Here is a 57,022-nt window from a genome sequence, read left to right as displayed (position 1 = left end):
GCGTGTACGCCGACCTCACGGTCAGGAAGAACGTCGCCTACTTCGCCGCGCTCTACGGTCAGCCGTCGAGCGCGGTCACCGAAGCGGTCGACGCGGTGGGGCTGACGCGCTTCGCCACCCAGAAGGCGGCAGATCTGTCGGGAGGCCAGCTCGGCCGGGTCAGCCTGGCGTGCGCGCTGGTGGCGCGTCCCGAGATCCTCGTCCTCGACGAACCCACCGTCGGCCTGGACCCACTCCTGCGCGTCGAACTCTGGGAGCGGTTCGAGGAACTCGCCGCCGCCGGCACCACCCTGCTGGTGTCGAGCCACGTCATGGACGAGGCCGAACACTGCGCGTCGCTCCTGCTCATGCGGGACGGTTACGTTCTCGCGCAGGTCTCCCCCGGCGGGCTCCGGGAACAGACCGGAGAAACGAGCCTCGAAGACGCCTTCCTGAACCTGATCCGCGCATCACATGTCGGGAGTGAGAACTGATGAACATCACGATCTTCGCGGCTACGGCGGGCCGGATCCTCGCGCAACTGCGGACGGATCACCGCACCGTCGCCATGATTCTGGTGGTACCCAGCCTGCTGATGGTGCTGCTGTACTTCCTCTATCAGAACGTTCCGGCGCCGCCCGGTCAGCAATCGCTGTTCGAGCGCGTCGCGATCACGATGCTCGGCATCCTGCCGTTCGTCGTGATGTTTCTCGTCACGTCGATCGCGATGCAACGCGAACGGACGTCCGGCACACTGGAACGCCTGCTCACGACACCGATGGGCAAACTCGACCTGCTCGGTGGCTACGCCGCGGCATTCTCCAGCGCCGCTGCAGCACAGGCGGCGCTGGCGTGTGCGGTCTCGTTCGGATTCCTCGGCCTCACCACCGAGGGCAGCGTGACGTGGGTGCTGCTGATCGCCGTGCTCAACGCGATCCTCGGCGTGGCACTCGGTCTGCTGTGCAGCGCGTTCGCGCGCACCGAATTCCAGGCGGTGCAGTTCATGCCGGTGGTCGTGGTTCCCCAGCTCTTCTTGTGCGGGCTCCTCGTTCCACGCGATCAGCTGCCCACCTGGCTGGAGTGGATCAGCAACGTCCTCCCCCTCAGCTACGCCGTCGAGGCGTTACAGCAGATCGCCACCCACCCCGGGGCGACCGGCCTCATGTGGCGCGACCTCGCGGTGGTCGCCGCCTTCGCCCTGCTCGCACTGTCTCTCGGCGCCGCAACGCTGAGGCGCCGCACACCATGACCGACCCCGCGACACGCACTGACGGCGCCCCCGGGCTGCGGACCGGACGACGCCCCGGCAACCCGGACACTCGTTCACGAATCCTGACTACCGCACGAAAACTGTTTGCACAGAACGGCTTCGACAAGACCAGCGTACGTTCCGTGGCTACCGGCGCAGGCGTCGACTCCGCTCTGGTCCACCACTACTTCGGAACCAAGCGACAACTGTTCCTCGCGTCGGTGGACATTCCGGTGGACCCGACGAAGGTGATCGCGCCGGTGCTCGACACCCCGCCGGACGAGATCGGCAGCCGCCTCGCCCGGGCCGTGTTCTCCGTCTGGGAGTCGCCGCACAAGCCCGCCGTCGTCGCTGCGTTCCGGTCCGCGATGGCGGGGAACGAACCGACCCTCATCCGCACGTTCCTCCTCGAGGTCGTGCTCCGAGACCTCGGACCGCGCGTCGACGAACCACCCGGAACCGGCATGCTGCGCATGCAATTGGTGGCATCGCAGATGGCCGGTGTGCTGGTGACGCGGTACGTCCTCGAATTCGAGCCACTCGCGTCGCTGCCCGTCGACGACCTGGTCGCGATCGTCGCCCCGACGTTGCAGCGCTATCTCACCGGCGATCTGCCGGTGTGATCAGGCCTCGCCGGCCGCCCGGGCGAGCAGCGTCTCGTGCTCGGCCGCCTCGACGTCCCTGGCCTCGTCGATCAGCAGGACGGGGATCCCGTTCTCGATGGGATACGCCCGCCGCAGGCGAGGGTTGTAGAGCAACTCGTCTCCGACCAACAGCAGAGGACCCTTGTCCTGTGGGCACGCGAGAATGCCGAGCAACGTCGGATCAATAACCACGGAAGTCCTCTCCAACCGTTCGGGTGAGCAGTGTCAGGCTACCGCGCGCCGGCGGGCACTCCGGCGGAGCCGTCCTGGAACTCGGCGGCCACCGCCTTGGTCAGGCGCCGGTACCGGTGCGATTCCGGATCGGCGTACCACACACGGGTTCCCGGCTTGGGCAGGCCGGCAGCGCTCAAAGCATCGGAATTCGGGCGGTACGAGGACCCCAGCGGAATGTCCCCCACCACGTGGATGATGTCGGGCCGCAGCGCGGGAGCAAGCCCGTCGAGCGCGTCCGCGATCTCCGCCAGTCTCGGTGGCGGCCCGTCGCGCAGGGTGAACGCGGCAACGGCCAGCGTGCGGCCACCGACGACCACCCCGTAGGCCACCGCGAGGTCGACACGATCGACGGACCCGAGCGCGTCGACGATCGGCTGGGTGAACACCGCGCCCCGGGGAGTCGCGATCACGGTCTTCCGGTGGTCGACCAGCCAGTAGTCCCCGTCGGCGTCGCGGCGGAAGAGGTTTTCCGTCGGAATCCACGCATCACCCGCGGCGAAGATTCCCCGCATCGCGCCGCCGGACATCTCGGCGTGCACACCCGCCCTGCCGAGGAGCAGACCGACCTCGTCGTCCTCGCACTCGCGGATGAATCCCTGCTCGTCCTCCAGCAGCCGGCCGGCGATCGGGTCGTAGGCCGCGAGCCGCACCTCGGCGCTGCCGGGCAGGGGCCGCCCCTTCGCCCCGACCTTCGCACCTGCGACGTTCGCGAGAACCACGTCGCCCTCGGTGGAGGCGTAGAACTCGAGGACCTTCGCCGGTGCGAACCGTTCCGTCGTGCGGCGCCACAAGCCCTGCGGCATTCCGGATCCGATGAAGAGCCGGACGGGATGGCTTCCGTCGAGCGCGAGGTTCTCGGCGTCGAGGATCTCTCGCATCATCGTCCACGTGTAGCTGACCACCGTCACGCCGTAGCGGTGGACCTCCTCGGCGAACCGCTCGGCGTCGAGTCCGCGCGAGAGCGCGATCCGCGATCCCCCCGCCACGGCGCCACCGATCGCGGCGAGAAGACTCGACGAATGATGCAGAGGCGCAAGGCAATACACGGTGTCGCCGCGGTCGAGATCGGCGGCCGAGGCCGTCCCGAACGCCGAGAGCGCCCACCGGTAGTTCGTGATCTGCTTGGTCTCCCAGTGCCCGTTGGACTCACTGCAGATGATGAACGCCAATTCGCGGGCCAGTCCGGGATCTGGCCGGTACCAGCCCGGCAACGTCACCGTGCCGGGGTCGATCTTCTCGAGATCGACGACGTTCGCCGACGGATCCACGTCGAGTTCGCGCTGGGCGCCGCCGCCGAGCACGAGCACCTGGATGCCGGTGGCGATCGCGGCGTCCAGATTCTCCGGATCGGTGACGATGCGCTCGACACCGTCGATGCGGAGGGCGGTGTGGACTTCCCGGCCCGGGGGCAGGAGGACCGCGACGGCACCGAGACGGGACAGCGCGACGATGGCGGCGAGCGCGCTCGGGCGCGTCTGCATCACGACGCCGACGTGAGCGGCGGGACGGACACCGGCATGGATCAGACCGCGGACCACGTTGTCGATCCGCTGATTGACCGCCTCGTAGGTGTGCACGCGATTGTCGAAGAGGAAGCACTCGCCTCCCGGCGCCTTGCGACGCTGCTCGGCCAGCAACCGGCTGAGCGAGATCTGGGTGTGCGGCTGGATCTGGCCGAGCCGGGCCAGCCTCGGCAGCGCCCGCGTGGCCTCGCCGGACAGTTCCACCGTGCCGCGCAACGCGCCGGACGCGAAGTCGCTGATCCCTTTGCCGACACCGACACCCACCTCGGCGACCGACGCCACGGTGTGAATGATGCGGTCGCTGATGGACACTCCGGATTCACTACCGAAGTGCTCGTCGTAGCGCATGAGCTCGATGTTGGTGGGGCGCGGCCCCAGCCCCTCGTTCCACAGCACCCACTTGCCGGTCGTCGGCCACGTGTGGGTCGCCGCGGAAGAGCCGACGACGAGACCGAAATGCCCTGCCCGCAAAGTCGATTCGTATACGTTCGCGCGCGGGGCGGCCCGGCGGATGCCGCGGACGGCCAACGGCTGGCCGATGTCGTCGACCTCTCCCACGAACGCGAGGACGGGGCAGGTCAACTCCGCGAGCGACACCACCTGGTCCTTGATCACGAACCCACCGGTCATCATGCGGTTGTGCACGATGAACTGCTTGAGCAACTCGGCGACCGCCGGTCCGGACCACGCGACCCACCCCTCGGTGGCGAGGAACCGTCGCTGCTGTTCCCGCGGCAACAGAGCTTCCCTGTCGTGCAACTGACGGAGGAAATCCAACCTCGACTTCAGTGTCTTGACGGGGTCCAGGAGCTGAAAGCCGGTGCGGGCCATCCACCCCGACACCGCGAGCCGGTTGAAGACGTGGTCCGCGAGGAAGTCGGCAGCGTCGGTGGCGAAGCCCGCCGGGATCCCGAACGGCAGCCCGGCGAGCGTGTCGACCGGACTGCCGAACGTCACGAGTCCGGCGATGTTGCGGCTGCGGCGGTACGCGGCGGCCTGATAGGCGAACATGCCGCCCTGCGAATACCCGGAGAGATAGACGTCACGTCCGGTGTGCGACCGCACCTGGTCGATGATCTCACTGATCGCGACGATGTGGTCGGCGAGATTCCGATCCCAGCCGCCCTCTTCGGAATCCGGTGATCCGAAGTCGACCACCCACGGGTCGATTCCCATCGAGCGCAGTATGCCGACCGCACCCTGGTCCCGTGTCACGTCGTAGACGTCGGCCGACATCATCATCGGCGGGACCAGGACGATCGGGGGGCCGGCGTCGGCCGGGTCCGTGTCGGGGAAATACCGTCGGAGCCGATACATCGGTGCGCGTTCGACCACCTCGAACGGCGATGTGGTGAGGTCCGTCTCGAGTCCGCCGAGACGAACCACCTCCAACCCGTTCTGCGCCGTCGCCACCACGCGACGGATCGGGCCCATCACCGTTTCGGTATTCAGTCCCACGAATACTCTCCCAGACTCTCGAACCGTGACGCACGTCTCGCTGCCGCCCGCCCTCACCCTACTGCGCTCGACGCGTCACACAGCCCCTAATCCGGGGCGTCCGACGCCGGTGTCATCGACACCACTCGCGCAGCGACTCGGACAGCTGACGGACCCCGCCCAACTGTTCGGCCACACGAATACCGGCCGTGCCGCCGCGGGCGTTACGCGAGGCGATCGAGCCCTCGACGGTGAGCACCTCCCGCACGTCCGGGGTGAGAGCCGGATCGACTCCGGCGAGTTCCTCGTCGGTGAGATCCTCGAGTCCGGCGCCCCGCGCCTCGGCGACGCGGACACACGCCCCCGCAGCCTCGTGGGCGACGCGGAACGGAACGCCCTGACGGACGAGCCACTCGGCGATGTCGGTGGCCAGCGTGAAGCCCGCCGGTGCCAGTTCCGCCATTCGATCCGTGTGGAATTCGAGAGTGGACACCAGTCCGGTGATCGCAGGGAGCAGCAACTCGAGCTGCGCCACCGAATCGAAGACCGGCTCCTTGTCCTCCTGCAGATCCCGGTTGTACGCCAGCGGCTGCGCCTTCAGCGTCGCCAGCAGACCGGTCAGATTGCCGATCAGGCGGCCCGACTTGCCTCGGGTCAGCTCGGACACGTCGGGGTTCTTCTTCTGCGGCATGATCGACGAGCCGGTCGACCAGGCGTCGGCGAGCGTGATGTAGCCGAATTCCGGAGTGCTCCACAGGATGACCTCCTCGGCCATCCGCGACAGGTCGACGCCGATCATCGCGAGCACGAACGCTGCCTCGGCCGCGAAATCCCGCGACGAGGTGGCGTCGATCGAGTTCTCCGCCGACGAATCGAACGCGAGTTCCGCGGCGATCGCCTCCGGATCGAGCCCGAGCGACGAACCGGCCAGCGCCCCGGAACCGTACGGCGACACGGCCGCCCGCGCGTCGAAGTCCCGCAGCCGCGCAACGTCACGAAGCAACGGGTGCGTGTGCGCCAGCAGGTGGTGCGCGAGCAGCACGGGCTGCGCGGCCTGCAGGTGGGTCTTGCCCGGCATCACCGCGGACGGGTGCGCGGAAGCCTGCGTCGCGAGGGCGTCGACGACGTCGAGGACACCCTCGGCGACGCGGCGCACCGCGTCCCGCAGCCACATCCGGAACAGGGTCGCCACCTGATCGTTGCGCGAACGCCCCGCGCGGAGGCGTCCCCCGACCTCGGGACCGACCCGATCGATCAGACCGCGCTCGAGCGCCCCGTGCACGTCCTCGTCGGATTCGCTCGGGACGAACTCACCGCTCGCGACGTCGTCCGCGAGCCTGCCGAGACCGTCGAGCATCGTCGCCAGGTCGTCGTCACCGAGCAGGCCGGCCTTGTGCAGCACCCGGGCGTGCGCCTGGGAGGCGCGGACGTCGTACGGGGCCAGCACCCAGTCGAAGTGGGTGGATTTGCTCAGCGCCGCCATGGCGGCGGCCGGCCCGGACTCGAACCGGCCGCCCCAGAGGGCTCCTTCGTTGGTGCCGTGAGCACTCATGCCTAGAGGCCCAGATCGCGCTTCGCCGCGACCTTCGAGGACAGCCCGTGGATCTGCACGAATCCCTTGGCGTACGACTGGTCGAACGTGTCGCCCTCGTCGTAGGTGGCCAGGTTGAAGTCGTACAGCGACTGGTTGCTGCGGCGGCCGTTGACGATGATCGCGCCACCGTGCAGCACCAGCCGGATGTCGCCGGAGACGCGTTCCTGCGTCTTCTCGATGAACGTGTCCAGCGCGACCTTCAGCGGGGAGAACCAGAGGCCGTCGTACACCAGCTCGCTCCAGCGCTGCTCGGTCTGGCGCTTGTAGCGACCCAGCTCCCGCTCCTGCGTGACGTGCTCGAGTTCCTGGTGGGCGTTGATGAGGACCATGGCGCCGGGAGCCTCGTAGATCTCGCGGCTCTTGATGCCGACGAGACGGTCCTCGACGACGTCGAGGCGGCCGACGCCCTGAGCGCCTGCGCGGCGGTTGAGTTCCTGGATGGCTTCCAGGACGCTGACGGGCCTGCCGTCGATCGCGACGGGGCGTCCGGCCTCGAAGCTGATGATCAGCTCGTCGGGAGCCTGCCAGTTGACGGTCGGATCCTGTGTGTAGTCGTAGACGTCCTTGGTCGGCGCGTTCCACAGGTCCTCGAGGAACCCGGTCTCGACGGCGCGGCCCCACACGTTCTGGTCGATCGAGAACGGCGACTTCTTGGAGACGTTGATCGGGATCTCGTTCTCCTCGGCGAACGCGATCGCCTTCTCACGAGTCCACGCGTAGTCGCGGACCGGCGCGATCACGTCGAGGTCGGGAGCGAGCGATCCGAATCCCACCTCGAACCGGACCTGGTCGTTGCCCTTGCCGGTGCAGCCGTGTGCGACGGTGGTGCCGCCGTGGGCACGCGCGGCCTCGACGAGGTGCTTGACGATCAGCGGGCGGCTGATGGCCGACACGAGCGGGTAGCGGTCCATGTAGAGGGCGTTGGCCTGGATGGTCGGCAGGCAGTATTCGTCGGCGAATTCGTCGCGGGCGTCGACCACGACCGACTCGACCGCACCGCAGTCGAGTGCACGCTGGCGCACGACCTCCATGTCCTCGCCGCCCTGGCCGAGATCGATGGCGACAGCAACAACTTCCTTGCCGGTCTCCTTGCCGATCCAGCTGATGGCGACTGAGGTGTCCAGCCCGCCCGAGTAGGCGAGTACGACGCGATCGGCCATGGTCCTTGTGCTCCTTAGGTTGAAGATCTGTAGAGATGATTCAGTTGTCAGGCGAGGGATTCGATCTTGGCCGCGAGTTCCGCCCCGCTCAGCGGCTCGCGTGCCACCACGAGAATGGTGTCATCCCCCGCGATGGTTCCCACGACGTCAGGTAATGATGCCCGATCGAGTGCACTCGCCAGATAGTGCGCTGCCCCCGGGGGGGTTCTCAGCACCGCCATGTTGCCACTGGCATCGGTCGACACCAGTAGCTCCCCCAGCAACCGCGACAGCCGGTCGGTTCCGCCGGAGACGCCGCGGACGGGATTTCCGTCCTCGGGCACCACGTACACCCCGGCGCCGCCGTCGGCGGCGCGGAGTTTCACGGCACCGAGTTCTTCGAGGTCGCGCGACAGCGTGGCCTGGGTGGCGTCGATGCCTTCGGCAGCGAGGAGGGTCGCGAGTTCGGTCTGGCTGCGGACCGGGTTGTTCGACAGGATCGCGACGATGCGTGCCTGCCGACCCGCCCGGGTCGGCGCCGTGGCCGCGTTCGCGGCTCGCTGCGGGGGTGCCGCATTCACGGACGGTCTCCGGTTCGTTGTGCGAGCAGCCACACGAGCAGTGCCTTCTGCGCGTGGAGTCGGTTCTCCGCCTCGTCCCAGACGACGCTCTGCGGTCCGTCGAGGACTGCGTCGGTGATCTCTTCGCCGCGGTGGGCGGGCAGGCAGTGCAGGACCACCGCGTCGGCGTCCGCCGTCGCGAGCAGCGCCTCGTTGATCTGGAACGGGCGGAAGGGTCCGACCCGGTCGAGTCCGTCGTTCTCCTGGCCCATCGACGTCCAGGTGTCGGTGACGAGTGCGTCCGCTCCGACGACCGCCGCCTGCGGATCCTCGGTGAGGGTGATGGTCGCGCCGGTGTCGGCGGCCCGCGCGCGGGCTGCGTCGACCACCCAGGGCAGGGGTGCGAATCCCTCGGGGCTGGCAATGGTCACGTTGACGCCTGCGGTGACACCGCCCAGCATCAGCGAGTGCGCCATGTTGTTGGCGCCGTCGCCGAGGTAGGTGAGCTTCAGGCCCTTCAGGGAGCCTTTCCGCTCCGCGAGGGTCTGCAGGTCGGCCAGGACCTGGCAGGGATGGAACTCGTCGGACAGCGCGTTGACGATCGGGACGTCGGCGCCGGATGCCATCGCCTCGAGCCGCTTCTGCCCGAACGTGCGCCACACCACGGCGTCGACGTACCGCGACAGGACGCGGCCGGTGTCCTGCAACGTTTCCTCGCGGCCGAGCTGGGTGCTGCGCCCGTCGACGACGATCGCGTGACCGCCGAGTTGTGCGATGCCCATCTCGAACGAGAACCGGGTGCGCGTGGAGTTCTTCTCGAAAATCACGCCGACCCCGCGCGGGCCTTCGAGCGGACGTTCGGCGAACGGGGCCTTCTTCAGCCTGGCGGCGAGCTCGAGGACCTCGGCCTGCTGTTCGGGGGTGAGGTCGTCGTCCCGGAGAAAGTGTTTCACCACGGTCGTCACTGCTTTCCCGGCTGAGCGGCCGATTGCGCGTTGTCGAGGATCGCAGGCAGGGCCGCGACGAATCCTTCGGCCTGTTCGTCCGTGAGGACGAGGGGCGGAGCGAGCCGGACGACGCCCGGCTGCGCGGCGTTGAGGAGGTATCCGGCCTCGCGGGCGGAGTTCTCCACCGCGGGCGCCACGTCCTGGGTGAGGACGATGCCGAGCAGTAGTCCGGCGCCGCGGACGTGGTCGATCAGCGGGTGGCCGAGACTTTCGATGCCTGCCGACAGTGCCTTGCCGAGCGTGTCGGCGCGGGAGATGAGGTCGTCCTCGGCGATGGTCCGAAGCACGGCGAGCGCTGCCGCCGCGCAGACGGGGTTCCCGCCGAACGTCGTGCCGTGCTTGCCCGGCCCGAACAGGTCCGCGGTCGCGCCGGTGGCGATGCAGGCGCCGATCGGCATCCCGCCACCCAGGCCCTTCGCGAGAGTCATGACGTCGGGCACGATCCCGACCGCCTGGTGAGCGTAGAACCAGCCGGTGCGGCCGATCCCGGTCTGCACTTCGTCGAGCACGAGCAGGGCGCCGCGATCGGCGGTGATCTGCCGTGCGCCTGCGAGGTATCCCTCCGGCGGAACGACGACTCCGCCCTCACCCATCATCGGCTCCAGGAACACGGCTGCGGTGTCGGCGTCGACGGCGCGATCGAGTGCGTCGAGGTCGCCGTACGGGACGTGCACGACACCCGGGGGCATCGGCTCGAACGGCGCCCGCTTGGCGGCCTGCCCGGTGAGCGCGAGAGCGCCCATCGTCCGGCCGTGGAACGAGTTCTCCGCCGCGATGATCTTCGATCGTCCCGTGGCCCGCGCGAGCTTGAACGCCGCCTCGTTGGCCTCGGTGCCGGAATTGCAGAAGAAGACCCGCCCGGGAGCACCCAGATGCGACAGCAACTTCTCGGCCAGTTCGATCGCCGGTTCGCTGGCGTACAGATTCGACACGTGCCCGAGCGTCGACAATTGCGCCGTGACGGCCTCGATGATCGCCGGGTGGGCGTGCCCGAGGATGTTGACGGCGATGCCGGCGAGGAAGTCGACGTACTCCTTGCCGTCGGCGTCGGTGAGCACCGCACCCTGACCGCGCGTGAGAGCCACCCGGGGGACGCCGTAGGTATTCATCAGGGCGCCGGACCAGCGCTGCTGGAGTTCCGGGGTTCCGGTCATGGGGCAACTCCCTCGGTAGGTGAAGTCGGGGCGGGCGTGACCATCGTGCCGATGCCCTCGCCGGTGAACAGTTCGAGCAGAACGGAATGCGCGAGGCGGCCGTCGATGACGTGTGCTGTGGGTACGCCGCCGCGGACCGCGCGCAGGCAGGCCTCCATCTTGGGCACCATGCCGGCGTCGAGGGTCGGCAGCAGTTGCGCGAGCGCGTCCACGTCGATCTCGGTGGCCAGCGAATCGCGGTCCGGCCAGTTCGTGTACAGCCCTTCGACATCCGTGAGGACCACGAGCTTCTCGGCGCCGATGGCCTCGGCGAGCGCGGCGGCGGCGGTGTCCGCGTTGATGTTGTGCACCACACCGTCCGAGTCGGGGGCGATGGTGGACACCACGGGAATCCGGCCCGCGCGGATGAGGTCGAGAACGGCCTCCGGATTCACGGTCGTGACGTCGCCGACGAGTCCGATGTCCGTCGGCCTGCCCTCGACCATCACGGTGCGCTTGGTGGCGGTGAACAGGTGCGCGTCCTCACCGGAGATCCCGACGGCGTACGGGCCGTGGGCGTTGATCAGCCCGACCAGTTCGCGACCGACCTGACCGAACAGCACCATCCGGACGACGTCCATCACCTCGGGGGTGGTGACGCGGAATCCGCCCTTGAATTCTCCTGTCATGCCGAGTTTTCCGAGCATGGCGTTGATCTGGGGGCCGCCGCCGTGCACGACGACCGGCTGAATTCCGACCGTCCGCAGGAACGCCATGTCGGCGGCGAACGCCGTCTTCAGCGCGTCGTCGACCATGGCGTTGCCGCCGTACTTCACGACGACGACCTTGTCGCGGAACTGCTGCAGCCACGGCAGCGCCTCCGCCAGGACGTGGGCCTTCTGGTGATCGGTGATGCCGGTGAGCGCTTCGCTGGCCGCTGTCATGACGAATACGCCGAGTTCTCTTCGACATAGGCGTGCGAGAGGTCGGTGGTCCGGATGGTCACCGCGTGCTCGCCCAGACCCAGGTCGATGTCGAGGGCGATGTCGATGTCGCTGAGGTCCACGTCCCGCGCACCCGGGGCGCCGACGCCGTCGATGCAGACGGGGGCGCCGTTGAACGACACCGAGATCTTGTCGGGGTCCAGTTCGATCGGCGCGATGCCGATCGCGGCGAGGACCCGGCCCCAGTTGGGGTCGGAACCGAACAGCGCTGTCTTGACGAGGCTGTCCCGCGCCACCGTCCGGGCCCCGATCAGCGCGTCGTGCTCGCTGACCGCGCCGCCGACGGTGACCCGCACCCGCTTGGTGACGCCCTCCGCGTCGGCCATCATCTGATCGGCCAGATCGTCGCAGACGGCCGTCACGGCGGCATTCAGTTCGTCCTGGGTGGGTGTCACGTTGCTCGCGCCGGACGCGAGCAGCAGCACGGTGTCGTTCGTCGAGGTGGCACCGTCGACGTCCAGCCGGTCGAACGTCACCCGGGTCGCGGCCCGCAGCGCGGTGTCGAGTTGGGCCGCGGTCGCGACGGCGTCGGTCGTCACCACGCACAGCATCGTCGCGAGCGCGGGTGCCAGCATGCCCGCACCCTTCGCCATTCCGCCGACGTTCCACTTCCCCGCATGATGCAGGGCGGCCTGCTTCGGCACCGTGTCGGTGGTCATGATCGCGTACGCGGCGTCGGTGCCGCCCGAGATTCCGCCTGCGAGTTCGTGGACGGCCTCCGTGACGCCGGTCAGGACCTTGTCCATGGGCAGGCGGTCGCCGATCAGACCGGTCGAACACACCGCGACCTCGACGGCACCGGTCTCGGTGCCCCAGTTGCTCAGCGCCGACGCCACCTCCTCGGCCGTCTTGTGCGCGTCCTGGAATCCGCCCGCACCCGTGCACGCGTTGGCACCACCCGAATTGAGCACGACGGCGCGCAGCCTGCCCGTGGTGAGCACCTGCTGTGACCACAGCACCGGAGCGGCCTTCACCTTGTTCGCGGTGAAGACGCCTGCCGCCGCGAGTTCCGGTCCCTCATTGAGCACGAGGGCCAGGTCGGCGTTGCCGCTCGCCTTGATACCCGCCTTGATCCCGGACGCGCGGAAGCCCGCGGGCCCCGACACTCCCTGGCTGCGGACCAGGGTGCCGCCGGCGACTTCCCGGGTCGGGTGCGGATCGATCGTGCTGTCACTGCTCACGGGGCAACTCCCACTGTCGAGAGACCGGCGGTCTCGGGTAGTCCAAGCGCAAGATTCATCGATTGCACCGCTCCTCCGGCGGTGCCCTTCGCGAGGTTGTCGATCACCGCGACGACGACGAGCTGTCCGGCGTCGGCATCGACCGTCACCGCGATCTGAACCGCGTTCGATCCGACGACCGCCCCGGTCTGGGGCAGCACACCCTGGGGCAGCACGTGCACGAACGGCTCGTCCGCGTATGCCTTTTCGTAGATCGCGCGCACCTCGTCCTCGGACGAGGTGGTGACCGCGGTGCAGGTCGCGAGGATGCCGCGCGGCATCGGTGCGAGCACGGGGGTGAACGACACGGTGACACGCTCACCGGCGAGTTCGGAGAGATTCTGGACGATCTCCGGGGTGTGGCGGTGCACGCCGCCGACGCCGTACGCGCGGACCGACCCCATCACCTCGGAGCCGAGCAGATCGGCCTTGGGGGCACGGCCCGCGCCGGACGCGCCGGTGACCGCGACGATCGTGACCCGCGGTTCGACGATGCCCGCCGCGACCGCGGGGGCCATCGCCAGGCTCGACACCGTCGGGAAGCACCCGGGGACGGCGATGCGCGTGGCGCCCGCCAACTTCTCGCGGGCACCGGGGAGTTCCGGAAGTCCGTACGGCCAGCTGCCTGCGTGCGGGCTCTTGTAGTACCGCTCCCAGTCCTCGGCGTTCGTCAGCCGGAAGTCGGCGCCGCAGTCGACGATGACCGTGGACTCGGGCAGATCCTTCGCGTACTGCGCCGAATTGCCGTGCGGCAGACCGAGGAACACCACGTCGTGACCGGAGAGCGTGTCGACGGTGGTGTCTTCCAGCACTCGGTCGGCGAGGGGAAGCAGGTGCGGATGGTGCGAACCCAGGGTCGAGCCGGCGTTGCCGCCGGCGGTGAGCGCGCCGATGACGAGCGACCCGTCTGCATACGACGGGTGCCCCAGCAGCAGACGCAGCACCTCGCCACCGGCGTATCCGCTCGCGCCGGCGACGGCAATCCTGATCGGTTTTCCCGCGTGCTCAGTCATACGATTGATTATGCATCATCATGCAAGCTAATACACAACGTGGTCTCCCGGCGGGACGGAAACCGCGGTCACTGCTTGCCGAGCGACCGCCGGATCTCGTCGAGTTTGGCCTTACCCGCCTTCTCCCGCTTCTCCCACGCGTCCTCCAGAGAGTGCCCCGACGGGCTGTCGTGCGCCAGTTCCGAGGAGCCCGTCGCCGTGCCGAACCGTCCCTCGATCCGCTCACGGACGCGGTCGAACGTCGGGACACCGCCCGGGGTGTAGTCCGGCTCCGGCACCCCCGGCACGACGTGGGGCACGACCTCCGCCGTCACCGGATCCTCGGCCGGAATCGCCGCGCCCACGTCCACGGCCGCGAGAAGTGCGCCGAGCCCCGGACGTCCGGCGGCCACCGCGCGCACGACCTCGAGGAACTCGGCGTCGGTCAACTGACTCGCCGCCGCCACGACGTCGCGCACCTCGGTCATCGCACCGCTCCTCACCGCCTCGGGCCCTCCACCCAGGCTACGGGTCAGCTGCGCAGTTCGGCACCCACCGCGGCGGTCGCCGCGGCGACCGCGGCATCGCGGGCGGCGCTCGCCTCGTCCTCGGTCAGGGTGCGGTCGGTGCCCCGGAATCGCAGTGCGAACGCCAGCGACTTCCGGCCCTCCCCGACCTGCTCGCCCTCGAACACGTCGAACAGCCGGATGTCCTCGAGAAGTTCCCCGCCACCCGACCGCAGGGCGGCCTGGACCTCGGCCGCGGGAACCGCGGTGTCCACGACGACCGCCACGTCCTGAAGGACCGCGGGGAAGGGCGAGACCGTCGGCGCGGGCAGATTCTCCACCAGCGGCAATGCGCTCAGATCGATCTCCACCGCGCTCGTCCGCGGGGGAAGGCCGGCGCGCTCGAGCACTGCGGGGTGCAACTCGCCCGCGTGCCCGACGACGACGCCGTCCACGAGAAGCTCCGCGCCGCGGCCCGGGTGCCACGGCAGGTACTGCGCCGCGCGGAACTCCAGCTCGACACCGGCCGCGGCGGCCACCGTGCGGGCTGCGGCGAACGCGTCGGTGGCGTCGGCTGCGCGTCCCGCGCCCCACGGACCACTCGGCTCACGCTGCCCGGTGAGCACCGCCGCCACGTGCACCGGCTGATCCGGCAGCGACTGCAGCAGCGCCGTGATCTGCTCGTCGGTCGGACGACGGTCCACCGGCAGCGCCGCAACCGGCTTCGTGTCCGCGCCGGGCAGCACGACCTGCGCGATGCCGAACAGCGACAGGTCGCGCTGTCCGCGGGAGACGTTGCGGGCGAGGACCTCGAGCAGACCGGGCAGCAACGTGGTGGCCAGTTCGGGCCGATCCGATTCGAGCGGATTGAGCACCCGGCTGGTGTTCCTGCGCGGATCTTCCGGATCCAGCCCCCACGTGTCGAACACGGCGGTGGGCAGGAAGACGGGGGGAAGGATCTCGACATACCCCGAGAACGCCAGGGCACGGCCGACGGCCCGCTTCCGGCGCTGCGTCGGCGTCAACCCACGTCCCGCGGGGGCCGCGGGCAGCACCGACGGAATCTTCTCGAGACCCTCGAGGCGCAGCACCTCCTCCACCAGGTCGGCCGGCTGCACCAGGTCGGGGCGCCACGACGGCGGGGCCGCGACGAGCTGGCCGTGACCGCTGTCGCTGACCCCGACCTCGACGTTGCAGCCGATCTGCGTCAGGCGGCGCGCCGCGGTGCCCGTGGGGTACTCGACACCCGCGACGCGGTCGGGAAGGTCGATGTCCATGCGGATGGGCCGGTGCGCGGTGACCTCGCCGATGTCGGTGAGCGCCGACTCGACCCGCCCACCGGCGATGTCGACGAGCAGTGCGGCCGCGCGGTCCAGTGCCGCGACGGGGATCTCGGGATCGACGACGCGTTCGAAGCGCTTGCCCGCCTCACTCGTCAGCTTGTGCCTGCGCGCGGTCTTGAACACCGCGAGCGGATCCCACGTGGCCGCCTCGAGCAGGATGTCGGTGGTCCCCGGTCCGACCTCGGTGGACGCACCTCCCATGATGCCTGCCAGCGACACGACTCCCGAGTCGTCGGCGATCACGACGTCCTCGGGGTCGAGGACGCGCTCGGTCTCGTCGAGAGTCGTCAGCTTCTCCCCCGCCACTGCGCGGCGCACGACGAGTTCGCCGCTGACCTTCGCGGCGTCGAACGCGTGCAGCGGCTGGCCCAGTTCGAGCAGAACATAGTTGGTGACGTCGACGGCCGGCGAGATCGGGCGGACACCCGACAGCAGCAACCGGCGCTGTAGCCACCACGGGCTGACCGCATTCGGATCGATACCCGTCACCCGGCGGGCGGCGAACCGCGTCGCCTTCGACTCCGGTTCGACGCGGATCGGCCACGCCTCCCCGTCCACCGGCGACGGCGGCAGCGCGGCGGGGTCGGCGAAGTCCAGGTCGAACCCGCACGCCAGTTCACGGGTGAGCCCACGGACGGAGAAGCAGTAGCCGCGGTCCGGGGTGATGTTGAGTTCGATGACCGTGTCGTGCAGACCCATCAACTCGTTGGCGTCCGCGCCCGGAAGCGCGGTGCCCGGCTCGAGGACGAGGATGCCCGAGTGGTCCTTGCCGATGCCCAGTTCGGCCACCGAGCAGATCATCCCGTCGGAGACCTGCCCGTACGTCTTGCGGGACGCGATGGCGAAACCACCGGGCAGAACTGCACCCGGGAGCGCGACCACCACGAGGTCGCCTTCGGCGAAGTTCCGGGCGCCGCACACGATGCCCTGCGGCTCGGCCGCTCCCACATCGACCTTGCAGAAGCGGATCGGCTTCTTGAACTCGGTGAGCTCGGTGATTTCGAGAACCTTGCCGACCACGAGGGGGCCGTCGACCGGCTCGAGCCGGTCGACTTCCTCGACCTCGAGCCCGACCCGGACGAAACCTGCGTCGAGTTCCTCGGCGGTGACGTCCCAGTCCGGGGTGGCACGCTGCAGGATCTCGGTCAGCCAGGATTGCGCTACTCGCACGTCTGCTCAGCTCTCTCGTTCGTGAAAATGTCGTGACTGTGGGGACGGGATCCGGGTGACGCGAGGTCAGCCCTGGACACCGAAGGGCAGCGTGAAACGCACGTCGCCCTCGACGATGTCGCGCATGTCCGGAATCCCGTTCCGGAACTGGAGTGTGCGCTCGAGCCCCATGCCGAACGCGAACCCGGTGTACACGTCGGGGTCGATTCCGGAGGCGCGCAGGACGTTCGGGTTGACCATTCCGCAGCCGCCCCACTCGACCCAGCCTGCGCCGCCCTTCTTGTTCGGGAACCACACGTCCACCTCGGCGGACGGTTCCGTGAACGGGAAGTAGTTCGGCCGCATCCGGGTGCGGGTCTCGGGGCCGAACAGTGCGCGGGCGAACGCGTCGAGCGTGCCGCGCAGATGTGCCATGGTGAGGCCCTTGTCGACCGCGAGCCCCTCTACCTGGGAGAAGACGGGGGTGTGCGTCGCGTCGAGTTCGTCGGTGCGGAACGTCCGCCCGGGGCACACCACGTAGATCGGCACCTCGCGCGAGAGCATCGTGCGCACCTGCACCGGCGATGTGTGCGTGCGGAGCACCTGCCGCGAACCCTCGGGTGCGAGGTGGAACGTGTCCTGCATCGTCCGGGCGGGGTGATCGGGCAGGAAGTTCAAGGCATCGAAGTTGAAGTGCTCGGTCTCCACCTCCGGCCCCTCGGCGACCTCCCAGCCCATGGCCACGAACACGTCCTCGACCTGCTCGGAGATGATGCTGATCGGGTGGCGGGCACCCACCGGCTGACGCTGCGACGGCAGCGTCACGTCGATGGCCTCGGCCACGAGCACTGCGGCGTCGCGCTCGGCGAGCAGCACGGTGCGGCGCTCGTCGAAGGCCGCGCTGATCCGCGTGCGAGCGACGTTCACGCGCTTGCCCGCGTCGGCCTTCTCCTTGCCCGGCAGGGCTCCGAGTCCGCGGCGAGCGAGGGCGATCGGCGACTTGTCGCCCATGTGCTCGACCTTGGCCTTCGCGAGGTCGTCGAGATCCGCCACCGACGCGAACGCCTTCTCGGCGCTCTCCGCCGCCGCAGTCAAGGCGTCCTCGGTGAGCGCACTCGCATCGACCGCGCCGCCTTCGCCCCCCGTGGAGGCAGCGCCCTCTTTTTTAGCCACGACCGGTGCCACTCCTTAAGTTCTTTCAGTCAACACTCTCGACGAAACCGAAACAGCTCGCCGTCAAATCCTATGCGATCCGATTTTCGCCGTTTCAGCTGTCGGTTCGCTTGCGGTTCTGGACCCGCGCGCTCGAATACAGGCAGATCGACGCGGCCGTCGCCAGGTTGAGGCTCTCGGCTCGACCGTGGATCGGAATCCGCACCCGGTGGTCCGCCCGCGCCGCGGTGGCCGCGTCGAGGCCGTGGGCCTCGTTGCCGAACAACCACGCCGTGGGGCGGGCCAGGAGTTCGTCGGCGTCGTCCAGATCGACTTCGCCGTCCGCCGCCGTGGCGAGCACCTGAATGCCCGCCGCGGTGATGCTGTCGAGAACCGCGGCCGTGTCCCGTTCACGCACCACCGGAAGATGGAAGAGACTTCCAGCGGATGCCCGGACACACTTGCCGTTGTGCGGATCGACGCTGTCGCCCGCGAGAATCGCCGCGTCCGCGCCCACCGCGTCCGCGACCCGGATGACGGTGCCCGCGTTGCCCGGCTCCGCGACCGCGACCGGAACCGCCAGCAGGCGGGTTCCGGGGCCCATCGCCTCGGCCAGCGGAACGTCGAGGAGATCGCACACCGCGACGAGACCCGGCGGGGTCACCGTGTCGCTGAGCGCACGGACCGCCCGGTCCGTCACCAGCGACGTGCGGACACCCGCTGTGTGCGCCCGGTCGATCAGCGTCGAGTACCTTTGCTCCGCGTCCGCGGTGAAGAAGAGGTCGTGCACCGGGTGGGTGGCGAGTGCCTCGCCGACGGAGTTCTCCCCCTCCACCAGGAATCGCCCGACCTTGCGGCGTTCCGCGGTACGCAGCAGCTTGACAGCAGAAACGACCCGTGGGGTGCGCTCGGTGAGCGGGTCCACGGGTCGTTTCCGAGGCTCGAAAGGCCCGGGTGCGAGACTCAGGCTGCTTCTCCGGCCGGAGCGTTCACGTCAGCCGGGAGGGCTGCCTTGGCGAGGGCCACGAGGCCGGCGAATGCCGCGGCGTCGGACACGGCCAGCTCGGCGAGGTTCTTGCGGTCGACCTCGATCTCGGCCAGACGCAGACCCTGGATCAGGCGGTTGTACGTGATGTCGTTCGCCCGTGCAGCGGCGTTGATACGCGTGATCCACAGCTTGCGGAAGTCGCCCTTGCGCGCACGGCGGTCACGGTAGGCGTAGGTCAGCGAGTGGAGCTGCTGTTCCTTGGCCTTGCGGTACAGGCGCGAGCGCTGTCCGCGGTAGCCGCTGGAGGCTTCGAGAATCGAACGACGCTTCTTCTGGGCGTTTACCGCCCTCTTTACGCGTGCCACTGAAAAATCCTGTCAATCTTGGGGCGGTGAGCTGCCCCGGGTGGTCAGTAAAAGGGGTGTCGACTCAGATGTCGAGCAGGCGCTTGATGCGAGGAGTGTCAGCCTTGCTGACGACAGCCACGCCATCGAGGCGACGGGTCACCTTGGTGGCCTTGTGCTCGAGCAGGTGGCGGCGACCGGCCTTCTGGCGCAGGATCTTTCCGCTGCCGGACACCTTGAATCGCTTCGCGGTGCCGCTGTGGGTCTTCGACTTGGGCATGGAGTCCTCAGTTCTTTGGTATCCGGACCGTGATCCGGGTCGTGCTGGTGTAGTCGGACTAGCTGGTCGGCGCTTCGCCGGGCGTAGTGCCGCCCGCCTGCTCCGCAGGTGTCGCCGGAGCCTGCGCCGGTGCGGGAGTTGCCCGCTGCGCCGGCGGCGCGGCGGCGCTCTCCTGCGCCTTGACACGGGTCTTCGCGCCCTTGTGCGGAGCGAGCACCATCGTCATGTTTCGACCGTCCTGCTTGGCGGACGTCTCCACGAACCCGAGATCCGCGACGTCTGCACCGAGACGCTGCAGCAGCCGGAAACCGAGTTCCGGACGCGACTGCTCACGTCCGCGGAACATGATCGTGACCTTGACCTTGGACCCGGCCTCGAGGAAGCGCACGACGTTGCGCTTCTTGGTCTCGTAGTCGTGATCGTCGATCTTGGGGCGGAGCTTCTGCTCCTTGATGACCGTGAGCTGCTGGTTCTTGCGCGACTCACGAGCCTTCTGCGCGGCCTCGTACTTGAACTTGCCGTAGTCCATGATCTTGCAGACCGGCGGGCGAGCGTCGGGGGCCACCTCGACCAGGTCGAGATCGGCCTCGAGGGCCAAGCGGAGTGCATCTTCAACACGCACGATGCCAACCTGTTCACCTCCGGGTCCGACGAGGCGGACCTCGGGAACTCGGATGCGATCGTTGATGCGGGTCTCAGTGCTGATGGGGCCTCCTAGGTTGAACGGTCTTGTCTCGAGACCGCCGGCAGCCCGTACGCCCGGATTCCCAACAAAAAAGCCCCGCTGCGGCGAATGACTCTCACCATGCGGGGCCCGATGTCGACCGATCAGACGAACTCACGGCTCACGCCGATCCCTCATCTCCTCACACTCGAGGAACCCGAGCCGAGTAACCTCGGACCGAGCGACCGGACCACTGAGCTGCAGTTTTACCTGCCGCGCAGAGGTGGGAGTCGGACTCCACTTGCTGCCCCCGACAAATCCGAAGGCGGTCGTTGCACCAAGGGTAACATTTGCGCACGTCGCGAGCTAATCGGTGCCGGGACGTTGTGTCCCACGGCCACCTGGCCGCTATGTCATCGGCCGCTGGTGGAATCCTCTAGGGCATGACGGACAACATCGATGACACCCCGAACGACGGCACCGTGAGCGGCGGTGACCAGAATACCGACGTCCGGGAACTGGCCGACGTTCCCTCGGTCGAGGTCATCAGCCGGGCCGCGGTCATGCTCATGAGTTCGGCAGCCGAGAAACTCGGCCTGTCCGACGCCGACCCCGATTCCAGCCCCCACCGCGACCTCGACGAGGCTCGACGAGTCATCACGGCCCTCGCCGGCCTGGTGACCGCGTCCATCGAGTACCTCGGACCGCACGCGGGGCCGATCCGCGAAGGCCTGCAAGCGCTGCAGCGCGCGTTCCGCGAAGCCTCTTCGCACCCGGACGAGCCCGGCAAGGGTCCGGGTGAGAAGTACACCGGCCCCGTGTACTGACATGGCGGGCAGAAACAAGACCGAGCAGACTTCGGCCGGCGTCGACGAGTTCCTCGACACGATCGCCGACCCGGTGAAGCGCGCCGACAGCGCACGGCTGGTGGAATTGCTCACCGCCGCGACGGGAGAGCCCGCCGCGATGTGGGGAACCAGCATCGTCGGATTCGGCTCCCGCCACTACCGGTACGCCAGCGGCCACGAGGGCGACACCGCCCTGATCGGATTCTCGCCGCGGGCGGCGGCACTCACCCTGTATCTCTCCCTCGACTTCGCCGAGCACGAGGCCGAACTCGCCGCGCTCGGCAAGCACAAGGTCGGCAAGGGCTGCCTCTACGTCAAGAAACTCGCCGACGTCGACGAGTCGGTTCTCGTCTCGCTGGTGAACCGATCCGTGGCGGCCGCCCGCGCGCTCTGATCGCCCTCACCGGTCGAACACGGTGCGCGCGTCGGCGGGCGGTTCGCCGAAGAGGTCCGGATCCCGCGGGACGAACGACCGGCCGGTGAGGGTGGCGTCGGAGACCCGGTCCAAGCGGAACCAGCGCACACCCGCCCGCCTCAGGCACCACGCGACGAGGAACCACGACCCCCTCGTGTGCGCCAGAAGGTGCGGTTCGACGACCCGCTCGGTGCGCGCGCCGTCCCGGTCCACATACCGCAGGGACACCATCAGTTCGCGCTGCACACCGTCTTCGACGACGCGTCGGATGCGGGGTTCCGCACTTCCTCCGGCGGCCTCTCGCCGAATCCACACCTTCGCGCCGAGTTGCTCCACCCGCTCCCTCGACTCCGCGTCCATCACGTCGAGCAGCTTGGCGAGCGCGGCCCGCCCGTCGGTCGCGAACGGCGCATCACGGAAGGCCGTGAGGGCGAGAGCGACCGAGACCGCCTGAGCGGGAGTGAAATTCACCGGCGGCAACGTGCCGTTCCCCATGATCCCGTATCCCCCACCCGGTCCGGCAGTGGCCCGGATCGGGGCGCCCGAGGACTGCAGTACGGCGATGTCCCGCTTGATCGTGCGGGCCGTCACCTCGAATTGCGCCGCCAACTGCTCCGCCGTCCGGCCCCGGTCACCCGCGCGGCGCAGTTCTTCCGTCAGGGCGTGGAGGCGTGCGGGGCGGTCCATGAGGGCAGTCTGCCGAACGTCCACGACAATGTCCCGATTCTCGTCGGACCGATTCCGTTATGCGACTGTGACGAATACGGTGACACGCTGATGTCACCGTTGCGGGTTCACTCTTGTCTCATGACTCGGACAAGCGAAGTACACGGCAGCACAGGCACTCACATCATTCTGGTCCCCGGATTCTGGCTCGGTGCCTGGGCCTGGGAGGCAGTGGAATCCGGCCTGACCCGACAGGGGCATCACGTCACCGCGGTGACGTTGCCGGGACTCGACTCCACCGGCAGCGACCGCACCGGCGTCCGGCTGAACGACCACGTCGCCGCGATCACGGAGGCCATCACGGACACACCGTCGCCCGAGCGAGTGGTGCTCGTGGCGCACAGCGGCGCGGGGCCGGTTGCGTATGCGGCGAGCGATCGGGTGCCCGACCGACTCGCCCACATCGTCTACGTCGACTCGGGACCATTGCAGAGCGGTACCGCGCTGCGCGACGATCTCGACCCGGCGGTCGCCGAGATTCCGTTGCCGTCGTGGTCCGAACTCGAGGCCGAAGGCAGCAGTCTCGACGGACTCGACGACGACACGCTCGACACGTTCCGCAACCGGGCGGTGCCCATGCCCGCCGGACCGGCGAGGGACACGGTCGAACTCACCGACAGCAGGCGGCTGGACGTGCCGACCACAGTGATCTGCACCAGTTTCCCGTCGGAGGTCATCCAGCAGATGGCCGCAGCGGGTCATCCGATGGCGGCCGAACTCGCGCAGATCGCGAAGGTCGACTACGTCGATCTGCCGACGGGACACTGGCCGATGTGGTCGCGGCCCGCTGACCTCGCGACCGCGATCGACGCGGCCGCGAGGGTCTGACCGGATTCAGCTGACTGCTGCGGCCTTCTTCGGCGCCCGCTTACGCGGTGTCGCCGTGGTGGCCGCGGCAGTCTTCTTCGCCGACGCGGACTTCCGCGTCGGCGAAGACTTGACTGCCTTCGACTTCGCCGGAACGGGTGCCGGCACCGCGAGGGCATTCTCGAGGAACCGTCCCGTGTAACTCTCCGGAACCTGCGCCACGTCCTCCGGGGTGCCTTGCGCGACGACGGTTCCGCCACCGGACCCGCCCTCGGGCCCCATGTCGATCACCCAGTCGGACGTCTTGATCACATCGAGGTTGTGCTCGATCACGATCACCGTGTTGCCCTTGTCGACCAACCCGTTGACGACCCCGAGCAGCTTCCGGATGTCCTCGAAGTGCAGACCCGTCGTGGGCTCGTCGAGGATGTACACCGTGCGGCCCGTCGAACGTTTCTGCAGTTCGGCGGCGAGCTTCACGCGCTGCGCCTCACCACCGGACAGCGTGGGCGCGGGCTGACCGAGCCGCACGTACCCGAGACCGACCTCGACGAGGGTCTTGAGGTAGCGGTGGATCGACGTGATGGGCTCGAAGAATTCCGCGGCCTCCTCGATCGGCATGTCCAGGACCTCGGCGATGGTCTTGCCCTTGTAATGGACCTCGAGCGTCTCGCGGTTGTACCGGGCACCGTGGCAGACCTCGCACGGCACGTACACGTCGGGCAGGAAGTTCATCTCGATCTTCAGCGTGCCGTCGCCGGAGCAGGCCTCGCACCGGCCGCCCTTGACGTTGAACGAGAATCGGCCGGGCTGGTAGCCGCGCACCTTCGACTCGGTGGTGGCGGCGAACAGGGTGCGGATCTTGTCGAACACCCCGGTGTAGGTGGCCGCGTTGGACCGCGGGGTGCGGCCGATCGGCGACTGGTCGACCTGCACGAGCTTGTCCAGCTGGTCGAGCCCGTTGATGCGGGTGTGCCTGCCGGGCACCTGACGCGCGCCGTTGAGCTTGTTCGCCATGACCGTCGCGAGGATGTCGTTGACGAGCGTCGACTTGCCGGACCCGGACACGCCGGTGACCGACGTGAGCACGCCCAGCGGGAAGCTGACGTCGATGCCGCCGAGGTTGTGTTCACGCGCGCCGACGACCGTGACCTGCCGCTTGCGATCGACCGGACGGCGGATCGCGGGAATCTCGATGTGACTGCGGCCCGAGAGGTAGGCGCCGGTGAGGGATTCCTCGCAGTCCAGCAGTTCCTGGTACGGCCCACTGTGGACGACCTTGCCGCCGTGCTCGCCGGCGAGCGGTCCGATGTCGACCACCCAGTCGGACGTGCGGATGGTGTCTTCGTCGTGTTCGACGACGATCAGCGTGTTCCCGAGATCGCGCAGCCGCGTCAGGGTCTCGATGAGACGCCGGTTGTCGCGCTGGTGCAGGCCGATCGACGGCTCGTCGAGTACGTACAGCACGCCGACGAGACCCGAGCCGATCTGAGTGGCGAGACGGATGCGCTGCGCCTCACCACCGGACAGGGTGCCTGCTGCGCGGGCGAGGGAGAGGTACTCGAGGCCGACGTCGAGAAGGAAGCCGAGGCGGGCCTGGACCTCTTTGAGCACCTGACCGGCGATGGCCTCCTCGCGGCTGCCCAGCGTGAGGCTGTTCAGGAAGTCGGCGCAATCGGAGATCGACAGTTCACAGACCTCGGCGATCGACTTCATCCCGAACTTCTCATTCGCGATCGTGACCGACAGGATCTCGGGACGCAGGCGAGCACCACCGCAGGCGGGGCACGGGGTGTCCCGCATGTAGCCGTCGTAGCGTTCCTTCATCTGGTCGGACTCGGTCTGCTCGAGCCTGCGGTGCAGGAACGGCATGACGCCCTCGAACTCGGCGTAGTAGGAACGGGTACGCCCGTACCGGTTCTTGTAGCGGACGTGGACCTGCTCCTCACTGCCCTCGAGGATCGCCCGGCGCGCCTTCGCCGGGAGCTTGTTCCACGGCGTCTTCATGTCGAAGCCGAGAATGTCGCCGAGACCGGACAGCAGCCGACCGAAGTATTCGGAACTCTGCCCCATCGACCACGGCGCGATGGCCCCGTCCTCCAGCGACAGCTCGGGGTCGGGGACGACGAGATCCGGGTCGACCTCCTTGCGGATTCCGAGACCGGTGCACTCGGGGCAGGCACCGTACGGAGAGTTGAAGGAGAACGACCGGGGCTCGAGGTCGTCGATGGACAGTGCGTGGCCGTTGGGGCACGCCAGCTTCTCCGAGAACCGTCGCTCCCGGTCTGCGGCGTTCTCCTCGCGGTCGACGAAGTCGAGGACGACGATGCCCTCCGCCAGTCGCAGCGCGGTCTCGACGGAATCGGTGAGCCGCTGCTTGGAACCGGCCTTGACGGTGAGGCGGTCCACGACCACCTCGATGTCGTGCTTCTCCTGCTTCTTGAGCTTGGGCGGCTCGGGCAGCGGATACACCACGCCGTCGACCCGCACACGCGAGTAACCCTGCATGTTGAGCTGGTCGAACAGGTCGACGAATTCACCCTTGCGGGTACGCACGACGGGGGCGAGCACCTGGAAGCGGGTGCCTTCCTCCATCTCCAGAACCTGGTCGACGATCTGCTGCGGCGTCTGCCGCGCGATCTGCTCCCCACAGACCGGGCAGTGTGCGGTGCCGGCCCGGGCATAGAGCAGACGGAGGTAGTCGTAGACCTCCGTGATGGTGCCGACCGTCGACCGCGGGTTCCGGTTGGTCGACTTCTGGTCGATGGACACCGCGGGCGACAGCCCCTCGATGAAGTCGACGTCGGGCTTGTCCATCTGACCGAGGAACTGGCGCGCGTACGCCGACAGCGACTCGACGTAGCGTCGCTGGCCCTCGGCGAAGATCGTGTCGAACGCCAGACTCGACTTGCCCGAGCCCGACAACCCGGTGAACACGATCAGGCTGTCGCGGGGCAGATCGAGATCGACCCCTCGCAGATTGTGCTCACGGGCACCCCGCACGATAAGGCGATCCGCCACTCCAAGTCCCTTCATTGTTCGACAGCCGAGGACGCGCGTGGACGCTCAGCCCTCTGGCCGTGCCATGGTAAGCCGGGGCACCGACACGTTCTGGGGGACGGATGGCCGCCCTGCCACTCACCTGCCTGTATTCGACGGTAGCCTCCCCATCATGACCGAGCAGCCCATGGTGATAGAAGACTCGTACACCGGCCACGTCTCCCCCGGTTCGGCGCCGCAGCGCCGCACGGTTCCGGGAGCCACGATCACGAAGATGTCCGTCGGCCCCATGGACAACAACGTGTACCTGGTCGTCTGTTCCGCAACCGGAAAATCCGTCCTCATCGACGCCGCCAACGAGGCGGACCGCGTCAACCAACTGATCGGCGAACACGCGCCGTCGCTCGACCTGATCGTCACCACGCACCAGCACGGCGACCACTGGCTGGCGCTCGAGGACGTCGCGGCGGCCACCCGCGTGGACACCGCAGCCCACCCACTCGACGCCGACGCACTGCCCGTCCGGCCCGACCGCCTCCTCGAGGACGGCGACACCGTCACCGTCGGAGACGTCACCCTCGACGTGATTCACCTCGCCGGCCACACCCCCGGCTCCGTCGCGCTCGCGCTCACCGAGGCAGGCGGCGGACGCACCCACCTGTTCACCGGCGACTCCCTCTTCCCCGGCGGCGTCGGCAAGACCGCGGACGCGGACAAGTTCGCATCCCTGCTCACCGACGTCGAAACGAAGCTCTTCGGTCGCTACGGCGACGACACCGTCGTCTACCCCGGCCACGGAGACGACACCACCCTCGGCGCGGAGCGCCCCCACCTCGGGGAGTGGCGCGAACGCGGCTGGTGACCGCATCCGATCGCCGATCGCGCACCGCACGGCCCGCGATTGGCGATCGGCCTCCCTGGGTACTGGTGAATGGGCGGACCGTCGGTCCGGCAACACTGTCGTACGCCGACGACTGCCCAGAACTCTCGTTAGTGTGAGACGGGAGAACTCGAGATTGGGAGGCCAGGAATGCTCGTCCGTCGTATCGCTCGCCCACTGCTGTCCGCGATCTTCATCAGCGGAGGGATCGATGCACTTCGAAATCCGGCGCAGAAAGCACAGGCCGCCGCACCACTGATCGACAAGTCCACCGAGGCGCTTCCCGGGTCCGTCACGCAGAAGATCCCGTCCGACCCGGAGACGTTGGTCAAGATCAATGCCGCCGTGCAGATCGGCGGCGGCGTTCTCCTCGCCACAGGGAAGGCACCGCGCCTCGCGTCGCTCGCGCTCGCAGGCAGCCTCGTGCCCACTACCGTTGTGGGGCACGACTTCTGGAACGAGACCGACCCCGCGAAGAAAGCGGCGCAGCGCACTCAGTTCCTCAAGAACGTCAGCCTGCTCGGCGGACTGCTCATCGCCGCCGTCGACACCGAGGGCAAGCCGTCTCTGGGGTGGCGTGGACGCCGCGCCGCCCGGCATGCACAGGAGACCGTGGCCGCGGCCCTGCCCCTCGGCTCGGGACACGACCATCACGGCGCCGAGATCGGAGAGGCACTGGCGGCGGCGTCGGAGCGCGCCCGGATCCTGTCCGGTGAGGCAGCCGAACGCGGGTCCGGCCTCCTCGAGGTCGCGAAAGAACACGGCGCCGAATTCGCGAAGATCGCGGCGGATCGCGGCGCCGAGTGGGCGGAGGTCGCGAAGGAACACGGCGCCGAATGGGCGGAGGCCGCGAAGGAACACGGCGCCGAATGGGCGGACGTCGCCCGCGAACGCGGCGCGGAACTCGTCGAGGCGGCGAAGGAGCACGGCCCGGAACTGGCCGAGGTCGCCCGCGAGAAGGGCGGCGAATGGGCGGGCACCGCCGCAGAACGCGGTGAGGTGCTGAGCAAGCGGGCCCGCAAGCAAGCGGAAACCGCGCTCGAGAAGGCCAGGGCGAAGCGGGACGAGTTGTCCCACTGACCCGGCCCGCGCCGGATATTCGATCTGATCGGCCCCGGAGATAGCCGCTGACCTGCGATGTCAGCGACACGCCTCCGGGGCCGACTAGACTGTCCAGGCACTTTTGCAGCCGATCCGGTTGCAGCCGAACCAGTCAAGGAGACCTCTTGCCCGACGAGGACACGTCACGCGACGAGCGCGAGCTCGAGCAGCAATACGTGACGATGCTCTACACCCGACTGGACGGCCTTCGCCAGTACGCGGCGAACCGGCTGAGCCGTGTACTGCTCGAAACCGGAGGAACGCCGCAGGCGCGGAGCGAACGCGAGTCCTTCAACCAGCTCTACACCGAAGACCTCGCCAAGTACGACGCCGCCGAGAACGGACTGTGCTTCGGCCGGATCGACCTCGACGGCGAGCACCGCTACGTCGGCAGGCTCGGGATCCTCGACGAGGAGAACGACTACGAGACGATGCTCCTCGATTGGCGTGCGCCCCTTGCCCGCCCGTTCTATCTCGCCACCCCCGCCGCCCCCGACGGCGTCACCCGCCGACGGCACATCCGCACGCGAAGCCGACGGGTGACCGCCGTCAACGACGAATACCTGGACCTGGCGGCCGCGGAGGCCGCGGGCACGGTCACCGGCTCGGACGGCGTCGCGGGTGAGAGCGCGCTGCTCTCGGCGTTGAACGCGGCCCGCACCGGGCAGATGAACGACATCGTCGAGACGATCCAGGGCGAGCAGGACGCCATCATCCGGTCGGAGCACAAGAGCGTGCTCGTGGTCCAGGGCGGCCCCGGAACCGGCAAGACCGCGGTCGCGCTGCACCGCGCCGCGTACCTGCTCTACACGTATCGCCAGCAACTCGCGAAGGCCGGCGTCCTCATCATCGGCCCGAACGCCACGTTCCTCGACTACATCGGCCAGGTGCTGCCGTCGCTCGGCGAGACCGGTGTGCTGCTGTCGACCATCGGTGACCTCTACCCCGGGGTCCGCGCCACCGTCGAGGACAGCCTCGACGCCGGCGAGATCAAGGGCTCGCTCGACATGCTGGACGTCCTCAAGAAGGCGGTCCGGGATCGGCAGGAAGTGCCGTCGCGGCCCGTGGAGCTGACGTTCGACACCTACCGGATCACCCTCGACCGCAAGGTCGTCACCCGTGCTCGTGGCCGGGCGAGGTCGTCCAGGCGACCACACAACCTGGCCCGTCCCATCTTCGTCTCCTCGGTCATCGAGGCGCTCGCGCAGCAACTCGCGGACACCCTCGGCGCCAACGTCGTCGACGGCGGGAACCTGCTGAGCCGGGACGACATCGCCGACATGCGCGACGAGATGCGTGAGGATCCGGACATCATGACGGCGATCAGCGCGCTGTGGCCGGAACTGTCGCCGCAGCAGGTCCTCGCCGAGCTGTACGCCTCGCCGAAGCGGCTGGCCGATGCCGCCCCGAACCTGACCGAAGCGCAACGTGATTCACTGCGCCGTCCCGGATTTCGCGGCTTCAGCGCCGCCGACGCCCCGCTCCTCGACGAGCTGGCGGAACTCCTCGGCGTCGACGACGCCGCCGAGCGGGAGCGCGCCCGTCGCCAGTGGCGGGCACAGATCGCGGATGCCCAGGGCGCCCTGGACATCCTGACGGGTTCGGCGCCGCAGGATCTCGAGGACGAACTGGATCCGGAGATCCTGATGGCCTACGACCTGATCGACGCCAGCCAGCTCGCCGAGCGCCACGACGTCGGGCAGCACCAGACCACCGCGGAACGAGCCGCCGGCGACCGCACATGGACCTACGGTCACGTGATCGTCGACGAGGCGCAGGAACTCTCGGAGATGGCGTGGCGGATGCTGATGCGGCGCATACCGAATCGCTGGATGACGCTGGTCGGCGACACCGCGCAGACCGGCGACCCGGCGGGAACGTCGTCGTGGCAGCGGATCCTCGAACCGTATGTCGCCAAGCGGTGGAAGCTGACGGAACTGACCGTCAACTACCGGACACCGGCGGAGATCATGACGTCGGCCCGGAGGGTTCTCGCCGAGATCGACGCCGAGCAGACCGTGCCGCGGTCGGTGCGCGAATCCGGTTTCGCGCCGTGGACTTTGGAAGTTTCCCAGACCGAACTGGCAGACACCGTGCGCACCTGCGTGTCCCGGGAAACCGGGCCGGGCACCACCGTCGTGATCGGCGGCCACGCCCTCGTCGCCGCGCTCGCGGACCTGCGGTCGGACACCGTCAGCGTTCTCACGGTGCGTGACGCCAAGGGGCTGGAATTCGACTCGGTGCTCATCGCCGAGCCCCAGGACATTCTCGACGAGTCGCCACGGGGAATGAACGACCTCTACGTCGCCCTGACCCGCGCAACCCAACGACTCGGTGTGGTGCACACGAAGACGCTGCCCGCAGTACTGTCCGAACTCGGCCCGGCAGAGGTCGGGATCCTGTCGTGACCGTGGCGGTCGCGGTCGGCTGAGGTCTCGCCCGTTGGAACAGTTCGCCTCGGCGCCGTCGGATTCCGGCCTCACCACCGAGCAGGTGACGCGGGTGTATCTCGATGCCGCCGAGGCGAACTACTGCTGATCGGTCCGGTGTCAGCGCACCGTGTGGACGATGAGGACGTCGGACGTCGACTTGCGTGCGGCATCGGACGGAACCGACCCGAGGAGCCGCCCGGTGAGGGTGTTGAGTCCACGATTGCCGATCACCAGGAGACCGGCCTCGACCTCGTCGACCAGATTCAGCAGCGACTCGACGGGCGCGCCGACGACGGCGCGTTCGACGACCTCCTTGGCGCCGGCGGCGTGGGCGCGTTCCTTCGCGGTGCGCAGGATCTCGTACGTCGGCGCCGAACCGGTGATCTGGTACGCCTCGTCACCGAGCGCGTCGGCGGCCTGCCCGACGTCCTTGGGATCGGCCGGGTAGTACGCGCAGGCGATGATCAGCTTGGCGCCGGCGTCCCCCGCGATGGCGGCAGCCTTCTCGACGGCCAGAAACGACGACTCGGAGCCATCGGTTCCGACGACAACGGTCCGGTAGGCGCTCATTCATTCCTCCATGTCTGCGGTGGTCGATCGGCCGGGGTCCGGACATACGTCATGCCTGGACCCAGCAGCCACTGCGCTGACCCTAGCCGCCTCGGTGCCCTCATAGGTGCATTTGCAACACATGCCACAGGGGATATCCCCGGTGCATGACGGATCACATTTTCGGTGCGCTCGGGCTGTGATCGGTGTCAGCGGGACACGTCGACCTTGGGACCGAACACGCCGGCCGGGAACACGCCCGCCGCGACGATCGCGTCACGCCACGGCGTCGCGAGTTCGACGAGCCGGGCCGCCCCGTCCTCCCCCAGTGCCGCCCACGGGGCCAGCGCGAGATCGTCGGTGAGATCCTCGACCAGTTCCCGCAGCTCCTTGCCCTCGGCGGTGAGTTCGCCCCGGGCGTCCAGGATTTCCCGGTCACGCAGACTGTCACACGCGGAATCCCACTGATCCTGGGTCCAGGCGCGACGGGTGATCGCGAACTTCTTCTGGAACCCGTACCCGGTCGCGGTGTGGGTGATCAGCGATTCGAGTCCGCTCAGGCCCGCCGTCTGCAGGGCGGCGATGTGACCGTCGCCGCGGTACTCGCGCAGCACGGTGAGGGCGTGCCAGAACGCGACGTGCGGCGCGTCCGGCCACTCCACCTCTGTGTAGCCCGCGCAGAGGGGCCTGCCCTCGACACCCGGGATGCCCCGCGCCGCAATCGACGCCAGTTCGGCCGCCTCGGCCATCTCCGGTGACGTCGTCACCGATTCACCGAGCAGTCGCACATACGCCTCGCCGACCGCCCGGTACCGGGCCTCGACGATCGCCGCGGGCGTGGCCAGACCCCAGGCACGCGGAATGATCGACGCGACCGCGGTGGGGCTGAAGTTGAAGAACGTCGCCGTGACAACGCTGGCACCGACCGCGCCCATCGGCGCGGAACGTCCGGCGAAGTAGGTCATCCGCCCCGGTTCCAACCCCGCCTCGACCAGCCGTTCCTCGACCTCGGGAACGAAATAGCTGAGCGAATGAAGCAATTCCAGGGACCGGGCCGTGCGACCTGCGTTGTGTGCATCCATATGTGCGACCGTACTGCTGTGCGACCGTACCGCCTCGGCGCCCTCGCTATTTCAGGCCCGCGGCATCCATGCCGCGCAACTCCTTGTTCAGATCGGCGATCTCGTCGCGCAGCCGCCCGGCGAGTTCGAACTGCAGATCACGGGCGGCGTTCATCATCTGATCGGTCAATTCCTTGACCAGGTCGGCCAACTCCGCCCTGGGCATCGACTTCGTGTCGCGGCCCTCGTACACGCCGGCGCTGACCGAGCGTCCGGCCTCGCCCTGCGCACGACGCCCGCGGGTGGCGTTGCGTCCGGATCCGCCGACGTCGACACCGGTGGCCGTGTCCTCGGCTTCCTCGTAGACCTGGTCGAGGATGTCGGCGATCTTCTTCCGCAGCGGCTGCGGATCGACGCCCATCTTCTCGTTGTAGGCAATTTGCTTCTCACGGCGCCGCTCGGTCTCCTCGATGGCGTGCTGCATCGAGTCGGTGATCTTGTCGGCATACATGTGCACCTGACCGGAGACGTTACGAGCCGCGCGGCCGATCGTCTGGATGAGGCTGGTCGAACTCCGGAGGAAACCCTCCTTGTCGGCATCGAGGATAGCCACCAACGAGACCTCGGGCAGGTCGAGACCCTCACGCAGCAGGTTGATTCCCACCAGAACGTCGTACTCTCCCAGACGCAGCTGCCGGAGCAGCTCGACGCGGCGCAACGTGTCGATGTCCGAGTGCAGATACCGCACCCGGATTCCGAGTTCGAGGAGGTAATCGGTGAGGTCTTCCGCCATCTTCTTCGTCAACGTGGTGACGAGGACACGCTCGTCGCGGTCCGCGCGTTCACGGATCTCGTGCACCAGGTCGTCGATCTGCCCCTTGGTCGGTTTGACGACCACCTCGGGGTCGACGAGACCGGTCGGGCGGATGACCTGCTCGACGAACTCGCCGCCCGCCTGCCCCAGCTCGTACTTGCCCGGCGTCGCCGACAGATACACCGTCTGCCCGATGCGCTGGGTGAACTCCTCCCAGGTCAGCGGGCGGTTGTCGGTGGCCGACGGCAACCGGAAACCGAACTCGACGAGATTCCGCTTACGCGACATGTCGCCTTCGTACATCGCACCGATCTGCGGGACCGTGACATGTGACTCGTCGATGACGAGGAGGAAGTCCTCCGGGAAGTAGTCGATCAGCGTCGCGGGCGCCGTGCCCGGTCCACGACCGTCGATGTGCCGCGAATAGTTCTCGATGCCGGAGCAGAACCCGACCTGCTTGATCATCTCGAGGTCGTACTGGGTGCGCATCCGGAGCCGCTGCGCCTCGAGCAGCTTGCCCTTGTTCTCGAGGTCGGCGAGCCGCTCCTCGAGTTCGGCTTCGATGTCCTTGACGGCGCGTTCCATCCGCTCGGGACCCGCGACGTAGTGCGTGGCCGGGAAGATGCGCACCGAGTCGACCTTCCGCACGACGTCCCCGGTGAGGGGGTGCAGATAGTACAGCGCCTCGATCTCGTCGCCGAAGAACTCGATCCGCACCGCCAGTTCCTCGTACGAGGGAATGATCTCGACGGTGTCACCGCGCACCCGGAAGGACCCGCGGGTGAACGACAGGTCGTTGCGGGTGTACTGCACGTCGACCAGCAGCCTCAGAAGGGCGTCGCGCGGAACCTCCACACCGACCTCCAGCTGCACCGAGCGGTCGAGGTACGACTGCGGGGTGCCGAGGCCGTAGATGCACGACACGGACGCCACCACGACCACGTCGCGCCGCGAGAGCAGGCTCGACGTCGCGGAGTGCCGCAGACGCTCGACGTCGTCGTTGATCGACGAATCCTTCTCGATGTAGGTGTCGGTCTGCGCGATGTACGCCTCGGGCTGGTAGTAGTCGTAGTACGAGACGAAGTACTCGACGGAGTTGTTGGGCAGCATGTCGCGCAACTCATTGGCCAACTGCGCGGCGAGTGTCTTGTTGGGCGCCATCACCAACGTGGGTCGCTGCACCTTCTCGATCAGCCACGCCGTGGTCGCCGACTTACCGGTACCGGTGGCGCCGAGCAGGACCACGTCCTTCTCACCCGCGTTGATCCGCCGTTCCAAATCCGCGATCGCCGTCGGCTGGTCGCCGGCCGGTTTGTGGTCGCTGACGACCTCGAAACGCGCCTCCGATCGCTCGATCTCCCCGATGGGACGGAACTCGGAATGTGCCACCACGGGGTGCTCGGATGCAAACGCCATGCAACCAGGGTAGGCCGGGGGACCGACAAACTTCCCGGGCGATCTCCGTCGGCTGAAAAATCGCGGTAGGTTCCCTGCCATGGCAGGCGCGACTCACGACATCCACCCACCGAAGGTCGAGTACTTCGACCTCCGCGATCACACCAACACCGACCCCAAGGGTTTCGTCCGTCACGTCGACCACTACCGCGTCGAGCCGTGGGGGCTGTACATGGCACGCACCGCCGACCACCGGCAGTTCCACTACCTGGAGTCGTGGCTGCTCCCCGACCTGGGGCTGCGCGCGTCGATCTTCCATTACCACCCCTACCACCAGCGCGATCAGGACCACTACGTCGACATCGGCACGTTCACCCGCGGCGAGAACGTGTGGAAGTCGGAGGACCACTACCTGGATCTGGTCATCCGCACCGGCCGCGACACCGAACTCCTCGACGTCGACGAACTGATGGAGGCGCACCGCGCCGGCCTGCTCGACGCCGCAACGGCCGAGCAGGCGATCCTCGCCGCCACCACGGCGATCGACGGAATCGCCGCACACGGCCACGACCTCGGCGGCTGGCTGGCCTCGATCGGCATGCCGATCGACTGGCGGTGACCTACGCGCTCCAGCCGGTTCGCTCGGCCCACTCCCATGCCCGGTGATACGCGCGGTCGAACCACGGGCTCTTCGCGTCGACGTAGGCGGTGATCGCGTCCTGATAGTCGGTGTGACCGGCCGCCTTCTCCGCCGCGGCCTCCTTGACCGCGAGATACTCGGCGCGGGCGTCGGTGTCCGCGCGGAGCCAGTCCCGGAACACGAGCGCGAACTGCTGCCCGGGCCACCCGTCGACCCGGAGATGGATGTTCACGGGCCGCCCCGGGTCGGCGCCGCCGTGGATTCGCTTGCCCCACAGAGCCGGATCGGTCTCGCCGCCCTGATACGAGGGCTTCGGGTCGTCGGCGGTGATGTGCTCGATGCGGGGGAACCCGGCGCCTGCGAGTGATTCCGCGAGTTCGTCCGCGACCTCGAGGTTCGCGACCGTCACCTGGACGTCGAGGACGTCCTTGGCAGGCAACCCCTCCACGGCCGTCGACCCGATGTGGTCGATCCGGACGGCGCGGTCGCCGCACACCAGCCGCAACCGGGCGATCAACCGGTCGGCCTGGGCAGGCCACTGCGGATTCGGCGACGCGAGTTCGGGCAGGACGCGGACGACGGTCCGCGTGCGGATGTTGGACTCGAAGGGCACGAGACGCTCGGCCCACAGTGCCCGGACCTCCGGTTCGAGCGCACCCGGGGCGCCGCTGTTGTCGAGCCGGACGTCGGCCGCCGCCCGCCGTTGATCGTCGTCCGCCTGGGCTGCGATCCGCGCCCGCGCGTCGGTCTCGGACATCCCCCGCGATCCGACGAGTCGCTGCACCCGGTCCTCGGCGTCGACGAACACGACGACGACCAGGTGGAACGCGGCACCCATCCCGCCCTCGACCAGCAGCGGAATGTCCTGGACGAGCACGGCGTCCTCCGGCGCCGACTCGATCGTCTCGGTGGTGCGCGCCCCGACCAGCGGGTGGACGATGGAATTCAGCGCCAGCCGCGATTCTTCGTCGGCGAAGGCGCGCGCCGCCAGGGCCGGCCGGTCGAGCGCGCCGTCCGCCGTCAGGATTTCCTCGCCGAACCGGTCGACGAGGGCAGCGAGGCCGGGAGTTCCGGGTTCGACGACCTCCCGCGCGATCACATCGGCGTCGACGATCACTGCCCCGAGTTCGGCGAGGACCTTCGACACGGTGGACTTACCGGCTCCTATGCCTCCAGTGAGGCCGATTCTCAACACGCCCCCCAGTGTGGCACCCGCCCGCAACGACGACACACGTCCCTCGCCGATCTCCATCCTCTTCCCGCTCAGCAGACTCACCTGCCCCAAATACCACAGAAGTCCGACACGTTCGGTTATGTTCGAGCGAACGCACCGACCTGCACCTTCTCCAAGAAGAGGAACGCCATGCGCGATCACCGCAACCAGTTCGGTCGGCACCGCCTCGGCATTGCAGGCGGGGTGCATTGCATCGAGATCCCCGAGGTGGCCTCCGCGCTCGCCGAGCATCGCCGGACCTGGCTCACGACACTCATCAGCCACGGCAGACACAGCTTCGCGACGATGCGCAAGCGCGCCGAGGTACAGTCCTCGTCCGGTTACTGGATTCCCGCAACCGCGAACTGAGCGCCCGAGCACCACCCACGCACTGTGGCCCGACCTCCGAAGAGGTTGGGCCACAGTCATATTCAACGCAGTCACAGTGAGGGGTCCCGCAACGGCGAAACCCCGCCCCTGCAGCGCAGGGACGGGGTGTTCGGCTGTGCCTGACGAGTCAGGCGGACGTACTAGGCGTTGCCCGACAGCTTCTCGCGCAGAGCGGCGAGCTGTGCGTCGCTGGCCAGCGATCCACCGGCAGACTCGGACGACGAGGAGCTGGAGGACGAAGCGGCGTCGGCGTCGCCGGCACCCGACTCGGACGAGTAGCCGGCAGCAGCGGTGGCAGCCTCGGCGGCCTCGTCTGCAGCGGTCTTCTCCATCTGAGCGGTGTGCATCTTGTGACGACGCTCAGCCTCGGCGTAGCGGTTCTCCCACTCTTCACGCTGCTTGTCGAAGCCCTCGAGCCATTCGTTGGTCTCGGGATCGAAGCCCTCGGGGAAGATGTAGTTGCCCTGCTCGTCGTAGCTGTCCGCCATGCCGTACTTGGACGGATCGAACTCGGCGTTGTAGTCCTCGTTGGCCTGCTTCAGCGACAGCGAGATGCGACGACGCTCCAGGTCGATGTCGATGACCTTGACGAGTGCATCGTCGTTGACGCCGACAACCTGATCCGGAACCTCCACGTGGCGCTCGGCCAGCTCGGAGATGTGGACGAGGCCTTCGATTCCCTCTTCGACGCGCACGAAGGCACCGAACGGAACCAGCTTCGTGACCTTGCCGGGCACGATCTGGCCGATGGCGTGCGTGCGGGCGAACTGACGCCACGGGTCTTCCTGGGTGGCCTTGAGCGACAGGGAGACGCGCTCGCGGTCCAGGTCGACGTCGAGAACCTCGACGGTGACCTCGGTGCCGACCTCGACAACCTCGGACGGGTGGTCGATGTGCTTCCAGGACAGCTCGGACACGTGCACCAGGCCGTCGACGCCGCCCAGGTCCACGAAGGCACCGAAGTTGACGATGGAGGACACGACGCCCTTGCGGACCTGACCCTTCTGCAGCTGGTGCAGGAACTCGCTGCGAACCTCGGACTGCGTCTGCTCGAGCCATGCGCGGCGCGAGAGGACGACGTTGTTGCGGTTCTTGTCGAGCTCGATGATCTTGGCCTCGATCTCCTTGCCGACGTACGGCTGCAGATCGCGGACACGGCGCATCTCGACGAGCGAAGCGGGAAGGAAGCCACGCAGGCCGATGTCGAGGATCAGGCCGCCCTTGACGACCTCGATGACGGTGCCCTTGACGGCCTCGTCCTTCTCCTTGAGCTCCTCGATGGTGCCCCAGGCACGCTCGTACTGAGCGCGCTTCTTCGACAGGATCAGTCGGCCTTCCTTGTCCTCCTTGGTGAGGACGAGAGCTTCGACCTCATCGCCCACGGAGACGACCTCGTTGGGGTCGACGTCGTGCTTGATGGAGAGCTCACGGGAAGGGATGACGCCTTCGGTCTTGTAACCGATGTCGAGCAGGACCTCGTCACGATCGACCTTGACGATGGTGCCTTCGACGATGTCGCCATCGTTGAAGTACTTGATCGTTGCGTCGATGGCGGCGAGGAAGTCCTCGGCGGAGCCGATGTCGTTGACGGCTACCTGCGGCGAGGTCACGGTGGTGGAGGGCATGTGTTGAGTTGCTCCGGACGGGTTGTGGTCGGTTGATGGTGTTCTGTCGGACAAGCAACCTGACCCGACGAAACATTCCCGCCGAATCAGATCACCGCAAGCGCAAGGAACGACACCCGACTGGAACCGAACAAACTCGAACTGAACCGAATCCGATGCCGCACACATAGACACTCGCGTGCAATAGGCTACGCGCCCGTGGGCAAGCTGGGCAAACCCGGGCACGTTCCCACGCTCTACTCTGGTGCCCATGCCCGAGCCTCGCCCGTCCGATTCTCCTCTCTCCGCCGAAGACGACCGCCACGGCACCGCCAACAGCGTCCTCGGAACGTCGGGGGTGAGCCGCGTCCGCGTCGACTCCGAGTCCAGCGAACGCGCGAGTCGCGCCTGGTGGGACGCCGATGCGGACGACTACCACCGCACCCACGGCGAGTTCCTCGGCGTGGACTCGTCCGAGGGTGAGTTCGTCTGGTGCCCGGAGGGGCTCCACGAAGGCGACTACCACCTCCTCGGCGACGTCGCGGGCAAGGACGTCCTCGAGGTGGGCTGCGGTTCCGCACCCTGCGCGCGGTGGCTGGCCGGACAGGGCGCCCGGGCCGTGGGGCTCGATCTGTCCATGTCGATGCTGGCCCGCGGGGTCGAGGCCATGCGGGCGGGCGGCCCGACGGTGCCGCTCGTTCACGCGGGAGCCGAGCACCTCCCCTTCGCCGACGCGAGCTTCGACGTCGCATGTTCGGCTTTTGGGGCAGTTCCGTTCGTGGCGGACTCACAGCAGGTGATGCGTGAGGTGGCCCGCGTCCTTCGACCCGGCGGGTTGTGGGTGTTCGCCGTCAACCACCCGATCCGCTGGATCTTTCCGGACGATCCGGGTCCGCGCGGGCTCACCGCCTCGCTCCCCTACTTCGACCGCACGCCGTACGTGGAGGTCGACGGCGACGGCGTCCCCACGTACGTCGAGCACCACCGGACCATCGGCGACCGGGTCCGCGAGATCGTCGCGGCGGGGCTGGAGGTGCGCGACATCATCGAGCCGGAGTGGCCCGAGTGGCTCGACCGGGAATGGGGGCAGTGGAGCCCGCTGCGGGGACAGATCTTCCCCGGCACCGCCATCTTCAGTTGCCGCAAGCCGTGAGTACTTGTTAACCGCCGGCGGTTAACAAGTACTCACGGGACCGGAGGCCGGCTAGAGCAGTTTCGACAAGAACAACTTCGTGCGGTCGTGCTGCGGATTGGCGAGCAGCTCACGGGGATTCCCCGATTCGACGACGACACCGGCATCCATGAACACCAGCTGGTCTGCCACCTCGCGGGCGAAACCCATCTCGTGGGTGACGACGACCATGGTCATGCCGCCCGCCGCGAGATCCTTCATCACGGTGAGCACCTCCCCGACCAACTCCGGATCGAGGGCGGACGTCGGCTCGTCGAAGAGCATCAGCTTGGGGTCCATCGCCAGCGCCCGGGCGATGGCGACCCGCTGCTGCTGACCGCCCGACAACTGCGCGGGGTACGCGTCCGCCTTCTCACTCAGGCCCACCTGGTCGAGGAGATCCCGTGCCCGTTCGAGCGCCTTCTTCCTGCTCAGCTTCTTCACCTGGATGGGCGCCTCGATGATGTTCTCCAGCGCAGTCCGGTGCGGGAATAGATTGAAGTGCTGGAAGACCATCCCGATGTCCCGGCGCTGCTTCGCTGCCGCCCTCGGGTGGAGTTCGTAGAGCTTGCCGCCCCGCTCCGAGTACCCGACGATCTCGCCGTCGACGTACAGCCTGCCGGCGTTGACCTGCTCGAGGTGATTGATGCACCGCAGGAACGTCGACTTCCCCGAGCCGGACGGCCCGACCAGGCACAGCACCTGGCCGGGGTCGATCTCCAGCGACACACCCTTGAGCACCTTCAGCGCCCCGAAGTTCTTGCAGACCCGGTCCGCCTTGACCATCGGCGTCATTTTCGCTCCCCTCCGGGTGTGTCGGGCAGGGTCTCGGGACCGGGTTCGATCACCAGCGGCTTGCCCTGCGCGTCGGCGAGCGCCTGCAGTTGCCGCGGGGTGAGTTTGCGGGACGCACCCTTCGAGTAGTACCGCTCCAGGTAGAACTGGCCGATCATGAGCAGGCTCGTGATGGCGAGGTACCAGGTGGCGGCCACCATCAGCAGCGGGATGGGCTGGAAGTTCGCGCCCGAGATGTCCCTGGCACGTCCGTACAACTCCAGGCTGTACGGCACCGCCGTGACCAGCGAGGTCGTCTTCAGCATGCTGATCAACTCGTTGCCGGTGGGCGGAATGATCACCCGCATGGCCTGCGGCAGCACCGTGCGGCGCATGGTCTGCGACCACGTCATGCCGAGTGCCACCGACGCCTCGGTCTGCCCCTCGGCGACCGAGTTCACGCCGGCGCGGACGATCTCGGCCATGTACGCGGCCTCGTTCAGTCCCAGCCCGATCACCGCGAACAGGAACGCCGCGTTGATTCCCTGCAGGTCGATGTGCACGAACTGGTGAACGAACGGGATCCCCAGATCCAACTGCTTGTAGATGGACGGGAACAGCCCCCAGAACACCAACTGCACGTAGACCGGGGTGCCGCGGAAGATCCACAGGTACCCCCACGACGCCGCCTTCAGAACCGGGTTCGGCGACAGCCGCATGACGGCGAGGACGACACCCAGGATGATGGCGATGGCCATCGACAGGATCGTCAGCTGGATGGTGTTCCACGCCGCCGCCGAGATCCGCGCATCGAACAGGTAGCGGGCGTAGATGTCCCAGCGGTACGCCTCGTTGGTACGCGCACCGTTGACGAACAGCACCAGCAGCAGACCGACGACGATCGCGGCGATCCACCGGCCGGGCCGCCGCAGCGGGATCGCCTTGATCGGTTCCGGTTCCTGGCCCGTCTCGGTGCCGGACCGGTCCGGAGCCTTCTCCACGTCAGACACTCGTCAACCGCTCAGCTCGTGGCGCCGTTGATCTGAGACGTGGTGATGACGCCCGCCTCGACACCCCAGTTCTCCGCGATCGTCCGGTAGGTGCCGTCGTCGATGAGGTGCTGCAGCGCCTGCTGCAGGGTCTGCGCGAGGGGCGAGCCCTTCGCGACGGGCCAGCCGTACGGCGCGGCGTCGAAGACCTCGCCCGCAGCCTCGATCTTGCCATCGCTCTGCTTGATCGCGTACGCGGTGACGGGCGAGTCGGCGGACATCGCGTCGACCTTGCCGAGAGCGACGGCGTTGGCCGCGTCGTCCTGGCTGTCGAACTTCACGATCTCGATCGGCGGCTTACCGGCGGCGACGCACGCGGCGCTCTTGGCGGGCACCTCCTCGAGATCCTCGATGGTGGTGGTCTGCACGCCCACCCGAAGGCCGCACGCGTTGTTGGGGTCGACGGACTTCCCGGCGGGCTGCGCCCACTGCACTCCGGCGCTGAAGTAGGTGGTGAAGTCGACCGACTGCTCGCGTTCCTTGGTGTCCGTGAACGACGACATTCCCATGTCGTAGCTGCCGGCCTGGATCGACGGGATGATCTTGTCGAAGTCCGCCTCGGTGTACTCCGGTGTCACGCCGAGGACTTTGCTCACGGCGTCCACGAGGTCGACGTCGAAGCCGACGATCTTCCCGCTCGGATCCTTGAACTCGTTGGGCGAGTAGGGAATGTTGACGCCGACGATGATCTTGCCGGACGAGGCGATCTTCTCCGGCAGGGTCGCCGCGATGGCATCCACCTTGTCGACTTCCACGGCGACGGTGTCTTCTCCGGACGGCGAGCCGCCGCCCTCGGTGTTGCTGGCGCAGCCGGCGAGCAGCAGGGCACTGCCACCCGCCAGCGCACAGATGGTGCGGGCCACTCGGCCTCGCGCGAAGACGGATCGACCAGACACTGGCATGTCCTCCAAGAATCGTGGTGCACCGAGCGAGCTACGGCGACGGAGAACTCTCGAACTCCGAATAGTCGAACGGTAGGTCACGACACCCGCAACTGCGGACGTCGTTACCGAACATTAACGGCCTGACCCGGCCCGTGGCGGCGGTTTCAGCGACGCAGTGTCCGGGCGAGGACGGTCTCGGTGAACTCGCTGGTCGACGCGAGTCCACCCAGGTCAGCCGTGGCGACTCCGGAGGCGATCGTCGCACGGACCGCCTCCCGGATACGGTGGGCCGCACCGCCCAGATGCCGGTCGGCGCGGCGGTCCCCGAGCCACTCGAGCATCATCGCGGCCGACAGCATCAGGGCTGTCGGATTGGCCCGGTTGCGGCCCGCGATGTCGGGGGCGGCTCCGTGCGCCGCCTGCGCCATCACCTTGGTCTCGGAACTGTTGATCGACGGCGCCGTGCCGAGCGAGCCCGACAGCTCGCCCGTCAGGTCCGACAGGATGTCGCCGAACATGTTCTCCGTCACCACGACGTCGAAGTCGCGCCCCCTGCGGACGAGGTGCGCGGTCATGGCGTCGACGTGCTCGTCGTCGATCCGCACGTCCGGGTAGTGGCTCTCCCCCACCTCCCGGCAGACGTCGCGGAACAGTCCAGTGGTCATCGTCAGCACGTTGGCCTTGTGCACGATCGTGACGTGGCGACTCCGCGTACGCGCCAGTGCGAATGCGATGTGCGCGATGCGCTCACACGCCCGCCTCGTCACGACGCCGACGGCCAGGGCCACGTCGGGAGTCGGCATGAACTCGCCGCTGCCGGCGAACATGTTGCGGTCCGCGTACAAGCCTTCGGTGTTCTCCCGCACGATCACGAGGTCCATGTCCGGCACCGTCGAGGCGACGCCCTCAAGCGAGCGCGCGGGGCGGATGTTGGCGAACAGATCGAAACGCTTGCGCACCACCCCGCCGGGGGTCAGTCTGCCGCGGAACGGCTCCGGGTAGGCGGCGCTGTCGTGCGGACCGAGGATCCAGGCATCGAGTTCGTCGAGCGCGGACAGCGTGGAGTCGGGGATCGGCGTTCCGTGCGACTCGATGGCGCCGAGGCCGAGCGGCAGTTCCACCCAGTCGACGTCGCCGCCTCCCGCCGCGGTGACCGCGGACGAGACCACCCGCCGGGTTGCCGGAACGATCTCGTGACCGATGCCGTCGCCGGGGAGCACCCCGATCCGGGTACCGGAAATGTTTGCCGTAGCACCGCTCATGAGGCCATCATTGCCTACCATGGTCCAGTCGGTGGAACTGCTGTTCGACGAAGCGACCGACGTCGCGGTGCGCGCCGAGTGGCAACGCCTGTGGGATGCGGGGATGCCCAGCCGCACCCGGGTTCGCGCCGAATCGAATCGGCCCCACATCACCCTGTTCGTGGCACGCCACATCCCGCCCGAGATCGACGAACTACTGGGCCGCCGGATCGCGACGCCCTCGTTCCACATCCGGCTGGGCGGGCTCGTGATGTTCGGCGGCAGGCACGTCACACTGTCCCGGTTGGTGGTGCCGTCGAAGGCCCTGCTGTCCCTGCACCGCAGCGTGTTCGATCTCGCGGAACACGCCACGGAGGTGACGCCGCACATCCGCCCCGGCGAATGGACGCCGCACGTGACCCTCGCGCGGCGACTGCCTGCGGATCAGATTCCGGAGGCCGCGCGGTTGCTCGACGGCGGCGACATCGTCGGCCGGGCGTCGGTGGTGCGCCGGTGGGACGGGGACGCCAAGCGCGAGTGGGTGGTCACGGCACCCCCGTGATCACGGCGTGTGCGCGGTGAGTGTGGCGGCGGCCTTGCGCGAAGACCGTTGGGTGACAAAGAGGGAACCCGCGGCCCAGGCGAGCGCCGTGCCCGCGTACCGGACCGCCGGGTTTCCTCTCAAAACCGGAAGTCTCCGTGCTGGATGGCTTCGTTGTGGGTGTCGGGCGTGCGGCCGGCGAGCGCCAGCGCGTCGAGCGCCAGGAACACGAGGAGTACCACGACCAGGATTGTCATGCATTCAGCCTGGTTGCCCCGGCCTCCGAACAAAAGTGGCAGAAACGACATAGTTGATCGTTTTTCTGCCATTATGGATGTGTGCTGAACAAGGTCGTCGTGCCCCTCATGCCGCTCACCGAGGCGTTCGAACTCGGCGTCGCCTGCGAGGTGTTCGGTTTCGACCGATCCGACGACGGCCTGCCCACCTACGACTTCTCCCTCGTCGCCGGCTCGCCGGAACCCATCCGCACCCGTTTCGGATACGGCATCGACGTCCCGTACGACCTCGACCGGCTCGACGATGCCGACCTCATCGTCGTCCCCGCAGGCGGCACCTACGCCGAGGAGGACGGCTCCTACCTGTGCGCGAAGGAGCCCGCCCCGCACATGGATCCCCTCCTCGGCAAACTCCGGGCCGCGGTGGACCGCGGCGCCAAGGTCGCCAGCCTGTGCAGCGGCGCGTTCGTGCTCGGAGCCGCCGGACTGCTGGACGGACGCAAGTGCACCACCCACTGGCGGCACGCCCGGCGGCTCGCCGAACTCCACCCGGCGGCCACCGTCGACCCGAATGTTCTCTACGTCGACGACGATCCGGTCCTCACCAGCGCCGGCACCGCCGCCGGCATCGATCTGTGCCTGCACATCGTGCGCAAAGAACAAGGCAGCAAGGTGGCCAACGTGATCGCCCGGCGCATGGTCGTCCCGCCGCACCGCGACGGCGGCCAGGCCCAGTACGTGGCGATGCCGCTGCCGTCGACGACGATCGACACCCTCGGGCCGCTACTCGACTGGATGACCGAACACCTCGCCCTCGACCTCACGGTGACCGCGGTGGCCGCCAAGGCCAACATGTCGCCCCGGACGTTCGCGCGACGATTCCAGACCGAGACCGGGACCACCCCGGCCCGCTGGCTCGGCGACCAGCGGGTGCTGGCCGCGCAGCACCTGCTCGAGAACTCGGACCTCTCGGTCGACGTGATCGCCGAACGCGTCGGCTTCGGCGGTGGCGCGGTGCTGCGGCAGCATTTCCTGCGGCTGCGCCACACCACCCCGCAGGCGTACCGCCGCACGTTCCGCGACACGGAGCGCACCGGCTGAGAAACCCGCAGGGAAGAATCGACGGCGACGCGGCGTTGCACAGGCAGACCCACCGATCGAAAGGACCCTCGTGGCCACCAAGACTCTGACTCAGCAGAACTTCGACGAGACCGTGACCGGCAACGACGTCGTTCTGGTCGACTTCTGGGCATCGTGGTGCGGACCGTGCCGCTCGTTCGCCCCCACCTTCGAGGCCTCGTCGGAGCAACACCCCGACGTCGTGCACGCCAAGGTCGACACCGAGGCGGAGCAGGGCATCGCCGCGGCCGCGAACATCCGCTCGATCCCGACCATCATGGCGTTCCGCGAGGGTGTGCTGGTGTTCAGTCAGCCGGGTGCGCTGCCGCCCGCGGCGCTCGAGGATCTTCTCACGCAGGTCAAGGCCCTCGACATGGACGAGGTGCGCAAGCAGATCGCCGAGCAGGCCCCCGCCGAATAAGGCGGAGGACCGCCGCGGCCGAACCGAGCGGACGACCGCCGCCGCCTAGTGCGCGGCGGCGTCCCAGCTGCGACCGGTGCCGACGGACACGTCGAGCGGCACCGACAGTTCGATGGCCGAGGCCATCTTGTCGCGGACCAGCTGTTCCACCCGGTCCCGTTCCGTTTCGACGACCTCGAGCACCAGTTCGTCGTGCACCTGCAGCAGCATGCGCGACTTCAGGCCCGCCTCACGCAGTGAGCGCTGCACGTCGATCATCGCGACCTTGATGATGTCGGCGGCCGTGCCCTGGATGGGGGCGTTGAGCGCGGCCCGCTCGGCGACCTCCCGCCGCTGCCGGTTGTCGCTGGTGAGGTCGGGCAGGTAGCGGCGGCGCCCGTACAGCGTCGACGTGTAGCCGTCCTTGCGGGCCTGTTCGACGACCTCGTGCAGGTAGTCACGCACCCCACCGAACCGGGCGAAGTACGCCTCCATCTGCGATTTGGCCTCTTCGGTCGAGATCTTGAGCTGCGCCGCCAGACCGAACGCGCTGAGCCCGTACGCCAGCCCGTACGACATCGCCTTCACGCGGCGGCGCAGTTCGGGGGTGACCTCCTCGATCGGCACGCCGAACGCGCGCGCGCCGACGAAACTGTGCAGGTCCTCGCCGGTGTTGAACGCCTCGATCAGCCCCTCGTCGCCGGACACGTGCGCCATGATCCGCATCTCGATCTGGCTGTAGTCGGCGGTCAGCAGCGAGTCGAAGCCCTCCCCGACGACGAACCCGTCGCGGATCTGTCGGCCCGCGTCCGTGCGCACCGGGATGTTCTGCAGGTTGGGCTCGGTGGACGACAGCCGGCCGGTGGCGGCGACCGTCTGGTTGAACGTCGTGTGGATCCGCCCGTCCTCGGCGACCGTCTTCAGCAGACCGTCGACGGTCACCTTCAGCCGTGTCGCATCGCGGTGCGCGAGAAGGTGCTCGAGGAACGGGTGCGACGTCTTCTCGAACAGGTTCTGCAGCGCCTCGGCGTCCGTCGTGTAGCCGGTCTTTGTCTTCTTCGTCTTGGGCATCTCCAGCTCGTCGAACAGCACGACCTGCAGCTGCTTGGGTGACCCGAGGTTGATCTGCTTGCCGATGACCCCGTAGGCCGCCTCCGCCGCCTCGGACACCTCGGCCGCGAACCGGCTCTGCAGGTCGTGCAGATGGTCGCCGTCGACGGCGATACCGGACGCCTCGATGTCGGCCAGCACCGCCAGCAGAGGCAGCTCCATCTCGGACAGCAGGGCCGTCGACTCGATGTTCTCGAGTTCCGTGTCGAGCGCCGCCGCGAGGTCGAGGACGGCGCGGGCACTGAGGATCTCGGCCTCGGCGGCTTCGGCGTCGACCTGATCCGCGTCGTCGAGCAGCGACAGCTGCTCCTGCCCGGTCTCCTCCACTCGCAGTTCCCTGCGCAGGTAGCGCAGCGACAGGTCGTCGAGGTTGAACGTCCGCTGGCCCGGGCGCACCAGGTACGCCGCCAGCGCGGTGTCGCTGGTGAGACCGCCGAGCACCCAGCCGCGTCCGCGCAGCGCGTGCATCGCCCACTTGGCCTCGTGCAGGGCCTTCGGCTGGGTCGCGTCCGCGAGCCAGTCGCCGAGCGCCTTCTCGTCCTCCGGGGTGGCGGACGCGGTGGCGATGTACGCGCCCTCGCCGTCGGCGGACGCGATCGCGATCGCCGTCACGTCACCGCCGTACGGGGTGCGGGTGCCGACCACCGACACACCGGACCGCTCGCCCGCCGACGCGTGCGCCGACAGCCAGTCCCCGACTGCGCCGGGGTCGAGCGCGCTGCCGCGCACCTCGAAGCCTTCCTCCGCCTCGGCTTCGACCGGGGCGAGCGTGGCGAACAGCCGGTCGCGCAGCACCTTGAACTCGAGGTCGTCGAACAGCGCGTGGATCTTCTCCCGATCCCACTGCGCGAGCATCAGCTGGTCCGGGGTGTACGGCAACGGGACGTCCCGCACCATCTCGGTGAGCTCCCGGTTGAGCAGGACGTTCGGCAGGTTCTCCCGCAACGCGTCACCGACCTTCCCGCGAACCTTGTCGACGTTGTCGACCAGGCCGACGAGGTCGCCGTATTCCTTGATCCACTTGGTGGCGGTCTTCTCCCCCACCCCGGGGATGCCCGGCAGGTTGTCGCTCGGGTCGCCGCGCAGGGCCGCGAAGTCGGGGTACTGCGCAGGTGTGAGCCCGTACTTCTCCTCGACCGCCGCGGGCGTGAACCGGGTGAGGTCCGAGACGCCCTTCTTCGGGTAGAGCACCGTCACCCCGTCGGTGACCAGCTGGAGCGAGTCCCGGTCACCGGTCACCACGAGAACGCGGTACCCGAGCACCTCCGCCTGGGTGGTGAGCGTGGCGATGATGTCGTCGGCCTCGAAGCCCTCCTCGGCCATCACCGGGATGCCCAGGGCACCGAGGACGTCCTTGGTGATCTCGACCTGCCCCTTGAACTCGTCCGGAGCCTTGCTGCGATTGGCCTTGTACTCGGGGAACTTCTCGGCCCGGAACGTCTGCCGGGACACGTCGAACGCCGCCGCCACATGGGTGGGCTGTTCGTCGCGCAACAGGTTGATCAACATCGACGTGAACCCGTAGACCGCGTTGGTGACCTGACCGCTGTGCGTCTTGAAGTTCTCGGCGGGCAGGGCGTAGAACGCGCGGAAGGCCAGCGAATGGCCGTCGAGCAGCATCAGGGTGGGGCGATCGTCGGACGGCGCGGCTGCGCCGGACGCGGGGGACGTGGTGGACCGGGGGGTGGTTGCAGGGCTCACGGTTGCCCAGTCTAGGGAGCGGATCCGACACCGATCAGCCGGATGGTTCGATACCCAACCGAAACGTGCCGGAAATCCGAGAACCCCATTTCGCGCGACCGGAGCCGTTAGAGTCCGGAAATTGCGGCACGGGCGGTAGCCCTGCCCGTCGCCGCACGTTCCTGACCGACTACACGTCCCCGGAGGACCTGCGTGGCCCCAACCGTGAGGAAGCGACTCCCAGCAGTGAGGACGCGACCGACATCCGCGAGGAAACACACGAGACGAGGTCCGGTCACCCGGCGACTCGGCCGTGCGTTCGTCCTCGTCCTGCTCGGCCTCGTCGCGGCGATCGCCTTCGGCGGTCCCGCGGCGGCGCAGGAACCCACGCCACCACCCCCGCCGACCGCGACCAGTGCGCAACCGGCGCCACCGGCCGACGCGGTGCGGGTCAGCGGCAACCTCAACAACGCCGGAGAACGGCTCGCGGACGTCGAGGTGCGCGCCCTCGACGCCTCGGGCACCGAGGTGGCCAAGGCGACGTCGGAGTCGAACGGCCACTGGGAACTCCAGGTCGCGCCCGGCACGTACACGTTCGAGATCGTCGCGGACTCCCTGCCCGACGACGTCAGCGTGCAGGGCACGGTGGAGCGTGAAGTGGTGGCCGGCCGCGCCAACACGGTGATCTTCTCGTTCGGTGAGGCCCGGACCGGTTCCGGGGTCCCGTTCTACGAGAAGCTGATTCGGCAGACCATCGACGGGCTGCGGTTCGGTCTCGTCATCGCCATCGCCGGCGTCGGGCTCAGCCTGATCTACGGCACCACCGGCCTGACGAACTTCGCGCACGGCGAACTCGTCACCCTCGGCGCGGTCGCGGCGTGGGTGATCAACGTGACGCTCGGTGTGCAGCTGATCCCGGCCACCGTCCTCGCGGTGTTCGTGGGGATCCTGATCGGCCTGCTGAACAATGCCGCGATCTGGAAACCGCTTCGAAAACGCAAGACCGGTCTGATAGCCCAGCTGGTGGTGTCGATCGGGCTCGCGATCTCCCTGCGCTACCTGATCCTGATCTTCTTCTCCGATCGCGCGGAGCCGTTCGTCGACTACCAGGCCCAGGTGGAGCGGCACTGGGGGCCGATCGCGATCACCGACGCCAACCTCGTGTGCATCGGCATCAGCCTCGTCGTCCTCGTCGGAGTGGCCCTGCTGCTGCAGAAGACGCGCATCGGCAAGGCCATGCGCGCGGTGTCCGACAACCGCGACCTGGCGGCGTCCTCCGGCATCGACGTGGAACGGGTGATCCGCTTCGTGTGGGGGCTCGGCGGCGGCCTGGCCGCGCTCGGCGGCGTCCTGTTCGGCATCTCCGAACTCGGCGGCCGCGTGCAGTGGGAGATGGGTTTCAAACTCCTGCTGCTGATGTTCGCCGGCATCACGCTCGGCGGGCTCGGCACCGCCTACGGCGCGCTGCTCGGCTGCGTGATCGTCGGCCTGCTCGTCCAGCTGTCGACGCTGGTGATCAACCCCGACCTCAAGTACATCGGAGGACTGCTCATCTTGATCGTCATCCTGGTCGTCCGGCCTCAGGGCATTCTCGGCAGCCGGCAAAGGATCGGGTGAGGGCATGGACATCACAGGAGCACTCCAGGTCTCGCTCGCCCAGCTGATCGGCCCGTCGGCGATCTTCTACGCGCTGCTGGCGATCGGCCTCAACCTGCACTTCGGCTACGCCGGGCTGCTGAACTTCGGTCAGATCGGTTTCGCACTCCTCGGCGGCTACGGCGTCGGGATCATGACCGTCACCTACCAGCAGCCACTGTGGGTCGGCATCCTCGTCGGTCTCGCCGCCGCCGGACTGCTCGCCGTCGTCCTCGGTATCCCGACGCTCCGATTGCGCGCGGACTACCTCGCCATCGTCACGATCGCCGCGTCCGAGATCCTGCGGCTGATATTCCGCTCCACCGCTTCGGATTCGATCACCGGCTCCACCAACGGCCTGTTCGGCTTCGCCGATCCGTTCACCACACTCAGCCCGTTCGACTCCGGCAAGCAGTACAACTTCCTCGGCGTGAAGTTCTACGGCGACGACCTGTGGTCGATGGTCGTCGGCTGGACTCTCGTCCTGGTGCTGTGCGGGTTCGTGTACCTCCTCACGCACAGCCCGTGGGGCCGCGTCCTCAAGGCCGTCCGCGAGGACGAGGACGCCGCGCGCGCCCTCGGCAAGAACGTTTTCGTCTACAAGATGCAGGCCCTCGTCCTCGGCGGCATGATCGGCGGGCTCGGCGGTGTGTTCAACGCACTGCAGACCAAGTCGATCAACCCCGACTTCTACTCCACCGCCCAGACGTTCTTCGCGTTTGGCGCCCTCATCCTCGGCGGCGCGGCCACCGTCTTCGGACCGGTGGTCGGCGCGATGCTGTTCTGGTTCCTGCTGGCCATCCCGGACGCCTTGCTGCGCCAGGCCATCTCCGGTCCGGATCCGCTGCTGCCGCTGACGGAACAGCAGGTCGGGGCCATGCGGTTCGTCCTGCTCGGCATCATGATCGCGGTACTCATGATCTTCCGGCCGCAGGGCATACTGGGCAACAAGCGGGAGGTGCAGCTCAATGCCTGACCACAGACTGCCGGATCATCTGCAGACCGACACCGTGCTCACCACCGAGCAACGGGCGTCGATCTTCACCGACGTCCCGCACTCCCCCGGCGCCTCCAAACCCGACCCGATCCTCCTCGTCGACAACGTGTCCCGGACGTTCGGCGGTCTCAAGGCCGTCGACGTGGCGCATCTGGAGATCCAGCGCGGCTGCATCACCGGACTGATCGGCCCGAACGGAGCCGGGAAGACCACCCTGTTCAACCTGCTCACCGGTTTCGACAGGCCGGACAGCGGCACGTGGTCCATGGACGGCCAATCGCTCGGCCGGATGTATCCGCACCAGGTGGCCCGTCGCGGCGTCGTCCGCACGTTCCAGCTGACGAAGGCGCTGTCGAAGCTGACGGTGCTCGACAACGTGCGGCTCGGCGCCACCGGGCAACGCGGCGAGAGGATCGTCAACACTCTGCTGCCGTGGACGTGGAAGGCGCAGGAACGCGCGGTCACCGAACGGGCGAACGAACTGCTCGCGCGGTTCAAGCTCGACACCAAATCCGACGATCTCGCCGGTTCGCTGTCCGGCGGTCAGCGCAAACTGCTCGAGATGGCGCGGGCGCTGATGACCGAGCCGACCGTGGTGATGCTGGACGAGCCGATGGCCGGCGTCAACCCGGCGCTCACCCAGAGCCTGCTCGGCCACATCAAATCGCTTCGGGACGAGGGCATGACCGTCGTGTTCGTCGAACACGACATGGACGTCATCCGCGACATCAGCGACTGGGTGGTGGTGATGGCGCAGGGCAGTGTGATCGCCGAGTCCACCCCGGAACACCTCTCGTCCAACACCGCGGTCGTCGACGCGTACCTCGGGAGCCACCACGATCAGGCACTCGAATTCGACGACGAGGGGAATCCGGTGGGCGCGACCGCCGTCCTCGCCGAGGCACTCGAGAGCGCCGAGGCCGAAACCCTCGAGACCGGCGGCGACCTCTCCGAACCCGACATCACCGAGCTGAGGCGTGAGACCCCATGACCGAACCGACCCCAGCAGAATTCGCGGCCACACCCGAGGAGCACGCCCGGCTCGCCGAGGGTGCCCTCGTCCGCGCGGACGGCGTGGTGGCCGGCTACATCCCCGGCGTCAACATCCTCCGCGAATGCAACTTCTTCCTGCGCGAGGGTGAGATCGTCGGCATCATCGGCCCCAACGGCGCCGGGAAGTCCACGCTTCTGAAGTCACTGTTCGGGTTGATCCCCGTGCGTGAGGGCTCGGTGACCCTGCGCGGTGAGGACATCACGTCCCAACCCGCCCACGTCCTGGTGCAGAAGGGCGTCGGCTACGTCCCGCAGACGCAGAACGTCTTTCCCTCGCTCACCATCGAGGAAAACCTCGAGATGGGGATGTATCTGCGCCCCAAGCTCTTCGCGGAGAGGTTCGCGTTCGTCGGCGACCTGTTCCCGCTGCTCGTCGAGCGGAAGAAGGTGAAGGCGGGCGCCCTGTCCGGCGGTGAGCGGCAGATGGTCGCCATGGGTCGGGCGCTGATGATGGATCCGTCCGTGCTGCTGCTCGACGAGCCGTCCGCCGGGCTCTCCCCGATGTTCCAGGACGAGGTGTTCATCCGCTGCAAGCGGATCAACGCGGCGGGTGTCTCGGTGATCATGGTGGAGCAGAACGCCCGGCGGTGCCTGCAGATCTGCGACCGCGGCTACGTCCTCGACCAGGGCCGCAACGCCTACACCGACTCGGGGCCCAACCTGATGCACGACCCGAAGGTGATCGAGTTGTACCTCGGCACCCTCGCGGGCAGCCAGGAGAAGAAGTAGTCACAGCGCCTCCGGACACGACTGTGGGCCAGGTCTCCCTGGCCCACAGTGCGTTTCAGGCGAGTGCGATCATCCGCCGACGACGATGTACCCGTCCGTCGTCAGCTTGTTGTCGGCACCGAACTTCAGCTTGCCGTACGAACCGATGGACGGCTCACCGGCGGCGGCGAAGTCGAGTTTGCCGGTGATGCCGTTGTAGTCGATGTCCGTTCCGGCCTGCACGAGCGGCAGGCATTCCTGATACGACGTGCACGGCGTGCCGCCCTCGGTGACATTGTTGATGTTCGCGGCGATGTCGCGACCCGCCGTCGACTTCGCGGCTTCCGCGGCGAGCGAGGCAACGACCACGGCGTCGTAGGACTCGCCGGCGTAGTTGAAGTCGATCAGCCCCGGGTTGATGCCCTTGAGACGATCCTGGAAGGCCGGGCCGACATCGGTGAGCGGAGTGGTGCCCTGCATGCCGTCGAGCAGCGGCGCCGCCACCGACTCGCCGAGCGCGTTACCCATGTTGCCGTCCACGCCGTAGACCTTCATGCCGTCGGACGGGCCGATGCCGACCTCGTGCATCCGGGTGATGATCTTGGCCGACTCCTCGAATCCCACCACCGCGACGGCGTCGGGCGCGAAATCCTTGACCTGGTCGACCTCGGAGTTGAACGACTGCGCGTTGGGGTCGTAGATGATCTTCTGGATCTGGTCCTCGGGGATGCCCGCGTCGACGAGGTTCTTCTGGATGTTGTCGGCGAGCCCGGTGCCGTACGGGTCGTTGAGGGCCAGGATGGACACGCGCTGACCGCCGTCGTCCGAGATGAGTTGCGACACAGCCTGAGCCTGCAGGACGTCGGTGGGGGCGGTGCGGAAGTACTGCCCCTTGTCCGGGTAGCAGACGAACTGGTCGGACGTGTTGGCCGGGGAGAACATCACGACGCCGGCGCTGGACACCTTGTCGATGACCTTCAGCGACACCGACGACGACGCCGCACCGATGATCACCTGGGTGCCCGCGGCCAGTTCCCGGTCCACGGTGGTGTTCGCCGTGTCGGTGGTGGTGTCGCCCGAATCGCCGGGAATCAGCTGGACGGGCTGGCCGAGAACCCCGCCCGCCGCGTTGACGTCGTTGACGCCGAGCTGGGTGCCCGCCACCATCGGCGGTCCGAGGAAGGAGAGGCTTCCCGTGTCGGGGAGCAGGGTGCCGATCTTCAGCGGCGCCGTGGACGGGGCACCCGCTGCCGCCGCTTCTTCGGGGGTGCAGTCGGTGGAAACCGTGGTGGCCGAGGCAGAGCTGTCACTCCCGCTCGCGGAGTCGTCGCCACTGTCCGAACTACAACCTGCCAGTGCGAGAGATGCCGCGCCGAGAACCGCGGCCGCCCGCACGAGGGTCCGTTTAGCCATCCAAACTCTCCTTAGATCACCTGTGTGCGGGCGCCACCCGAGTCGGCGTCCGCTATGGGATCAGACGCTAGCGGTCCGGCGGCTTTCGCGATCGGTCCGGAAAGGCTCGTGACCTTACTGTGATCTGAATACGACGAGTGTTTACGCAGCCGTAGCGTGGCGAGCGTCAAGCGCCCACAACCTCTACGGACGGACACCGACGGCACCCAGCCGATCGGACGCGGCCCGAGCCGCCGGCGACCGACCCGCCACCAACGGATGCCGGCCCGGGCGAAAACGCGTCGGCTGCCGCCGATCTCGCCGGTCAGCTGGTGGGGGCTTCCCCGCCGAGGGTCTCGAGCACCACCTGCGCGACCGCCTTCATCGTCGACCGGCGGTCCATCGCGGCCCGCTGGATCCACTTGAACGCCTCGGGCTCGGTCAAGGACTGCTTGTCCATCAGCACACCCTTGGCCCGCTCGACGATCTTGCGGGTCTCCAGCCGCTCGGACAGATCGGAGATCTCCCGCTCGAGCGCGGTCACCTCCTTGAACCGGCTGGCAGCCAACTCGACCGCGGGCACCAGGTCGGCCGTGGAGAACGGCTTGACGAGATAGGCCATCGCCCCGGCGTCGCGCGCCCGCTCCACCAGCTCGCGCTGACTGAACGCTGTGAGAATGACCACGGGCGCAATACGTTTCGCCGCGATCTCCGAGGCCGCGTCGATGCCGTCGCGGCGGGGCATCTTCACGTCCATGATCACGAGGTCGGGTTTCAGCTCCACCGCCAGATCGACGGCGGCCTGCCCGTCGCCCGCCTCACCGACCACGTCGTAGCCCTCTTCCCGCAGCATCTCGACCAGATCGAGCCTGATCAGCGCCTCGTCCTCGGCCACCACGACACGTCGCGGCTGCGACGGCACACCGTGCTGCTGGGGAGCGTTCATGGCCACCATTCTCCTCTGCTCGGACGACCCCGGCGCGGGGAGCGAACGTTAGAAGGGTACCGGTGGTTGACTCCCGACGGCGATCTTCTACAGTGGTACAGCGCAACACGCCCTCGTATCCCAATTGGCAGAGGAAACGGATTCAAAACCCGTCCAGTGTGAGTTCGAGTCTCACCGAGGGCACCGCCGGGATCATCCCGCGAATCGCAGGTCAGATGCATTCTCCGACCTGCGATTCGTATGTCAACCCTGTTGCGGCGCCCCTGTCACCACTGCCCGCCGGCGATCTGCCGGGTGGCGGCGTTGATGCGGTTCCACAGGTTCACGCCGGCGATCGACAGCACCAGCGATGCGAGTTGTTCCTCGTCGTAGTGCCGGGCGGCCTCGTCCCACACCTCGTCGGGCACCGGGTCCGGTCGATCGCTCAATCGGGTCATCGACTCGGCCAGCGCGAGGGCCGCACGTTCGGCGTCGCTGAAGTACGGGGCCTCCCGCCACGCCGCCACCGCGAAGATCCGCTGGTTCGTCTCCCCTTCCTTCTCCAGCTCACGCGCGTGCATGTCCACGCACACACTGCAGCCGTTGATCTGACTCGACCGCAGATGGACGAGGGCGTGGGTCACGGGCGGCACGTTCGCCTTCGCCGTGGCCTTCCCCAGTGCCAGCAGAGACTTCAGGGCGTCGGGAACGATCATCGCGGGGTTGGCCATCCGGGCTTTCATGATTGCCTGCCTCCAAAGGTATTCGGGTGGTGAGATGTCACACCGGCTTGTTTTCGTTGGTCACTGACATGACGAACCGCGACGGGAGAATGTGACAGATGGACGCAGAAGAAGTTCTGGCGCACCGCTTCGAGGAGAACCGGACGCATCTGTCGGCGGTCGCCTACCGGATGCTCGGCTCGATCAGCGAGTCGGAGGACGCCGTACAGGAGGGCTGGCTGCGATTCAGTCGCGCCGAGACGTCCGAGGTGCAGAACCTGCGCGGTTGGCTGACGACGGTCGTGGGGCGGGTCTGCCTCGACATGCTCCGATCCCGCACGGCTCGGCGCGAGGATTCCCTCGAGGTCCATGTTCCGGATCCGATCGTGCGCGACGTGGACGGGACCGATCCCGAGCACGAGGCGGTGCTGGGCGACTCCGTCGGCCTGGCACTGCTGGTGGTTCTCGACACGTTGACGCCCGCCGAGCGGCTCGCCTTCGTGCTGCACGACATGTTCGCCCTGTCTTTCGACGAGATCGCCCCGATCGCCGACCGCACGCCCGCCGCGACCCGGCAACTCGCGAGCCGGGCGCGCCGGCGAGTCCAGGGATCGGGGCCCGCCCCGGAGACCGACCCGACCCGGCAGCGCGAGGTGGTCGCGGCGTTCATGACCGCCTCGCGGGGCGGCAGGTTCGACGACCTCCTCGCGCTGCTCGACCCGGACATCGTCCTGCGGGCCGATCGCGGCATCGACGGGTCCGACGTGCTGCGCGGAGCCCGCGCAGTCGGCGAGCAGGCCCTCACGTTCTCGCGTTTCGCTCCGTTCGCCCGGCTCGCCCTGGTGAACGGCTCGCCCGGGGTCGTGACCGCACCCGGAGGGAGGACGTTCTCGGTGATGGCGTTCACCGTCGCGGGCGGGAAGATCGTCCGGATCGACATCCTGGCCGACCCGGTCCGCCTGCAGCGTCTGGGCATCTCCCCCGGCGATGCCTGACGACCCGCAGGTAGCGGCGGTTTTTTGTGCCCGATCCTCGGGATCTGCGCTGTCCTGCCAGTACCATGGTGGAACAGGTACGCCCTCGAGCACGGAGGTCACCCATGGAGCTCGGCACCGTCACTTTCACCTACGACGGGCGGGTAGCCCTTCGATTCCAGCAAGCGCTCTCGCACTCGCCGGAGAAGGTGTGGCGTGTTCTCACCGACCCGCAGTACCTGAAGGCCTGGTTTCCCGCCGACGTCGACTTCGACCTCACCCCGGGCGCCGAACTCGTCTTCCGGGTGACACCGGAACAGGTGCGCCGATTCGGACTGCCCGCAGATCAGACCACTACCGGTACGGTCATCTCGGTGCATCCCGCGCACATCCTC

The 57,022-nt window shown here is 68.0% G+C and carries 53 protein-coding genes and 1 tRNA gene (2 of these 54 only partly in view); 22 read left to right on the top strand and 32 right to left on the bottom strand.

Annotation, left to right across the window (positions count from 1 at the left end):
* The 3 genes in view from ACFU5V_RS32980 to ACFU5V_RS32970 are tightly spaced (each overlapping or abutting the next) and all read left to right on the top strand, a layout consistent with a single transcriptional unit that may run on beyond the window.
* A protein-coding gene (locus tag ACFU5V_RS32980) for an ABC transporter ATP-binding protein (RefSeq protein ID WP_378433913.1) crosses the window boundary here: on the top strand, positions 1 to 473 show its 3' portion. It extends 259 nt beyond the left edge of the window; only the last 473 of its 732 coding nucleotides appear in the window; its start codon lies off the left edge, out of view; it ends in the stop codon at positions 471 to 473.
* Positions 473 to 1,228 (top strand): ABC transporter permease, encoded by a 756-nt coding sequence (locus ACFU5V_RS32975; protein WP_378704141.1) that lies wholly within the window; start codon positions 473 to 475, stop codon positions 1,226 to 1,228. Before ACFU5V_RS32980 ends, ACFU5V_RS32975 begins: the two co-directional genes overlap by 1 nt.
* Entirely contained in the window at positions 1,225 to 1,851 is a 627-nt protein-coding gene (locus tag ACFU5V_RS32970; RefSeq protein WP_378433912.1) for a TetR family transcriptional regulator, read from the top strand. The genes ACFU5V_RS32975 and ACFU5V_RS32970 overlap by 4 nt, the downstream gene beginning before the upstream one ends.
* Here the strand turns inward: ACFU5V_RS32970 and ACFU5V_RS32965 are convergent, their stop codons facing one another.
* From ACFU5V_RS32965 to infC, 17 genes are all read right to left on the bottom strand, one after another.
* Positions 1,852 to 2,064: a Trm112 family protein gene (locus ACFU5V_RS32965; protein ID WP_378433911.1), complete on the bottom strand. Its 213-nt coding sequence runs from the start codon at positions 2,062 to 2,064 to the stop codon at positions 1,852 to 1,854. It lies immediately after the preceding gene.
* A 38-nt stretch (positions 2,065 to 2,102) separates the two neighbouring features.
* The gene (locus ACFU5V_RS32960; protein WP_378704139.1) at positions 2,103 to 5,087 is read right to left on the bottom strand and encodes an acyl-CoA synthetase; all 2,985 of its coding nucleotides are present in this window, start codon (positions 5,085 to 5,087) and stop codon (positions 2,103 to 2,105) included.
* Positions 5,088 to 5,199: 112 nt separating this feature from the next.
* Positions 5,200 to 6,618: an argininosuccinate lyase gene (gene argH, locus ACFU5V_RS32955; RefSeq protein ID WP_378704137.1), complete on the bottom strand. Its 1,419-nt coding sequence runs from the start codon at positions 6,616 to 6,618 to the stop codon at positions 5,200 to 5,202.
* Between the two features lie 2 nt (positions 6,619 to 6,620).
* Positions 6,621 to 7,820 carry an argininosuccinate synthase gene (locus ACFU5V_RS32950; protein ID WP_007295785.1) on the bottom strand — a complete coding sequence of 400 codons (1,200 nt, stop codon included), beginning with the start codon at positions 7,818 to 7,820 and terminating at the stop codon, positions 6,621 to 6,623.
* Positions 7,821 to 7,867: 47 nt separating this feature from the next.
* Positions 7,868 to 8,380 (bottom strand): arginine repressor, encoded by a 513-nt coding sequence (locus tag ACFU5V_RS32945; RefSeq protein WP_378433908.1) that lies wholly within the window; start codon positions 8,378 to 8,380, stop codon positions 7,868 to 7,870.
* Positions 8,377 to 9,324: an ornithine carbamoyltransferase gene (gene argF / locus ACFU5V_RS32940; protein WP_378704135.1), complete on the bottom strand. Its 948-nt coding sequence runs from the start codon at positions 9,322 to 9,324 to the stop codon at positions 8,377 to 8,379. The genes ACFU5V_RS32945 and argF overlap by 4 nt, the downstream gene beginning before the upstream one ends.
* Complete coding sequence (locus ACFU5V_RS32935; RefSeq protein ID WP_378704133.1) at positions 9,321 to 10,520, bottom strand: acetylornithine transaminase; 1,200 nt, start codon at positions 10,518 to 10,520, stop codon at positions 9,321 to 9,323. The genes argF and ACFU5V_RS32935 overlap by 4 nt, the downstream gene beginning before the upstream one ends.
* Positions 10,517 to 11,443 carry an acetylglutamate kinase gene (gene argB, locus ACFU5V_RS32930; RefSeq protein WP_378433905.1) on the bottom strand — a complete coding sequence of 309 codons (927 nt, stop codon included), beginning with the start codon at positions 11,441 to 11,443 and terminating at the stop codon, positions 10,517 to 10,519. The genes ACFU5V_RS32935 and argB overlap by 4 nt, the downstream gene beginning before the upstream one ends.
* The gene (argJ, locus tag ACFU5V_RS32925; protein WP_378433904.1) at positions 11,440 to 12,684 is read right to left on the bottom strand and encodes a bifunctional glutamate N-acetyltransferase/amino-acid acetyltransferase ArgJ; all 1,245 of its coding nucleotides are present in this window, start codon (positions 12,682 to 12,684) and stop codon (positions 11,440 to 11,442) included. The genes argB and argJ overlap by 4 nt, the downstream gene beginning before the upstream one ends.
* A complete protein-coding gene (gene argC / locus ACFU5V_RS32920) occupies positions 12,681 to 13,736 on the bottom strand; it encodes an N-acetyl-gamma-glutamyl-phosphate reductase (protein WP_378704131.1) in 1,056 nt (351 codons plus the stop codon). The genes argJ and argC overlap by 4 nt, the downstream gene beginning before the upstream one ends.
* Positions 13,737 to 13,804: 68 nt before the next feature.
* On the bottom strand, positions 13,805 to 14,203 hold the full coding sequence (locus ACFU5V_RS32915) for a hypothetical protein (RefSeq protein WP_378704129.1): 399 nt from the start codon (positions 14,201 to 14,203) through the stop codon (positions 13,805 to 13,807).
* A gap of 44 nt (positions 14,204 to 14,247) precedes the next feature.
* Complete coding sequence (gene pheT, locus ACFU5V_RS32910; protein WP_378704127.1) at positions 14,248 to 16,734, bottom strand: phenylalanine--tRNA ligase subunit beta; 2,487 nt, start codon at positions 16,732 to 16,734, stop codon at positions 14,248 to 14,250.
* Positions 16,735 to 16,800: 66 nt separating this feature from the next.
* Positions 16,801 to 17,886 carry a phenylalanine--tRNA ligase subunit alpha gene (pheS, locus tag ACFU5V_RS32905; protein WP_378704126.1) on the bottom strand — a complete coding sequence of 362 codons (1,086 nt, stop codon included), beginning with the start codon at positions 17,884 to 17,886 and terminating at the stop codon, positions 16,801 to 16,803.
* Positions 17,887 to 17,980: 94 nt separating this feature from the next.
* Positions 17,981 to 18,790: a TrmH family RNA methyltransferase gene (locus ACFU5V_RS32900; protein ID WP_378433899.1), complete on the bottom strand. Its 810-nt coding sequence runs from the start codon at positions 18,788 to 18,790 to the stop codon at positions 17,981 to 17,983.
* A gap of 38 nt (positions 18,791 to 18,828) precedes the next feature.
* Positions 18,829 to 19,218: a 50S ribosomal protein L20 gene (gene rplT / locus ACFU5V_RS32895; RefSeq protein WP_005247385.1), complete on the bottom strand. Its 390-nt coding sequence runs from the start codon at positions 19,216 to 19,218 to the stop codon at positions 18,829 to 18,831.
* A gap of 64 nt (positions 19,219 to 19,282) precedes the next feature.
* Positions 19,283 to 19,477: a 50S ribosomal protein L35 gene (gene rpmI / locus ACFU5V_RS32890; protein ID WP_005247390.1), complete on the bottom strand. Its 195-nt coding sequence runs from the start codon at positions 19,475 to 19,477 to the stop codon at positions 19,283 to 19,285.
* A 58-nt stretch (positions 19,478 to 19,535) separates the two neighbouring features.
* Positions 19,536 to 20,183, bottom strand: a complete 648-nt coding sequence (infC, locus tag ACFU5V_RS32885; protein ID WP_072949281.1) for a translation initiation factor IF-3 — start codon at positions 20,181 to 20,183, stop codon at positions 19,536 to 19,538.
* 401 nt (positions 20,184 to 20,584) lie between these two features.
* Between infC and ACFU5V_RS32880 the strand changes: the two genes are divergently transcribed.
* Both ACFU5V_RS32880 and ACFU5V_RS32875 read left to right on the top strand, forming a co-directional pair.
* Positions 20,585 to 20,968 carry a DUF1844 domain-containing protein gene (locus ACFU5V_RS32880; protein ID WP_072949283.1) on the top strand — a complete coding sequence of 128 codons (384 nt, stop codon included), beginning with the start codon at positions 20,585 to 20,587 and terminating at the stop codon, positions 20,966 to 20,968.
* Position 20,969: 1 nt separating this feature from the next.
* A complete protein-coding gene (locus ACFU5V_RS32875) occupies positions 20,970 to 21,383 on the top strand; it encodes a DUF1801 domain-containing protein (protein WP_378433898.1) in 414 nt (137 codons plus the stop codon).
* Between the two features lie 6 nt (positions 21,384 to 21,389).
* On the opposite strand, the gene ACFU5V_RS32870 is transcribed toward ACFU5V_RS32875, so the two are convergent.
* Positions 21,390 to 22,091: a helix-turn-helix transcriptional regulator gene (locus ACFU5V_RS32870; protein ID WP_378704125.1), complete on the bottom strand. Its 702-nt coding sequence runs from the start codon at positions 22,089 to 22,091 to the stop codon at positions 21,390 to 21,392.
* 120 nt (positions 22,092 to 22,211) lie between these two features.
* Here ACFU5V_RS32870 and ACFU5V_RS32865 point away from each other — a divergent pair, with 120 nt between their 5' ends.
* Complete coding sequence (locus ACFU5V_RS32865) at positions 22,212 to 22,958, top strand: alpha/beta fold hydrolase (RefSeq protein WP_378704123.1); 747 nt, start codon at positions 22,212 to 22,214, stop codon at positions 22,956 to 22,958.
* A 6-nt stretch (positions 22,959 to 22,964) separates the two neighbouring features.
* Here ACFU5V_RS32865 and uvrA read toward each other — a convergent pair whose 3' ends face one another.
* A complete protein-coding gene (gene uvrA, locus ACFU5V_RS32860; RefSeq protein WP_378704122.1) occupies positions 22,965 to 25,958 on the bottom strand; it encodes an excinuclease ABC subunit UvrA in 2,994 nt (997 codons plus the stop codon).
* Positions 25,959 to 26,109: 151 nt separating this feature from the next.
* On the opposite strand from uvrA, the gene ACFU5V_RS32855 reads away from it, so the two are divergent.
* The 3 genes from ACFU5V_RS32855 (at position 26,110) to ACFU5V_RS32845 (ending at position 30,326) form a co-directional block, all read left to right on the top strand.
* On the top strand, positions 26,110 to 26,799 hold the full coding sequence (locus ACFU5V_RS32855) for an MBL fold metallo-hydrolase (protein ID WP_378704121.1): 690 nt from the start codon (positions 26,110 to 26,112) through the stop codon (positions 26,797 to 26,799).
* A gap of 168 nt (positions 26,800 to 26,967) precedes the next feature.
* A complete protein-coding gene (locus ACFU5V_RS32850) occupies positions 26,968 to 27,897 on the top strand; it encodes a DoxX family membrane protein (RefSeq protein ID WP_378436975.1) in 930 nt (309 codons plus the stop codon).
* A gap of 146 nt (positions 27,898 to 28,043) precedes the next feature.
* Positions 28,044 to 30,326, top strand: coding sequence for a HelD family protein (locus tag ACFU5V_RS32845; protein WP_378704119.1), 2,283 nt, complete (start codon positions 28,044 to 28,046; stop codon positions 30,324 to 30,326).
* Positions 30,327 to 30,467: 141 nt separating this feature from the next.
* On the opposite strand, the gene ACFU5V_RS32840 is transcribed toward ACFU5V_RS32845, so the two are convergent.
* The 3 genes from ACFU5V_RS32840 to uvrB all read right to left on the bottom strand — a co-directional run bounded on the left by ACFU5V_RS32840 (position 30,468) and on the right by uvrB (position 34,190).
* The gene (locus tag ACFU5V_RS32840; RefSeq protein WP_005247414.1) at positions 30,468 to 30,920 is read right to left on the bottom strand and encodes a universal stress protein; all 453 of its coding nucleotides are present in this window, start codon (positions 30,918 to 30,920) and stop codon (positions 30,468 to 30,470) included.
* Between the two features lie 188 nt (positions 30,921 to 31,108).
* Positions 31,109 to 31,981: a hypothetical protein gene (locus tag ACFU5V_RS32835; RefSeq protein ID WP_378704118.1), complete on the bottom strand. Its 873-nt coding sequence runs from the start codon at positions 31,979 to 31,981 to the stop codon at positions 31,109 to 31,111.
* A gap of 46 nt (positions 31,982 to 32,027) precedes the next feature.
* On the bottom strand, positions 32,028 to 34,190 hold the full coding sequence (gene uvrB, locus ACFU5V_RS32830; RefSeq protein WP_378704116.1) for an excinuclease ABC subunit UvrB: 2,163 nt from the start codon (positions 34,188 to 34,190) through the stop codon (positions 32,028 to 32,030).
* A 79-nt stretch (positions 34,191 to 34,269) separates the two neighbouring features.
* On the opposite strand from uvrB, the gene ACFU5V_RS32825 reads away from it, so the two are divergent.
* Complete coding sequence (locus ACFU5V_RS32825; protein ID WP_378436967.1) at positions 34,270 to 34,788, top strand: DUF402 domain-containing protein; 519 nt, start codon at positions 34,270 to 34,272, stop codon at positions 34,786 to 34,788.
* Between the two features lies 1 nt (position 34,789).
* On the opposite strand, the gene coaE is transcribed toward ACFU5V_RS32825, so the two are convergent.
* A complete protein-coding gene (coaE, locus tag ACFU5V_RS32820) occupies positions 34,790 to 36,004 on the bottom strand; it encodes a dephospho-CoA kinase (protein WP_378704115.1) in 1,215 nt (404 codons plus the stop codon).
* A gap of 168 nt (positions 36,005 to 36,172) precedes the next feature.
* Here coaE and ACFU5V_RS32815 point away from each other — a divergent pair, with 168 nt between their 5' ends.
* Complete coding sequence (locus ACFU5V_RS32815; RefSeq protein WP_378704114.1) at positions 36,173 to 36,391, top strand: hypothetical protein; 219 nt, start codon at positions 36,173 to 36,175, stop codon at positions 36,389 to 36,391.
* Between the two features lie 161 nt (positions 36,392 to 36,552).
* Here ACFU5V_RS32815 and rpsA read toward each other — a convergent pair whose 3' ends face one another.
* Positions 36,553 to 38,037, bottom strand: coding sequence for a 30S ribosomal protein S1 (gene rpsA, locus ACFU5V_RS32810; RefSeq protein ID WP_012687956.1), 1,485 nt, complete (start codon positions 38,035 to 38,037; stop codon positions 36,553 to 36,555).
* Between the two features lie 250 nt (positions 38,038 to 38,287).
* Between rpsA and ACFU5V_RS32805 the strand changes: the two genes are divergently transcribed.
* Positions 38,288 to 39,169 carry a class I SAM-dependent methyltransferase gene (locus ACFU5V_RS32805; protein WP_378704113.1) on the top strand — a complete coding sequence of 294 codons (882 nt, stop codon included), beginning with the start codon at positions 38,288 to 38,290 and terminating at the stop codon, positions 39,167 to 39,169.
* 51 nt (positions 39,170 to 39,220) lie between these two features.
* Here the strand turns inward: ACFU5V_RS32805 and ACFU5V_RS32800 are convergent, their stop codons facing one another.
* The 4 genes from ACFU5V_RS32800 to ACFU5V_RS32785 all read right to left on the bottom strand — a co-directional run bounded on the left by ACFU5V_RS32800 (position 39,221) and on the right by ACFU5V_RS32785 (position 43,156).
* Positions 39,221 to 39,982 (bottom strand): amino acid ABC transporter ATP-binding protein, encoded by a 762-nt coding sequence (locus ACFU5V_RS32800; RefSeq protein ID WP_378431303.1) that lies wholly within the window; start codon positions 39,980 to 39,982, stop codon positions 39,221 to 39,223.
* The gene (locus ACFU5V_RS32795; RefSeq protein WP_378431337.1) at positions 39,979 to 40,962 is read right to left on the bottom strand and encodes an amino acid ABC transporter permease; all 984 of its coding nucleotides are present in this window, start codon (positions 40,960 to 40,962) and stop codon (positions 39,979 to 39,981) included. The genes ACFU5V_RS32800 and ACFU5V_RS32795 overlap by 4 nt, the downstream gene beginning before the upstream one ends.
* A 20-nt stretch (positions 40,963 to 40,982) precedes the next feature.
* Positions 40,983 to 41,912, bottom strand: coding sequence for an ABC transporter substrate-binding protein (locus ACFU5V_RS32790; RefSeq protein ID WP_378704111.1), 930 nt, complete (start codon positions 41,910 to 41,912; stop codon positions 40,983 to 40,985).
* Between the two features lie 146 nt (positions 41,913 to 42,058).
* Positions 42,059 to 43,156: an isocitrate/isopropylmalate dehydrogenase family protein gene (locus ACFU5V_RS32785; protein WP_378704109.1), complete on the bottom strand. Its 1,098-nt coding sequence runs from the start codon at positions 43,154 to 43,156 to the stop codon at positions 42,059 to 42,061.
* A 19-nt stretch (positions 43,157 to 43,175) separates the two neighbouring features.
* Here ACFU5V_RS32785 and ACFU5V_RS32780 point away from each other — a divergent pair, with 19 nt between their 5' ends.
* The 3 genes from ACFU5V_RS32780 (at position 43,176) to trxA (ending at position 45,452) form a co-directional block, all read left to right on the top strand.
* Positions 43,176 to 43,697, top strand: a complete 522-nt coding sequence (locus tag ACFU5V_RS32780; RefSeq protein WP_095865283.1) for a 2'-5' RNA ligase family protein — start codon at positions 43,176 to 43,178, stop codon at positions 43,695 to 43,697.
* Between the two features lie 317 nt (positions 43,698 to 44,014).
* The gene (locus ACFU5V_RS32775) at positions 44,015 to 45,013 is read left to right on the top strand and encodes a helix-turn-helix domain-containing protein (protein ID WP_378704108.1); all 999 of its coding nucleotides are present in this window, start codon (positions 44,015 to 44,017) and stop codon (positions 45,011 to 45,013) included.
* Between the two features lie 70 nt (positions 45,014 to 45,083).
* On the top strand, positions 45,084 to 45,452 hold the full coding sequence (gene trxA, locus ACFU5V_RS32770; RefSeq protein WP_005260388.1) for a thioredoxin: 369 nt from the start codon (positions 45,084 to 45,086) through the stop codon (positions 45,450 to 45,452).
* Between the two features lie 45 nt (positions 45,453 to 45,497).
* Here trxA and polA read toward each other — a convergent pair whose 3' ends face one another.
* Positions 45,498 to 48,242, bottom strand: coding sequence for a DNA polymerase I (gene polA / locus ACFU5V_RS32765; RefSeq protein WP_378704106.1), 2,745 nt, complete (start codon positions 48,240 to 48,242; stop codon positions 45,498 to 45,500).
* 225 nt (positions 48,243 to 48,467) lie between these two features.
* Between polA and ACFU5V_RS32760 the strand changes: the two genes are divergently transcribed.
* The 4 genes from ACFU5V_RS32760 to ACFU5V_RS32745 are packed head-to-tail and all read left to right on the top strand — an operon-like array spanning position 48,468 to position 52,635.
* Positions 48,468 to 49,838 carry a branched-chain amino acid ABC transporter permease gene (locus ACFU5V_RS32760; protein WP_378704104.1) on the top strand — a complete coding sequence of 457 codons (1,371 nt, stop codon included), beginning with the start codon at positions 48,468 to 48,470 and terminating at the stop codon, positions 49,836 to 49,838.
* Between the two features lie 4 nt (positions 49,839 to 49,842).
* Complete coding sequence (locus tag ACFU5V_RS32755) at positions 49,843 to 50,832, top strand: branched-chain amino acid ABC transporter permease (protein ID WP_378704103.1); 990 nt, start codon at positions 49,843 to 49,845, stop codon at positions 50,830 to 50,832.
* Positions 50,825 to 51,844: an ABC transporter ATP-binding protein gene (locus tag ACFU5V_RS32750; protein ID WP_378431309.1), complete on the top strand. Its 1,020-nt coding sequence runs from the start codon at positions 50,825 to 50,827 to the stop codon at positions 51,842 to 51,844. The genes ACFU5V_RS32755 and ACFU5V_RS32750 overlap by 8 nt, the downstream gene beginning before the upstream one ends.
* Positions 51,841 to 52,635, top strand: a complete 795-nt coding sequence (locus tag ACFU5V_RS32745; protein ID WP_378431310.1) for an ABC transporter ATP-binding protein — start codon at positions 51,841 to 51,843, stop codon at positions 52,633 to 52,635. Before ACFU5V_RS32750 ends, ACFU5V_RS32745 begins: the two co-directional genes overlap by 4 nt.
* A 69-nt stretch (positions 52,636 to 52,704) precedes the next feature.
* On the opposite strand, the gene ACFU5V_RS32740 is transcribed toward ACFU5V_RS32745, so the two are convergent.
* Both ACFU5V_RS32740 and ACFU5V_RS32735 read right to left on the bottom strand, forming a co-directional pair.
* Positions 52,705 to 54,027, bottom strand: a complete 1,323-nt coding sequence (locus tag ACFU5V_RS32740; RefSeq protein WP_378431311.1) for an ABC transporter substrate-binding protein — start codon at positions 54,025 to 54,027, stop codon at positions 52,705 to 52,707.
* A gap of 304 nt (positions 54,028 to 54,331) precedes the next feature.
* Positions 54,332 to 54,961, bottom strand: coding sequence for an ANTAR domain-containing response regulator (locus ACFU5V_RS32735; RefSeq protein WP_378704101.1), 630 nt, complete (start codon positions 54,959 to 54,961; stop codon positions 54,332 to 54,334).
* A 100-nt stretch (positions 54,962 to 55,061) separates the two neighbouring features.
* Between ACFU5V_RS32735 and ACFU5V_RS32730 the strand changes: the two genes are divergently transcribed.
* Positions 55,062 to 55,135 (top strand) — tRNA-Leu (locus ACFU5V_RS32730).
* Between the two features lie 83 nt (positions 55,136 to 55,218).
* On the opposite strand, the gene ACFU5V_RS32725 is transcribed toward ACFU5V_RS32730, so the two are convergent.
* On the bottom strand, positions 55,219 to 55,674 hold the full coding sequence (locus tag ACFU5V_RS32725) for a carboxymuconolactone decarboxylase family protein (RefSeq protein WP_378704099.1): 456 nt from the start codon (positions 55,672 to 55,674) through the stop codon (positions 55,219 to 55,221).
* Between the two features lie 98 nt (positions 55,675 to 55,772).
* On the opposite strand from ACFU5V_RS32725, the gene ACFU5V_RS32720 reads away from it, so the two are divergent.
* Positions 55,773 to 56,648, top strand: coding sequence for a sigma-70 family RNA polymerase sigma factor (locus tag ACFU5V_RS32720; protein WP_378704098.1), 876 nt, complete (start codon positions 55,773 to 55,775; stop codon positions 56,646 to 56,648).
* 104 nt (positions 56,649 to 56,752) lie between these two features.
* Positions 56,753 to 57,022 carry the 5' portion of an SRPBCC family protein gene (locus tag ACFU5V_RS32715; protein ID WP_378431315.1) on the top strand. The gene runs 234 nt beyond the window's last position, so only the first 270 of its 504 coding nucleotides appear in the window; its start codon is at positions 56,753 to 56,755; its stop codon lies beyond the right edge, outside the window.

This window comes from Rhodococcus sp. NPDC057529 (genome assembly GCF_042802055.1).
In the GTDB taxonomy this organism is placed as follows: domain Bacteria; phylum Actinomycetota; class Actinomycetes; order Mycobacteriales; family Mycobacteriaceae; genus Rhodococcus_F.
Note: the sequence above shows the minus strand (reverse complement) of the source record. Positions and strands in the feature narration are given on the sequence as shown.

Bases quoted from the DNA above. Each gene is read 5' to 3' on its own strand.
- ACFU5V_RS32975 (WP_378704141.1), top strand. From the start codon at position 473: ATGAACATCACGATCTTCGCGGCTACGGCGGGCCGGATCCTCGCGCAA.
- ACFU5V_RS32970 (WP_378433912.1), top strand. From the start codon at position 1,225: ATGACCGACCCCGCGACACGCACTGACGGCGCCCCCGGGCTGCGGACC.
- argH (WP_378704137.1), bottom strand. From the start codon at position 6,618: ATGAGTGCTCACGGCACCAACGAAGGAGCCCTCTGGGGCGGCCGGTTC.
- ACFU5V_RS32950 (WP_007295785.1), bottom strand. From the start codon at position 7,820: ATGGCCGATCGCGTCGTACTCGCCTACTCGGGCGGGCTGGACACCTCA.
- ACFU5V_RS32935 (WP_378704133.1), bottom strand. From the start codon at position 10,520: ATGACCGGAACCCCGGAACTCCAGCAGCGCTGGTCCGGCGCCCTGATG.
- argB (WP_378433905.1), bottom strand. From the start codon at position 11,443: ATGACAGCGGCCAGCGAAGCGCTCACCGGCATCACCGATCACCAGAAG.
- argC (WP_378704131.1), bottom strand. From the start codon at position 13,736: ATGACTGAGCACGCGGGAAAACCGATCAGGATTGCCGTCGCCGGCGCG.
- ACFU5V_RS32915 (WP_378704129.1), bottom strand. From the start codon at position 14,203: ATGACCGAGGTGCGCGACGTCGTGGCGGCGGCGAGTCAGTTGACCGAC.
- rpmI (WP_005247390.1), bottom strand. From the start codon at position 19,477: ATGCCCAAGTCGAAGACCCACAGCGGCACCGCGAAGCGATTCAAGGTG.
- ACFU5V_RS32880 (WP_072949283.1), top strand. From the start codon at position 20,585: ATGACGGACAACATCGATGACACCCCGAACGACGGCACCGTGAGCGGC.
- ACFU5V_RS32875 (WP_378433898.1), top strand. From the start codon at position 20,970: ATGGCGGGCAGAAACAAGACCGAGCAGACTTCGGCCGGCGTCGACGAG.
- ACFU5V_RS32870 (WP_378704125.1), bottom strand. From the start codon at position 22,091: ATGGACCGCCCCGCACGCCTCCACGCCCTGACGGAAGAACTGCGCCGC.
- ACFU5V_RS32865 (WP_378704123.1), top strand. From the start codon at position 22,212: ATGACTCGGACAAGCGAAGTACACGGCAGCACAGGCACTCACATCATT.
- ACFU5V_RS32855 (WP_378704121.1), top strand. From the start codon at position 26,110: ATGACCGAGCAGCCCATGGTGATAGAAGACTCGTACACCGGCCACGTC.
- ACFU5V_RS32850 (WP_378436975.1), top strand. From the start codon at position 26,968: ATGCTCGTCCGTCGTATCGCTCGCCCACTGCTGTCCGCGATCTTCATC.
- ACFU5V_RS32840 (WP_005247414.1), bottom strand. From the start codon at position 30,920: ATGAGCGCCTACCGGACCGTTGTCGTCGGAACCGATGGCTCCGAGTCG.
- ACFU5V_RS32835 (WP_378704118.1), bottom strand. From the start codon at position 31,981: ATGGATGCACACAACGCAGGTCGCACGGCCCGGTCCCTGGAATTGCTT.
- uvrB (WP_378704116.1), bottom strand. From the start codon at position 34,190: ATGGCGTTTGCATCCGAGCACCCCGTGGTGGCACATTCCGAGTTCCGT.
- ACFU5V_RS32825 (WP_378436967.1), top strand. From the start codon at position 34,270: ATGGCAGGCGCGACTCACGACATCCACCCACCGAAGGTCGAGTACTTC.
- ACFU5V_RS32815 (WP_378704114.1), top strand. From the start codon at position 36,173: ATGCGCGATCACCGCAACCAGTTCGGTCGGCACCGCCTCGGCATTGCA.
- rpsA (WP_012687956.1), bottom strand. From the start codon at position 38,037: ATGCCCTCCACCACCGTGACCTCGCCGCAGGTAGCCGTCAACGACATC.
- ACFU5V_RS32805 (WP_378704113.1), top strand. From the start codon at position 38,288: ATGCCCGAGCCTCGCCCGTCCGATTCTCCTCTCTCCGCCGAAGACGAC.
- ACFU5V_RS32800 (WP_378431303.1), bottom strand. From the start codon at position 39,982: ATGACGCCGATGGTCAAGGCGGACCGGGTCTGCAAGAACTTCGGGGCG.
- ACFU5V_RS32790 (WP_378704111.1), bottom strand. From the start codon at position 41,912: ATGCCAGTGTCTGGTCGATCCGTCTTCGCGCGAGGCCGAGTGGCCCGC.
- ACFU5V_RS32785 (WP_378704109.1), bottom strand. From the start codon at position 43,156: ATGAGCGGTGCTACGGCAAACATTTCCGGTACCCGGATCGGGGTGCTC.
- ACFU5V_RS32780 (WP_095865283.1), top strand. From the start codon at position 43,176: ATGGTCCAGTCGGTGGAACTGCTGTTCGACGAAGCGACCGACGTCGCG.
- ACFU5V_RS32755 (WP_378704103.1), top strand. From the start codon at position 49,843: ATGGACATCACAGGAGCACTCCAGGTCTCGCTCGCCCAGCTGATCGGC.
- ACFU5V_RS32750 (WP_378431309.1), top strand. From the start codon at position 50,825: ATGCCTGACCACAGACTGCCGGATCATCTGCAGACCGACACCGTGCTC.
- ACFU5V_RS32745 (WP_378431310.1), top strand. From the start codon at position 51,841: ATGACCGAACCGACCCCAGCAGAATTCGCGGCCACACCCGAGGAGCAC.
- ACFU5V_RS32740 (WP_378431311.1), bottom strand. From the start codon at position 54,027: ATGGCTAAACGGACCCTCGTGCGGGCGGCCGCGGTTCTCGGCGCGGCA.
- ACFU5V_RS32735 (WP_378704101.1), bottom strand. From the start codon at position 54,961: ATGGTGGCCATGAACGCTCCCCAGCAGCACGGTGTGCCGTCGCAGCCG.
- ACFU5V_RS32725 (WP_378704099.1), bottom strand. From the start codon at position 55,674: ATGAAAGCCCGGATGGCCAACCCCGCGATGATCGTTCCCGACGCCCTG.
- ACFU5V_RS32720 (WP_378704098.1), top strand. From the start codon at position 55,773: ATGGACGCAGAAGAAGTTCTGGCGCACCGCTTCGAGGAGAACCGGACG.